This is a genomic window from Enhydrobacter sp., from assembly GCA_025808875.1.
Classification (GTDB): domain Bacteria; phylum Pseudomonadota; class Alphaproteobacteria; order Reyranellales; family Reyranellaceae; genus Reyranella.
Genome location: CP075528.1, coordinates 4611141 through 4665778, shown reverse-complemented (window position 1 = coordinate 4665778; position 54638 = coordinate 4611141). Strand labels below are relative to the sequence as shown.

Below are 54638 nucleotides of genomic sequence, written 5' to 3'. Positions count from 1 at the left end.
GGCGGTGTTGAAGGGACTTATGCGCCGAACGGCACGTCGGTTCAGTACAAGGGCCTGCAGTTCCAGCAGGAAGGTGAAATCCACTTCATCGGCCAGAGCAAGCTGGACAACGGCACGACCGTGGGTATCCACGTCGAGCTCGAGGGCTGGGACAGCACCCTGAACGGCCGCTACATCGACGAAGCCTTCATGTTCGCCTTCGGCGACTGGGGCCGCGTGGAAGTCGGCTCGCGCGACCAGGCGTCGTACCGCATGTACTACGGCTCGCCGTCGGCGCTGCTGGGCTGGGGCTTCTTCCAGCACAATAGCGCGTTCGCATGGATGAGCGCGGCGATGGCGAACAATCCGTCGGCCGGCGCGGCGACGTTCTTCACGATCGGCGGCTTCCATCAGGACGTCAATCGCATCAACTACTACACGCCGCGTTTCATGGGCCTGCAGCTTGGTGTCGGTTATGCGCCGAAGATCAATCTCGGCGTGAATGCGATGCTGAGCGGCGGCATGGCGCCCGGCCCGGGCACCGGCGGCGGCATCTGCGGCGCGAACGACGCCACGACCATGGCGAACTGCCCGACCAACGACAACTCGTGGCAGGATGCGTTCGACATCGGCGTGAACTACCTGAACAAGTTCGGCAATTTCACCGTCGCTCTGTTCGGTGCGTTCCAGTACGCGAGCTTCAACCCGAGCAACAACATCCTGGCCGCGAACAACGCCAACCTGATCACCGGCGCCAACCTCGCTTCCTGGAAGCAGTGGGTGGTCGGTGCGCAGTTCGGCTATGCCGGGTTCACCTTGGGCGGTTCGGTCGGCTACGACAACAACGGCCTCGGTGGCAACTACTACACCGGCGGCGACAGCGACAGCCGCAAGTACACGGTCGGCCTGATGTACGCGACCGGCCCGTGGCAGATGTCGGTGGGCTGGGGCGGTGTCCGCACCAACAACGGCAACGGCGCACGCACGCTGACGAACGTGGTGCAAGGCACCACCAGTGGCCTGGCGTACGCGGCCATCCCGGGCAGCACGATCCTGAACTTCGGTACGGACCCGTTGGCGGGCGCGGCCGTGTTCGGCAACTACTCGACCGACAAGTTCGAGGTCGGTGTCAACTACGCCCTCGGACCGGGCATCAAGCTGGTCGGCGGCGGCATCATGTGGAACGTCAGCGGCCCGGTGAACGGCTCGCAAGGCCAGTCCTGGGGCCTCATGATGGGCATGGACCTGCGCTTCTAGCCGCGGGCCCTGTCGGAAATCGGAGAGAGCGGGCGAGAGCCCGCTCTCTTCATTTGTGAGCGTCCCTTGGATGCGCGCAGTCCGGAGTTTCGCATATGACTCGAAGGAATACCGCCCGCCAAATATCTAGACCCGCCGCGTGCGCCGAAAGAGCATGGTGACATTGCGCCGCCGGTTCTCGAAGCCCTCGGCGAAGCGTCCTGCGGCGGTCTGGTGGAAGAGCGAACCCCGAAAAAGAAGGGCGCGGTTCTCGCGGTAGGCGAAGGAACGCCGGCGGGCGCCAGCCTGGTCGAGGAACATGCGGATGCGATGAGCGCCCGAATTGTACTCGGCGAAGGTCCAGTCGGCCGGCGCAGCGACGTCCCAGAGGTCGAGGCCACCGCGTTCGGGTTCGAGATTTGCGGCGTCCGGCGTCAACCACATGTTGAGGCTGATGTCGGACTGGTCGGCATGAATGTCGGTGCCCGGACGCTGGTGCTGGTAGACGAAGCCCCACCAGTAGGTCAGATGGTGCCCGGCCAGCAGTTCCGGCAGCGCGCGCTTGAGTTCGGCGCCGACTTGCAGCAGCAGCTCGTTGAAAAAGCCGTGCTCGGCCAGCCCGCCGATGTAGCCGTGCCGGTTGGGCTGGCGCCAGACGGTCGACAACAGCATGAAGCGTTGCAGCTGCGCCAGTGCCTGCGGGGACAGGAAGTCGTCGACGCAGGCCATGCCGCTCTCCGCATGAAAGCGATGGGCCACCTCGGTCCAGTCGTTGCGGCTCGAAAGGCACGAGGGCGGCGCCGGTTCGTCGTGCCACAGTACGGGCGGCTGGGCGAGAACGCGCCCCAGCTCGCCGTCGACACTGGCCGAGGGCACGATCGTGCCCGCCTTGTCGAGGGCCTCGCCGAGGCGGCGGCGCATCTCCTCGCGGTTCGCCACCGATCCGGGAAGCAGATCGCCTGTGGCGCCGCCGCGCGCCGCCTCGATGTAGGCGAGCTGCTCGAGATTGTGGAGGGCGTAGTGCATGGGCACCGGCCCGCCGGGGAGCGCCGGGAGCTGCGCGACATGGAGATCGAGCGCGGCACGGAAGTCGGCGAGCGCCGCCGCGCGATCGTCGAGCGCCGCGTTCACGCGGCCCAGCATGAAGCGCGCGCCCGGTCGTTGAGGGTCGGCGTCGATGACTTGCCGCAGGTTTCGTGCCGCGGCTTCGAGATCGCCGAGCTGAAGAAGAACCGACGCCAAGGCAAGCCGGCGCGGAATCGAAGGTTCCCGGGCGGTCAACGACGCCAGAGCCGCCGCCGCGTCGGCATAGCGGCCGACCATGATGTGGCGCTCCACACCCTTCGGTACCGGCAACTCACGTGGCGGCATAGGTCGCACTGTGCCACCGGTCCGGCGCCATCGTCCACGGCTGCTTGCCGTCCCGGCGGCCGATGCGGATACCTTCAAGGAATCGTCCTTGGGAGGGGCCGGTGAGCGTCCGCTCTCCCCTGATCGAAAGGTCTGGGCCAGTGGCCCCGACTTTCGTCGACACTCGGCTCAGGTGCGCCGCCCCACCAGGTTGACGAACAAGGTCGGCAGGTAGGTCCGCGATACGGGGAGTCGCTCCGTTGCTTGGCGCGCGAGCACCGCACGATTGTCCTCGTGGTCCAGCACGAGTTGGAAGAGACCCTGCTCGACGGCACCGGCGAGGCTATCGAGCTCCGGCCGGCCCTCGCGCTCGACGCGATAGGCGACGTCCATGCCGACGTCGCCGCCGCTGTAGAACGACGACAGGATTTCCAGGCGAGCGAACAGCAACATCAGCCCGCGGATCGAGAAGCGCCAATAGTCATCGGGTGTGGCATGAAAGGCCTGCGACCAGGGTGTCGAGACATAGGCCAGCCCGCCGGCGCGCAGCATCCCCTCGATATTGTGTGCAGCCCGGCGGGGATCGGGTGTGTGCTCGAGCACGTGGCAGCAGATGATCAGGTCGAAGCGCGCCCTACCGACGCGGTTGCGCAGAACGGGGAGCGGGGAGCAAATGTCGCCGACCGTGTCGACGTTCGACCCCTCCAGCAGATCGATGCCGACGAAAGTGGCCTTGTCTCCGAATCGCCGGCCGATCAGGCCGCGCCAGTTCGGCTCGTTCCGATCCGACAGCGACGGCCGCGACCCGACCTGCAGCACGCTCGGTGGCCGCCTGCCGCAGTGCCGCGCCAGCCGTTCGAGCAACCCCTCGATCTCGTGCGTGACGCTGGTGCCGACAATGCTCAGTCCACCCCTGCCGCCGCCAGGGGAGGTGTTGCCGGCCGCCATCAGTCGCTCACCACCAGGATGTGCATGCGGCGCGGGCCGTGCGCGCCCAGCTCGATCGTCTGCTCGATGTCGCCGGTGCGCGACGGACCGGTGATGGTGTTCACCGTACGCGGCATCGTGTTCTTGCCGTAGCGCTCGCGCAGCCGAGCCCACACTTCCTCGTATCCACCGACGATATCCTCTGATCGCAGCACGACGACGTGGGTATCCGGCAGCAGATTCAGCGTGACGGGGTGCTCGGGCCCCGATGTCGTCACCAGCGTGCCCGTTTCGGCGATGGCGGCGAAAGCACCGGTGATCGACACGTGATCGGTCGCCTCGGCCCTGCCGCGCCGCAGGACGAGCAGCTTCTCGCGGCCCCAGTCGTAGGACTCGAGCTGAGGCGATGCCGCCATGCGCGCCTCTGCGGGCAGATTGTTCCGCGCGAGATAGGCCGCCACTTCACCTGGGACCTGTGCGGCGGGAACACGCGCGACCGTGGCATTGTTGGCTTCCGCCCACTGGCAGAACAGATCGACCTTGCGGCTCTGGGGTAGCCGTGCTCGCGCGATCTCGGGGCCTCGCGGCGGCGCCGCCAATCTCTCCTCGACGAGGCGACGCGCTGCGTCACCCAATTCCCCCCGCCGCAGGGAGCGTCGGATGGCACCCAGAATCTCACCCCGCGCTTCGCTCATGGCCTCGTACGCGCCCCGCCTTGCCGCGCCCATCGGGCATGGAACGTGCCGCCGGGCTCGGGTGCCGGAAAATCGCGAAAGCGCGTCCAGCCACCAGCCAGCGGAAGCGAGCGATAGCGCCCCTCCGCCCGGCCGAACAGAGCGAGCAGGCGGTTCGCGAACCCTGTCATCCAGCGATAGAGCCTTGGGCGTTGCGCGAGCCAGGCCCATGCCGCGAGGCCGCGGCGGACGCCCCGCGGCGTCAGGTGCCGCTCGAACTCCCGCTCGCGCCAGTGGCGCATGAGCTTCGGCAGGGGAATGCGCACCGGGCAGACGCTCTCGCAGCGGCCGCAAAACGTCGAGGCGTTGGGCAGGTTGGCGGCTTCCTCGACGCCCAGCAGCTGAGGCGTCAGGACGGCGCCGATCGGTCCCGGATAGACCCAGCCGTAGGCATGGCCGCCGATCGCGCCATACACCGGGCAATGATTCATGCAAGCGCCGCAGCGGATGCACCGCAGCATGTCCTGCATCTCGGTCCCGAGCACGGAAGACCGCCCGTTGTCGAGAAGCACCACGTGATACTGCTCCGGCCCGTCGGGATCTTCCGGACGGCGCGGGCCGGTGTTCAGCGTGGTGTAGGCCGAGGACTCCTGGCCCGTGGCGGACCGCGCCAACACGCGCAGCAGCACGGCCGCGTCCTCGAGCGTGGGGATCACCTTCTCGATACTGGCCAACACGATGTGCATGCGCGGCAGCGTGTTGGAGAGATCGGCATTGCCCTCGTTCGTCACCAGCATCGACGAGCCGGTCTCGGCCACCAGAAAATTGGCGCCGGTCAGGCCGACATCGGCATCGAGAAATTTCTGCCGCAGGACGTAGCGCGCTTCCGCGACGAGATCGTTGCGCTCGGTCAGCCTCTTGGTGAAACCCAACGCCCGGTGATGCTCGAGAAACGTATCCGCCACCTGGTCCTTGGTCAGATGCACTGCCGGCGCGATGATGTGGCTCGGCGGTTCGTTCCTGAGCTGAATGATGTACTCGCCGAGGTCGGTCTCGATCGGGGAAACTCCCATGGCCTCGAGGTGCTCGTTCAGCGCGATTTCCTCGGCCACCATGGACTTGGACTTCGCCACGGTGCGCGCGCCCACGCTTCGGCATAGTTCTCCGATGATCCGCCGTGCGTCGGCCGCCGTCGGCGCCCAATGAACGTGGCCGCCGAGCGCCAGCACTTTGCGCTCGAACTCCTCGAGATAGAAATCGAGATGGGCGAGGGTGTGATTCTTGATGTCGCGCGCCCGATCCCGTAGCTGCTCGAATTCCGGCAGTCTCTCCGCGGCCTGCCGCCGCCGCTCCGAGAACCCGACCTTGAGCTTGGCCAGCGAGTCCTGAAGGTTCGGGTCGGCGAGTGCCGCGCTGGCATTGGCGGCAAAGGCATGGGCGCTCGGCTGCATCAGCGGGTTGTCCCGGGCGGCTCGCCAATCGCCGGCTGATCGTCCATGCCGGCGAGAATCTCGGCCACGTGTCGAACCTTCACCGCGCTGCCCTCACGCTGCAGCTTGCCCGCCATGTTCATCAGGCAGCCGAGGTCGCCCGCCAGCAACGTGCCGGCGCCCGATGCGGCGATGTCGGTCGCCTTCTCCCGCACCATCGCATCCGAGATGTCGGGATACTTCACGCAGAACGTGCCACCGAAGCCGCAGCACACCTCGGGTGCGCGCATTTCCGAAAGGGTCAATCCGTCGATGTGGCGCAAGAGCTCGCGGGGCTGCTCCTTGACGCCGAGTTCCCGCAGGCCCGAGCACGAATCGTGATAGGTCACGGTGCCGGCGTGGCGTGCCGAAACCGTCCGCACGCCGAGGACGTCGACCAGGAACGACGTCAATTCATGGCTGCGCGACGCGAGAGATTCGGCGCGCGCCCGCATCGACGGATCGTCTTCGAAAAGGCCCGGATAGTGGTGAATGAGCATGCCGCCGCAGGAACCCGATGGCGCCACGACGGCCTCGTAGCCGTCGAATGCGTCGATCACCTGGGCGGCGATCGTGCGGGCCGTCCTGCGATCGCCGGAGTTGTAGGCCGGCTGACCGCAACAAACCTGAACCGGCGGAACCTCGACGATGCAGCCGGCATCCTCGAGCAACTTGATGGCGGCAAAGCCGACCGATGGTCGAAACATGTCGACCAGGCAAGTCACGAACAGGGCGACGCGTCTTGGCGCGGAGACGGAGCTGGGCACGCCAGCGACCATGGCAGCGCCTAAACGGACGCGCAACGGGTGCGTGCCCCGGCGCCGCGCTAACCCTTGTTTGGAATGAGCACGATGGCCCGGCCGCCGCCGACCATGCGGCCTGCCCAATCCGCCGCCCTGGCTCCCGCGCCGAAGAACACGTCGCCGCGCGCCGCTCCCTTGATGGCGGCGCCACTGTCCTGCGCGACCATCAGTCGGCGATAGCTCTCCGTCGCACCGGGCTTGCGGTAAACGGGCCGGGTGGTGTCGATCCAGATCGGCGTGCCGAAGGGCGTGAAGGCGGGATCGACCGCGAGACTGCGTTGCGGGGTGAGGGTCACGCCCTGGGCGCCGACCGGACCCCGGCTCCTGGCGTCCTTGAAAAAGATATAGCGCTCGTTGCGACGCATGACCTCACGGCCTTGCCTCGGATTGCGCTTCAGCCAATCGCGGATGGCAGGCCACGTGACATCCTCGCGCTTCATCACACCCATTTCGACGAGGACGTTGCCGATCGCCGTGTAGGGACGGTTGTTCGACCCGTCGAAGGCAAGATTGAGCGTGCCTCCCTCGGCCAACTGGACGCGGCCGTTGCCCTGGACCTGGGCCTCGAACAGCGCGACCGGGTCCTGAACCCACGCCACCTCGAGGCCCTTGCCCTTGAGGATGCCGTGGTCGATCTCCGCCCGCGAGTGATAGGGATGATCGCCGAGATCGGGCGGGCGACGGTAGACCGGGACCGTGAAAATGCGCGAAGGGGCGCGGCTGCCGCGCAGCTCGGGCTCGAAATAGCCCGTGAACTTCGCCGGCAATTGCACGACGAGCGGCCGGAAATTCTCCTCGAAGAACTTGCGGGCGCCTGGATTGTCGCCCGGCTTCACCAGGCCCGAGGCATCGCAGATCCGCTTCCATTCGGAGGGCTCTATCGTCTTCTCGCCGCCGTCGGTCACGATCCGGACCTCGCGCCCGGAAGTCAGCCTGGGGCAGGAGACGCGAAACGTCGCGAGTGCCTCGGCATGCCTGTCCTCCGCCCACCCGGGAATTTCATTGAACGAGATGGGCGCCATCGGCGCCTTCTTCTGAGGCGGCGCGCCGGGATCGGATGCGCAGGCACCAAGGAGGCCTGCGGCGACGATAAAGGCTGCGCCGCCGGCCGGCACGGTCCAGCGCATTTCCCGGAAACCTCCCTCAGTCTTCGCTTTCGGTCTTGATCAGCTGCCAGTTCGGGTCACTGGACTTGGTGTCGCGGCGGAAGGTCCAGAGATCGATGACCTTCTGCACTTCGTTTGGATTGCCGTCGGCGACCTGTCCCTCGGCGTCACGCAGCACGTTGATCTGCTCGGTGACGAAACGCACCGTTACCTCGGCCTGGGTGCCGACCATGCCCGCCGCCGCGATATCGGACGCCTCGAAGCCGATCAACGTGCATTCCATCTTCTCGTGGCGCTCCTCGCGGCCGCGGATGGCGGCCTCGAAGCTGGCGAGCGTCGGTGGATCGAGCAGGGGCCGCAGCGAGGCCACGTCGCCGCGGGCGAACGCCTCGACGATGGTCGTGAACGCAGCGCGTGCGCCGCCGGCAAAGTCGAAGGGATCGAAAGACGGGTCGGCTGCCTGAACGGCGGCGACGCCGGCTGTCGCCCCGGGCATCACCGTTGCGCGGATTCCACCCGGCGTGTTTGTCGAGGAGCGCGGCGGCGGGTTGGCCGTCGGCAGGGGAACGACGTTGTCGTTCCCGGACTGAGCGTCTCCCAGTTGCGGCGGCGCCGGCGGCGGCGTTGGCGGCGAAAAGGGATCGCGCGCCGGCGGCCGCTCGTTGCCCGTGCGCTTTCCCAAGACCGAGCGCAGCCGCAATATCAAGAAGATAGCGACCAGCGCGATCAGGATGATGTCGTAATTGTTGCCCACGTCGTCGTTGCCTACGTTGGCCTCACCTTCAAAGTACATAGGCCCCGATTGGGGAAAGGGCAAGGCAGCCAGAGGGGCCCCGAGCGATTCCTAGCTTGCCAGAACGACGATATCGACCGGAGTGCCGACACCTCCTATCTGTCGTCCCTTGCGGTGCTCATGGACCCCAGCAGGAGTGTATCCTTGGGCTTGGGCGGTCGCGTAGGTCGCGGCGTCCGTGATTGCGCGCGTCGCTTCCTCCTTGTTGTGTTTCTCCAGTTTGGCGGCGAAATTCACGGCATCGCCGATGACGGTGAATTCCAGCCGATCGCCGTCGCCAACGGCGCCGAAGATGATCCGTCCCGAGGCGACCGCGAGACCGATCTCGAGCGGACGCTCGCCGGCCGCGACCCGTTCCGTCCGCCAGCGCGCGGCGGCGTCGAGGATGGCATCGGCCGCGCGCAGGGCATCGGCGGTTGCCGTCGCCGAGGGTGCGACCGCCCCGAAGGATGCGAGAATTCCGTCGCCGAGGAACTTGTCGATACTGCCGCCATTGGCGACGATGAGCGGGCAGAGGCGACCCTGATAGTCCTGCAGCAGCTTCATGACGTTGCTGGGGGAAAGCTCCGTGGACAGCCGGGTGAAACCGCGCAAATCCACGCTCATGATAGTGGCATCGCGCAACTCGCCTTCGCCGGCCTTCACAGCCATCGCCGCCGTGCGGATTCGCGCCGCCACGTTCGGGTCGAAGAAGCGGGAGAGATCGCGCGCCGCAGCGCCCTCGCTCACTGCCCGCACCAGCAGTCTGCGGGCGCGGGCGATGGCGACGGCAAGGACCGCCGTCGTCAGCAGGATGGCGATGATCTTGTCGACCTCGGCGCCGACCAGCAGCGCGTTCGAAGTCATGTACTCGACAAAGTTGTGCGTACGGTTGGAGGGGCCGCCGCGGCCGGAGTCGACATAGTGGACCAGCCATGCCCATCCGATGGCGGCCGCGACACCTGTGAAGACGATGTAACGGGCCTCGAAGCGCAACGCACGCAGGGCGATGAACAGGAACACATAGAGAAGGGTCGGTACCTTCAAGTAGAAGGCGGCCGGCTGAGCGTACTTGTAGTGGAAGGAATAGATCAGCCCCATCAACAGGGCGATGTCGGCGATCACCGACAGATAGAGCATCCACGGCTTGAGGCGCCGCCTGTGGGCAAGGACCAGGCGCACGACGCAGAACAGGCCATAGATCAGCAGCACCTCGAGCTCGAGCGAATAGTCGGCCTGGACCAGTCCCTCGGCCATGCTGGAGCCCTGGTAGACGACGCCGACCAGGATCGTGATGGAGAGCTGAATCCAGCCAATCAGGATCTCGCTTTGCTCCTGCTGGCGGCGGATCGCCTCGCGCACACGCTCGGGCAGAATCTCCGGCCCGCTGCCGCCGAACAGCCAGTCTTGGAATCCGCGCAGCGTCATCGCTTCTCGAGCCACAGGCTCGTGGCAAGCGAGTCGGGGACCGCAGGCAAGCGCGCCACCACCGATTGCTTCAGGCGCTCGCCGAGCTGCCGCTCGGCCCACACGCTCGAGAACAGCGGCGCATACGCGCCGGTTGCCAACAGCGGCAGGACGCCCTGCTGCTCGTTGTAGTTCCGCCAGGCCCAGAAGCGCGGATAGTCGAACGGCAGGAAAATGTCGTGAATGTGAATAAGGGCGCCCGACGGCAATCGTGGCAGCACCCGGTTCAGCAGCACGTCGACATCGCTGCCGGGCATCAGGATATGACTCGAATCGATGAACAGAAGATCGCCGCCGGAGAGGCGATCGAAGAGGTCGGCGGGCGCCGCCTGCAGGGTCGAGGGAACGACGCGGACGCCGGGCAGGCCGGCGATGTCGGCGCGCGGCGCCGGATCGATCGCCAGAATCTCGCCGACACCCGCGAGCGCGCGCGCCAGCAGGCGCGTCGAATGGCCCGATCCGACCTCGATGATGCTGCGCGGCTTTCGCTCGCGCACCAGCGTGTAGGCGACCGCTGCATCGAGTGAGGGGAACCAAGCTTGCTCGAGGAGACCGTTCATTGATTCGAGCGCCTTGGCGTGGCCGTCGACCAGATCGAGCAACGCCCGGAAATCCGCGTCGTGCTTCTCGAAGAGACTCGAGATCGCCGGATAGGGCGGCTGGCTGCCGGGCGGTGGCAGCAACGGCGCATAGCGGTGTGGTATGAACCAGCCTCGCGGCCGCAGTCCGAGGACGGTCGGGAGCCCGAGCATCAGGCGCCGCCAGCGCCCCCGCAGCTTGCGCAGCATTCTCACGGCGCGAGCGTCAAGCCCTCGTGCGCCACGACGACCCTCGGCAGGCCGCTGGCCACGGTTCCGGGGCGCAGGCTGGCCGCCTGGCGCGCGACGTCGTCCATGAAAGCGTCGTCGTGGCTGGGATCGTGATGGAAGATTGCGAGGGTGCCGACGCCGGCCGCGTCGGCGACCCGCACACCTTCCTGCCAGGTCGAGTGGCCCCATTCGCGGTAACGCGGATACTCTTCGTCGGTATAGCTGCTGTCGTAGATCATCACGTCGGCACCGCGGCACAGCTCGACGATCGTCTTGTCGCGTTCTCCGGGGCGATGCTCGGTGTCGGTGATGTAGCAGATCGACTTGCCGCCGAAATCGACACGATACCCGGTGGCACCGTTGGGATGATTGAGCGGCGCCGTGCGCAGTCCGACCTCGCCGCAGGCCAGTGTATCGCCGGCACGGAACTCATTGAAGCCGACCTCGGCGCGGAAGACCTCGAGACTCACGGGATAAAGCGGCGCCTGCATCAATTTCGTCACCACATTCTTCAGCGTATGTGGCGCTTCGAGGTGGCCGGCCCACAGCCGCACCGAATTGGACTCCTCGAACAGTGGCGCAAAGAAAGTGAGGCCTGTGATGTGATCGAGGTGGGTATGGGTAAAATAGATGTCGATGTCGAGATTCGCGCTCCGTGCGAGTTCCAGCCCGAGCGCCCGGATTCCCGTACCGGCGTCGAAGATCAGCCGCCGCCCCGCCGCTGTCACCTCCAGGCAGGACGTATTGCCCCCATAGCGCATGTACTCGGCGCCGGCGCAGGAGATCGAGCCGCGCACGCCCCAGAACCGGACTTTCAAACCATCAGCCAACGGCGCGTTCCCCAGATGGCCCCGCGGACGGCAGAGTCCACGGGAGGGTGGCCTCCGTCAACCGACCGTAACGGCTCGCAGGCTTGGCCGCGATCTTGCGTGGCCTGGCCTGGTCACACATTCTTGCAGTGTCCCGTGCTGCCGCCGTGTCGACTTGCGTTGCCTGCCGCCCCGTTCGGGGTAATACTTTTGCCATGGAAATCGTCAACCAGACGGCCCGATCTGCGTTCGCCTCGCCGCCCATGCGGAAGGCCAAATTTGCCATCGGTCAGGTGGTGAAGCATCGCATCTATCCCTTTCGAGGCGTGATCTTCGACGTCGACCCGGTGTTTTCCAACACCGAGGAATGGCTGGCGTCGATTCCGGAGGAAGTCCGGCCGCGCCGCGACCAGCCCTTCTATCATCTGCTCGCCGAGAACGCGCAGACCACTTACGTCGCCTACGTCTCCGAACAGAACCTGCTGCCGGACGAGACCGGCAAGCCGGTGTCGCATCCGCAAGTGCCGCACTTTTTCAAGGAACTGAAGCGCGGCCAGTACGTATCGCGCGATCGGGCGATGCACTAGCCCGCGAGGGCGTCGGCGATCCGATCGACCGAAGTGGTCCAGCCGATCATCGCACCCTGAGCGCCGATCGTGTGGCGCGCCGCCCGCATGGGCGCCGGAAAGTGGCTCTCCGGTGCATCCTCGGCGAGCAGGCCCTTGAAGCCGCGTCCGTCGGCTTCGCGCCTCAGCGTCTGGACGCAGGCTTACGTCGTCACGCTGGCGAAGACCTCATGCGCGATGCTTGTCGTTTCTCAACGTCGCCCCTGAATCCCCCGGTGTCTCGAAGAAGCGAGAAGTTGGCGCATACTTCCTCGGGCACCGGTGGTTCCAATTGAAGGTTTGGCACCTGAATTGTATGCAATAGGTCGGGATGCAATCGGACAACCCAACGCTTGCCGAACGACTCGCTGCGGCGATCGCGGACGGCATCCTCAACGGCTCGCTCAAGCCGGGGGTGCGACTGGACGAAGTCGGGCTGGCACAGCAGCACGGCGTCTCCCGGACGCCCGTGCGCGAGGCGTTGCGCCAGCTCACGAGGAGCGGGCTGATCGACATGCGCCCCCGCAAAGGGGCGGTGGTTTCAAAGGCCACGCCGGAGCAGGTCGAGAGTCTTTTCGTGGCGATGGCGGAGATGGAGGCGACGTGCGCACGACTCGCCGCCATGAGCATGACGCCGATCGAGCGGCGGCGGCTCCTGGCGCGGCACGAGGCCATGGCGGCCCTGGCCGCTGCGGGCGACACCGAGGCCTATTCCGACGCCAACGTCGCTTTCCATTCGGCGATCTATGCCGGCGCCCACAATGCACCGCTGGCCGAGTTCGCCCTCGGATTGCGTCGGCGCGTCGGACCGTTCCGTCGCGCCCAGTTCCGCGTGACAGGGCGGCTGCTGCGGTCGAGCCAGGAGCACGACGCCGTCGTGCGCGCCATCGTGTCGGGCGACGCGTCCGCCGCCCACACCGCGATGCTCCATCACGTCAGTTTGGTGGAGGACGCTTTCGAAGCCTTCACCGCGATCAGTACCGCCTGAGGCCAAGTCAGCTCAGTTCAGCGGGAACGGAAAATACTTCTCGTTCAGCTTCTTCAAGGTCCCGTCGCCGGTCATGTCGCCGAGCGCCTTGTTGAGGGCCTCGCGCAACTTGACGTCCTCGCGCCGAAGCCCGGCCGAGACGCCGACGCCGAGCGTCTGGTTGTCCTTTATGTCCTGGCCGATCAGGGCGCAGCAGGCGGCGTCCGGCGTCTGCGTCCACGTCCAGAGCTCGACCTTGTCGCCGAACACCGCATCGATCTCGTCCGCGGCGAGGGCCCGCAGCGCATCGGCAACGCTCGGGAAACGCCTGATCTGGGCGGAGCGACGAAAGCTCTTGTCGACCCAGTCGGCATGCATGGAGTCGCGCTGCACGCCGATCTTGCGGCCACGCAGCAGCGACGGCGGACCGTCGAACGGCGCCCCCTTGTGCGCGACGAAGGCGCCGGGCGAAAGATAGTAGCGGCGCGTCAGGCCGAGCCGCTTGCGCCGCTCCGGCGTCACCTCGAGCGACGACATGATGACGTCGAACTTCTTGTCGAGCAGGCCCGGCACCAGATCGTCCCAAGGATAGACGACGAACTCGCACTCGGCCTTGATGCGCTGACAGGCCTCTTGCGCGACTTCCATCTCGAACCCGGCCGGCAGGCCTTTGCGATCCAGATAGTTGAACGGCGGATACGCGGCTTCGGTCGCGACGGTGATGCGGAACGCTGGCGGCGGAAACGCCGACCTGGGCGGACTGGGAGCGGGCGCCGGCTTTTTCTGCTGGGCCTCGGCGACCCCGCACAGGGCAAGCAGCAGCACCAGGACTGCGGCACGCCTCATGTCACCAGCCGCTCCACCAACGCGTTGAGGCGCTGACGCCCCGCCGACGTGGCCCGCAGATGCGAGCCATCGATTTCGATGAATCCGGCCTTCACGAGCGGGGCGAGCCTGGGCTCGCCGACGGCTTCGACGGGGTCGCAACCGGTAACGGCGACGAAGGCGGCCCGCTCGATGCCGTCGCTTAGTCGCAGGCCCATCATCAACGCCTCCTCCACCATGGCCCGGCCCGACACCGGCGCCGTTTCGACGGTGCCGTGTCCGGCGCTCTCGACAGCGGCCAGCCAGGCTTCCGGGCCGCTGAGGCGCCGCGTCGCCGACTTGCCGGAGGCAACGGCGAAGCGGCCGTGGGCGCCGGGACCGATGCCCACGTAGTCCTGGTACCGCCAGTAGATCAGATTGTGGCGGCACGCCGCGCCTGGCCGCGCGTGGTTGGAGATCTCGTAGGCAGGCAATCCAGCCGCCTCCATCAACTCCTGTGTCAGCTCGAACATGCCGGCAGCTTCGTCTTCCTGCGGCAAGGCGAAGCCCCCCCGCGCATGCTCTGCGAAGAAACGCGTGCCGCGCTCGATCGTCAACTGGTAGAGCGACAGGTGCTCGCCGGCCTGGGCCAGCGCGCGCTGGAGTTCGTCCCGCCACGCCGCCACGGACTGCCCCGGTCGCGCATAGATCAGATCGAACGAGAAGCGGCGGAAATGTTCTTGTGCGGCGGTCAATGCCGCCAGAGCTTCCCCGACGGAATGTTCGCGGCCGAGAAAGCGCAATGCCTCGGGGTCGAGAGCCTGGATGCCCAACGAGACCCGGTTGACGCCCGCCTCGGCCAGTCGGGCGAAGCGGCCTCGCTCGACCGATGTGGGGTTCGCCTCCAGTGTGATCTCGAGATCGGGTGCGATCTCCCACAGCGCCCGCACACGCTCGATCAGGGCGGCCACCGTATCGGGTTCCATGAGCGACGGCGTCCCGCCGCCGAAGAAGATGGACTCGACCCGTCGCTCCGGCGCCTCGCGCGCGGCGTGCTCCAGTTCGAGCAGCAGTGCTTGGCGCCAACGGCCCTGGTCGACGTTTTCGCGGACATGGGAATTGAAGTCGCAATAGGGGCACTTCGACTTGCAGAACGGCCAATGAAAGTAGACGCCGAGCGGCGCGGTCATCGGAAACAGGCCTCGACCAGCATCCGAAAGGCGCGGCCGCGGTGGCTGATCGCGTTCTTCTCGGCATCGCTCATCTCGGCCGTCGTGCGCCTCTCGCCGCGAGGCTGAAAGCAGGGATCGTAACCATGGCCGCCCGATCCGCGCGGCGGCCAGACGATACGCCCGTCGAGCGTGCCGTGCGCCAGCTCCACGTGCCCGTCGGGCCAGGCCAGGGCCAGGACGCACTGGAACGTCGCTGCGCGCGCGTCGTCGGTATCCGGCACGTTGCGCTGGCGCAGCTCGTCCTGGATGCGTCGCATACCCACCATGGCGTCGCGCGACGGGCCCTCCCAATCAGCCGTATAGAGGCCCGGTTGGCCATCGAGTGCGGCGACGCCTAATCCGGAATCGTCGGCCAGCGCGGGCAGCCCCGAAGCGCGGGTCGCCGCGAGCGCCTTCACTGTGGCATTCTCTTCGAAGGTCGCGCCTGTCTCGGCGGGCGCGGGAAGACCGAGGTCGGCCGCTGAAACGATCTCGACGCCGTACGGCGCAAGCATGGTTCGGATCTCGTCCGCCTTGCCGCGATTGTGGGTGGCGACGACGAGCCTGGAGCCGACGAAGCGGCGCGTCATCAGCCCGTCTTGCCGATCGCCTGACGCTGCAGTCGCGTCAGCTCGGCGACGCCCTTCTTGGCGAGTTCCATGAGTTCGACGAACTGCGGCTCGGAGAACGGCTCCTGCTCGGCCGTACCCTGGACCTCGACGATGCCGCCGCTTCCCGTCAGCACGAAATTGGCGTCGGCATGGGCCGTCGAGTCCTCCGCATAGTCGAGGTCGAGAACGGGCGTGCCCTGCCACAGGCCGCACGATACCGCGGCGACCTGACCGGTGATCGGGTTGGCCGAAATCTTGCCGTCCTTGATCAGGCGCTCGAAGGCGAAATGCAGGGCCACCCAGGCGCCGGTGATGCTGGCCGTGCGGGTGCCGCCGTCGGCCTGCAGTACGTCACAGTCGATGTTGATCTGACGCTCGCCCATGGCGGGCAGGCTCACCACGGCACGCATGGAGCGGCCGATCAGTCGCTGGATCTCCTGGGTGCGCCCCGACTGCTTGCCACGCGAGGCTTCCCGGTCGGTGCGTGTATGGGTGGAGCGCGGCAGCATTCCGTACTCGGCAGTGACCCAGCCGCGGCTCGTATTGCGCATCCAGGGCGGTACTTTCTCGTCCACGGAAGCCGTGCACAGGACGTGGGTCTCGCCAAATCGCACCAGGCAGGACCCCTCTGCATAGCGGGAGAATCCCGGGTCGAGCGAGATCGGGCGAAGCTGGTCTGGGGCGCGGCCGGACGGGCGCATGTCTTGTCTCCTGGGCGGATGGGATTGGGCTTATGACCAATCGCCGGCCCCGCCACAAGGCGGCTTTGCACCGGCCTCAGGCCATGCTGGACATCCAGCCGCGGCGTCGGAAGCCGATCCGGATGATCGAGATCATGGCCATGCCCTGGACGAGGATCACGCCGGGTACGAGCACCAGCAAGACAAGAAACTGCGTCTTGGCGGCGATGAACGACGTGACGGCGACGATCGACAGGAACGCCGCGCCGTAGGCGACGTTCAGGAGCAGCGCATACCAGACGCTGCCGAAGCCGATCCACCAGACGTAAGCCGCGCCGAACAGGCCGGCCCACAGGTACGACCAGCCGCGGATGGTGATGCTTTTTTCCGTCCTGGGATGCTCGAAGCGATATCCTCGAAGGAACACGATGGCGGATTATTATCACGAAGCGGTCGTCGGGCGCGAGCGACCGCGTTGACCCAGATGCCTGCACTACCTACATTTTTCGCATGGCCATTCATCGTCTAGGGTTGCCGGGAGGTGTGCTGGCCGAGGCCCCCTCGGGACAGCGGCAGACTGCCTCGGTGACGGAACTGAGCAATCGCGCGCGCGACGTGCTGCGCCACGTCGTCGAGAGTTACGTGGAGACCGGCGAGCCGGTCGGATCGCGCGCCCTGACGCGCAAGATCGCCGAGGTGCTTTCGCCGGCGACGATCCGCAACATCATGGCCGATCTGCAGGATCTCGGCCTGCTTTACTCGCCCCACACCTCGGCGGGCCGTCTGCCCACCGAGGCCGGCTTGCGCCTGTTCGTGAACGGTCTGCTCGAGGTCGGCAACGTCACGGAAGAGGAGCGCGAGAGCATCGAGGCGCGTTGCGCCGCTGTCGGGCGCAGCATGAACGAGGCGCTGGAACAGGCCACGACACTCCTGTCGGGCCTGTCGCGCTGCGCGGGCGTCGTCATGGCGCCCAAGAGCGAACAGCCGCTGAAGCACATTGAATTCGTCCATCTCGGGCCCGGCCGCGCCCTTGTCGTCACCGTCACTCAGAACGGGCATGTCGAGAACCGGCTGATCGACGTTCCTTTGGGAATGCCCGCGTCGGTGCTGGTCGAAGCCACCAACTATTTGAACTCGCGTCTGATCGGCCGCACGTTCGACGATGCGCGGCGGCTGATCCTGGAAGACCTCAAGCTCAAGCGCGCCGAACTGAACGATCTCACCGCCAGGGTGATCGAATCGGGCATGGCAACGTGGGCCGGGGAGCCCGGCAGCGCCCTGATCGTGCGCGGCCAGGCGCGCCTGCTCGAGGACATCACCGCGATCGAGGATCTGGAGCGGGTGCGCATCCTGTTCGACGCGCTCGAACGCGGCGAGAGCTTTGCGCGGCTGCTCGAACTTGCCAACGCCGGCGAGGGTGTCCAGATCTTCATCGGGGCCGACAATCCGCTGTTCGCCAACACGGGCTGCTCGATGGTCGTCGCCCCGTTTCGCGATTCGCAGGAACGCATTCTCGGCGCGATCGGCGTGATCGGCCCGACGCGCCTCAACTACGCGCGGATCATTCCCCTGGTGGACTATACCGCACGCACGATCGGCAGGATGGTCGGCTGAGCCGGCCCTCTACCAGTCGCGCTCGTCGAAATCCTCGAACTGCTTCATGTCTTCGTCGCGATCGGCGGACGACGGCTTGGTCTCCACCGCCGACAATGACAGCAGGCGCAACCTGGTTCGACGGTCGATCAGCGTCACCAGTTCCAGCAGGTCGTCGCGCGCGAAGGCGACGCAGCCGCGCGTCGGACTCATATCGTCGCGCGCGATGTGGAGGAAGATCGCGCTGCCCCATTCGCCCTCGGGCGGATCGTCGTTGTAGCCGACCACGACGAGCAGATCGTAGAGCCCGTCCTCGCGCCACATCCTCTCGTGGCTCCAGTCGTTGGGGACGCGGACGAGGCGGTTGTAGGCCGGCGCGCGCGGATCGTCGCACCAGCCGTCATGTTTGCTGATCGGCCGCGCCGGCAGGGCGACCTTGGGCAGCACCAGCCGATCGTTGCGGAAATAGATTCGGCGCAGCGGAAACTCGCCGACCGGGGTGGCGCCGTCGCCCTCGACCTTGTCCTCGCGCAGGCCGCCGGCGCCCACGACGCAGCGCCAGCGATGCCCGCCAAGACTTGCCCAGGCGAGCGCCGAGTCGGCGGAATCGGCCTGCACGATCAGAACGTTCGGGTCGGACATTGCCTGAAACTCCAGTGCCCTTCATAAAGGCACGCCTTCGAGGGAGTAAAGAGATGGCCTACGTCGTCACGCCGCCCGCCACGGTCGGCGTTCCGGTCCACGGCAGCAGGGATCTGTTCCCCGTCCGGCGCATCTTCTGCGTCGGCCGCAACTATGCCGCCCATGCCCGCGAGATGGGCCACGATCCCGATCGCGAGCCGCCCTTTTTCTTCACCAAGCCGGCCGACGCCGTCGTCGTCTGCGCCGATCCCGGAAACCCCACGAAGGTCGCCTACCCGTCGGCGACCAAGAACCTGCATCACGAGATGGAGCTGGTCGTCGCAATGAAGTCCGGCGGCCGCGACATTCCGGTCGAGAAGGCGCTCGAGCATGTCTACGGCTACGGCGTCGGTCTCGACATGACGCGGCGCGACCTGCAGAACCAAGCCAAGGACATGGGGCGGCCGTGGGACATGGGCAAGGGCTTCGATCAGTCCGCGCCGATCGGCGAGATCTATCCCGTGGCCCTGGTCGGACACCCCACGAAGGGCACGATTCAGCTCGACGTGAACGGCAAGACCCGGCAGAAGTCCGACCTCGACGCCATGATCTGGAACGTGCCGGAAACGATTTCCTATCTCTCCGGCCTCGTCGCGCTCGCCGCCGGCGACCTGATCTACACGGGCACGCCCGACGGCGTCGCCGCGGTGGTCAAGGGCGACACGCTCGCGGGCTTCGTCGACGGCTGCGGTACGGTGACCTGCACGCTGGTCTGACGACAGGCGCCGCGCCCGCCGAAACCCCGCCGCCGCGGACGAAATCGTCTATAGTTGCCGGCGCATGAGTCTCGCCGTCGCCACGTGGAACATCAACTCGGTGCGTCTGCGCATTGCCAACGTCGAACGCTATCTGAGGATGCGGAAGCCCGACGTGCTCTGCCTGCAGGAAACCAAGTGCCCCGACGAGTTCTTTCCCCACATGGCGTTCGAGGCGCTGGGCTACAGGCACCGGCTGGTCCAGGGCATGAAGTCCTACAACGGTCTCGCCATCCTCTCGAAGGTGCCGTTCAGCGCCCGGAACATCCATCACCGGTGCGGCAAGGAGGATTGCCGGCACATCGAGGTCGCGCTCGCCGTCGGGTCGGACCCGATCCTGCTCGACAATCTCTACATCCCGGCCGGCGGCGACATTGCCGACCCCGTCCAGAACGCCAAGTTCGCTCACAAGCTCGATTTCTATCGGGAGATGGCGGAGTGGTTCGCGGCCCGGCGACCGGCGGCGCGCGCCCGCAGGGGGCGCCGCCGCATCGCCGTCGGCGACCTCAACGTCGCGCCGCTCGAGCACGACGTGTGGAGCCACAAGCAGCTGCTCAAGGTCGTCTCGCATACGCCGGTCGAGGTCGAGCTGTTCGGCCGCCTGATGGCGGCGCTCGACTGGATCGACGTGCCGCGTCGTTTCGTACCGGCGAGCCAAAAGCTCTATTCCTGGTGGAGCTATCGCAACACCGACTGGCGCAAGTCCGACCGCGGGCGGCGCCTCGACCACATCCTCGCCTCGCCGGCGCTGTCGGGTGCCATTCGCAGCCATCGCATCGACAAGGATCTGCGCGATTGGGACTTGGCGTCGGACCACGTGCCGGTGATGGCGACCTTCGACGTCTGACGGGAGAGCCGCATGGAAATTCTCGGCATGATCGCGATCGGATTGCTGGTCGGCCTGGTGGCGCGCCTGGTCACGCCCGGCCCCAATCCGCGCGGCATCATCGTCACCATCGCCGTTGGCATCGTCGGATCGGTGTTGGCGACCTATGGCGGGCAAGCGCTCGGCCTGTACAGGGCCGGCGAGGCCGCCGGTTTCATCGGTTCGGTGGTCGGCGCGGTGGTGTTGCTGGTGCTCGTCCGGCTGTTCGGACGGGGTTAAGCCTGCCGCATCCGCGTCGGCGGCTCGGTGACGCGCGTCGGCCAGCCGGCGCGGTAGAGGAAATAGCGGTCGCGGGCCACGCCCGGAGGATCGGCCAGACGGGACCAGCGTGAGACGGCGAGGGGCTGGTTGGCGACGACGAAGCCCTGAGGGCGGACCAGCAGGTCGAGCGCGGGGCCGAGCCATCCCGCCATCGCCATGTTGGCCTCGTGATCGCCGGTGCCGAGATCGGTGTGGACCAGCGCCGCCGTTGCGCCGAGCCGCTGAGCCGCCGCCGGAATGGTCTCCTGCGCTTCGCCGAGGAACAGCCGGTCGGCCGGCGGGATGCAGTCGGGATGGGCGGCGACCTTGCGCTCGAAGACATAGATGTCGCGCCGGGGGAACAGTTCGCGCAGATGATCGTAGGTGCGTCCGTTGCCCAGCCCGACGTCGACGATCGGACCGGGCATCCGGTCGACATGCGGCTTGAGGAAATTCAGGCAGTCGCGCTGCGCCTGCATGCGCGCGATGAAGCTGTCGAGGCGACTCATGCGATGCGATCAGTGCGCCCGCGTCGCCGCCCGCAGCTTCTGGTTGGTGTCTTCGACGCGATGGGCCAGTTCGCGCATCATCTCGATGGCCATGGCGGGAAACTCCGTCACCAGGCGATAGAACATGTCCTTGGAAATTTTCAGCGTGCTCAGCGACTCGTTGGCCTTGATCGTGGCGTTGCGCGGCGCATCGCACAGGATGGCGGTTTCGCCGAAGAAGGCGTTCTTCTTGAGCTGGGCGACCAGCAGCTGGCCGGCCGGCGTGTCGATCAGCACGTCGGCGATGCCGCCCAGGATGACATACATGGCGTCGCCGGGTTCGCCCTGGTGGCAGACCTCCTGGCCGGCGCCGAAATTGAGACGCTCGCCGGTGAAGGCCAGCAGCTTGAGCCGCGCCGGCTCGATCTTGGAGAAGATCGGAACGCCCTTCAGGATCTCGACTTCCTCGTTGAGGTTCATCGCGCCCTCCACTGTCCCTTAGGCTGATGCCATGAGTTCGGCATAGAGTCCGCCTTTTGCCGCCAGCTCCTGCGGCGATCCTTGGGCAACCACGCGGCCACCCTGCATTACGACCACCCGCTGGAACGGTTCCGACTGGGCCGGCCGGTTGGCGATCCAGACCACGCCGCGCCCGCCGGCGGCAGCGAGAATATTGTCGCGGATGCGATCCTGCGTGCGGCCGTCGAACACCGCCACCGCTTCGTTGACGACGAGCAGGTCGGGCTGCTTGAGCAGGGCGCGCGCGATACCGAGCTTCTGGCGCTGGGTCGCCGGCAGGCGCTTGCCGGCGACGCCGACATTGTAGTCGAGACCGACATCGATCACGGCGTCGCGCAAGGCGAGCTCGTTGAGCACTTCGGCGATCAAGGTACCGACACGAGTGTCGGCTTGCGCCTGGCCATAGACCACACGGCCGAAGAGGATATTGTCCTGAAGGGTGGCGGCGCTGTTGTACTTCTCGAAATCGTAGAACTCGACGGCGCCGCGCAGCGCCTGCGGCAGGCCGGCGGCGAAGGTCCGGCGGGCTGCCAGTAGCCGCTCTTCCATGGCCGAATCGATCAGGCCGAGGCGATGGCGGGCCTCGATGTAGCGCAGCGGCAGGGTCATCAGTCGCGCGCGGTCGCCTTCCGGCACGGCCTCGGCGCCCTTGCCGCCCAGACGCTGCAGGAGCAGCCGGACGTTGGGCAGTTCCTCGGCCGAGATGAAGCTGTACTGCTCGAACAGCGGATTGTCGGGCGACAGGCCGGAGAACAGTTCGACCATGGTTTCCGCGATGCTCAGGCCCATGCGCAGCAGGTCCTGGTCGAGGCCGTTCTCGCGCAGCACCGATTGCATGTAGGGCGCCGCGGCGAGGTTGTCGCCGTCGAGACCGGCGCCGACCGGCGTGCCGAACAGCAGGTTCTCGGCCACCGACAGGTTCTTGTTGTAGCGATCGGCGTTGAACGGTTCGATCAGCCCGGCATAGGCCGGATCCTGCAACCGCTCGTGCAGTTCGCGGCGGGCCTCGAGGATCTTCTCCGCGAGGTCGGGCCGTTTGGCGGCGTCGATCGCGCCGCGCAGGCCGAGGCCGTAGATGTCTTCGTCGAGCTCGACCTGCTTGAGCGCGCGCGCGATGCACGGCAGCAGGTCGACCGGCCCGCTCGCGCCGGCCAGCTCGTAGTCGACCCAGTCGGCATTGGGATCGAGCGCGGGATTGCCGGCCCGCGCCGCTTCCTGCCAGAACTTCTCGCGCACCGCGCGCGTGGCCTCGTCGTAGGTGGCGGGGCGCACCGGCCGGTGCTTGAGGCCGAACAGCAGGTTGTCCCGCACCGACAGCGGGAACAGATAGGTCTCCTGCCCGATATAGGCCAGACGGGCGCCGAGCAGATACTCGGGCAGCTGGAAGAAGTCCTGGCCGTCGACCTTGATCGACCCTCCGGTCGGCATGGTCAGGCGCGCGATCACGTGGCCCAGCACGTCCTTGCCGGAGCCGGCCGAGCCGATCACCGCCAACGTCCCCGAGGTCGGCAGGTTGAGCGTGACGCTGTCGAGCAGCTTGATACGGCCGTCCTCCGAAACGGTGACGCCGGTCAGCGCCATCTCCTTGCCGATGTGCGGGGTGGGGCCGTCCGGCAGCGCCTGCAGCTCCGGCGGCATCATGCCCTCGGGCTGAAACTGGTCGATGACCTGCTCGTACTTGATCTGAACGTCCTGGCGCTGCTGGTCCCAGTCGATCAGTTCCTTGATCGGCGACGGCAGGTCCTTGTAGGCCAACAACACACCCACCACGGCGCCGACATCCATATGCCCCGTGATCGCGAAATAGCCGCCCAGCAGGTAGATCGAGAACGGCGTGAACTGCGACAGGAAGTTGTTCCAGAACTTGGCGATGAACTTCTTGTTGTAGAGCTCGAAGCGGATCCGGAAGATGTGGCCGAGCCGCTCCGAGATGTCGGCCCGCTCGTAGTTCGCCGCGCCGTGAACGTGGATCTCGTTGACGCCATCGGCCGTCTCGGCGATGCGGCCGGCGAGCAGGCGGGCCGAGATCTGGCGTTGGCGGCCGAGCGCCAGCACCGGCCGGCGCAGGCGCGGGATGATCGCCATCTGCACCCCGAGCAGCACGATCACAACGATGCCCAGGATCCAGTTCTGCAGCATGATGAAGATGATGGCCGTCAGCGCCTGGCCGCCGAGGAACATCGGCGCCACGTAGGCGTCGCCGATGAAGCCGCCGAGCGGCTCGACCTCGTCCTTGATCATGGTGGCCAGCTCGGCCTGCTTGACCTTGCGGAAGTGCGTCGGCGGGAAGCGCAGGATGCGGTCGTAAAGCTCGTAGCGCAGGCGACGCAGCATGCGCTCGCCCATGCGGCCCTTCTGGGTATTGATGCTGCGGCGGAACTGGCCGTTGACGATCACAGCGCCCAGGAAGACGAAGCTCATGACGACCAGGTAGTGGAGCTGGTCGACCGTGAAGCCGTCGAACAGCCGGCCGCCCCCCAGGAACTGCGGCAGGTCGAACGTCCCCAGCCTGATGGTCGGCGTCTCCTTGAAGGCGTTGCCGGTGATGCCGTTATTGACGATCTTCTTCGGCACCTCGAGCGAGACGAAATAGAAGAGCTGCGACAGCACGACGAGCAGGAGGATGACCAGCTGCTCGGGTTTGCTGTGCCGCCAGATGTAGACGAAGAGCTTGCGTTCCATCGGAATCCGCGGTTCCCCCCGAGCCACCTATATTCGATCAGCCCATTGATTACATTAGATTTTTTGCAATCGGGGCCGGGCTTTCGCGCGGCTTGCCCGTTATGGCATAGTCGGCCGCATTATACCGGTCGGGGCGGGAGCGGCCCTCGGCAAGGGGGAGAGAAGACTTAATGCCCGCGAGCGGCCGGCCTAAACGTGTGCTGCTGTACAGCCATGACTCGTTCGGGCTCGGCCATGTCAGCCGCTGCCGCACCATCGCCAATGCCATCGTCGGCGCCGACAGCTCGATCTCGGTCCTGATCATTTCGGGCTCGCCGGTCATCGGCTCCTACGAATTCCGGTCCGGGATCGATTTCGTGCGCATCCCGGGCGTGGTCAAGCAGCTGAGCGGCGAGTACGACTCGGCCAATCTGCGGGTCGGCGTCGAGCACACCCTGGAGATCCGCACCCGGATCATCCGCGACACCGCCGATATCTACAGGCCCGATCTGTTCATCGTCGACAAGGAGCCGCTCGGCCTGCGTGGCGAGGTCCTGCCGACCCTCGAGCTGCTGAAGTCGCGCGGCACGCCGCTGGTCATGGGCCTGCGCGACGTGATGGACGATCCCGCCGCCCTGGCGGCGGAGTGGCAGCGCAAGCACGTCGTTCCGGCGTTGCGCGACCTCTACGACGAGGTCTGGGTCTATGGCCTGCCGCATCTGTGCAATCCCATGGTGGGCATCGATCTGCCGCCGTCGGTGACCCACAAGACCGTCTACACGGGCTATCTCAGGCGCGACCTGCCGCAGCATGCCGACATCCCGCACGAGCTCGAGGAGAGCGACGCTCCCTTCGTGCTCGTCACCGCCGGCGGCGGCGGCGACGGCGAGGATCTGATCGACTGGGTGCTGCGGGCCTACGAGGCCGATGCGAACATTCCCTATGGCGCCGTCGTCGTGTTCGGCCCGTTCATGTCGGCGGCGGCGCGCGAGGGGTTCAGGGAACGCGCGGCGAGGTTTCCCCACATCCGCACGCTCACCTTCACCAACCATCTCGGCGCGCTGATGGACCGCGCCGTCGGCGTCGTCTCGATGGGCGGCTACAACACGTTCTGCGAGATCCTGTCGTTCGACAAGAAGGCCGTGATCGTGCCGCGCACGCGGCCGCGGCTCGAGCAGTTCATCCGCGCGGAGGCGGCGCGCGATGCCGGCCTCGTCGATATGCTCGATCCCGAGCGCGGCCGCGATCCGCACGTCATGGCGACGGCCTTGCGCCAGCTGCCGCAGCAGGGCCTGCCGAGCGACGCGATCGTGCCTGGGCTGCTCGACGGCCTGCCCAACGTCTGCCGTCTCGTCGGGCGCGCCATCGCCCATCCGCACCGTGGGCCGGCGTCGGTCGAGCGTCCGGTCGCGGCACGGGTCTGAAGCCAACAGTCTCAATAGAGTTCGGTGTTTCATGTCGGATGGAAATGACGCCCGCATCGCCGTGGTGGTGAAGTGCTGGCCACGCCTGTCGGAAACCTTCATCGCCCAGGAGATGGCCGGGCTGGAGGCGCGCGGACTGAAGCTCGTCATCTATTCGCTGCGCCTGCCGACCGATCCCGCGATCCATCCCGTCCATGCGCGGGTCAAGGCACCGATCGTCTACCTGCCGGAATATCTCAAGAACGATCCGCTTCGTGTGCTCAAGGCATGGTGGAAGGCGCGCCGGCTGCCCGGCTATCGCACGGCGCGCGCCCGCTTCCTGAAGGACCTGTGGCGCGACCGCACGCCCAACCGCGTCAGGCGCTTCGGTCAGGGCCTGGTGCTGGCGGCCGAGATGCCTCGCGGCATCGAGCGCATGTATGCCCACTTCATCCATACGCCGGCATCGGCGACACGCTATGCGGCGCTCATGCGCGGCCTGCCGTGGAGCGCTTCGGCGCATGCCAAGGATATCTGGACCAGCCAGGAGTGGGAGCTGCGCGACAAGCTCGCCGACGTCGACTGGCTGATTACCTGCACGCGCTACGGCCTCGGCCGCCTGAACGAGCTGGTTTCCGACCGAGGGCGGCTGCGCCTCGTCTATCACGGCCTCGATCTCGCCAACCTGCCGCCGCCGCCGCCTGTCTCCGGGCCCGGGGCGCGGTCGCGACGCGATGGCTCCGATCCCGCCGATCCTGTGGTGATCCTCTCGGTCGGCCGCCGGGTCGCCAAGAAGGGCTACGACGATCTGCTTCAGGCCCTCGCGCACCTGCCCAAGGACCTGCACTGGCGCTTCGAGCATATCGGCGCCGGCGTGCTGGGCGATTCGTTCGAGGAAATGGCGGCCGGGCTCGGCATCGCCGAGCGTTGCACCTGGCACGGCGCCAGGCCGCAGGCCGAGGTCTTCGCCGCCTACAAGCGCGCCGACATCTTCGTGCTTGCCAGCAAGACGGCCGACGACGGCGATCGCGAGGGCATGCCGAACGTCCTGCAGGAGGCCGGTTACCAGCACATGGCGATCGTCTCCACGCGTTCGGCGGCGATCGGCGAGTTCATCGCCGACAACGACAACGGCCTGCTGGCCGATCCGGCGTCGCCCGGCCAGCTCGCGGTCGCGCTGGAGACGCTCGCCCGCAATCCCGAACTCCGGTTGCGCTTCGGCGCGCGCGCCAACGAGATCGTGCGCACGCGCTTCTCCTACGAAGCCGGCGTCGACTGGATCGCCCGCGCCCTCGGCCAGCCGCGTGCCGCCGAGCTCGCGCCCCAGATCGAGACCCCGGAGGCCCGTGCGGCGGAGTAGCTCCCTCTTTATTTCCTCTCCCCACCTCTTGCCCTAGCGGGGGGAGGAGCAGGACGGAGACATGCGTATTTTGTTCCACACGCCGCTCAAGCCGCCCGATCATCCGGTGCCGTCGGGCGATCGCGAGATGGCGCGGGGCTTGTTGCGGCTGCTCGCGCGGCTCGGCCATCGCGTGGTGATGCCGCCGTCCAGCCGCGTGCCCGCCGGCGTGCCGTCGCCGGCCGAGCAGCTCGCCCACGAGCGGCGCGCGCGCGTCCAGGCGCGGCATCTGGTCGAGCGATGGCGGGCTCTGCCGCCGCGTCATCCCGAGCGCTTCGATCTCTGGTTCACCTACCACTCCTACTACCGCAAGCCCGATTGGCTGGGTCCGATTGTGAGCCGTGCGACGGGCGTGCCCTATGTGCTTGCCGAGGCGTCGCATTCGCTCCGCCGGGCGCAGGGCACGACGCGGCTCGGCCATCGCGGCGCCGAGCGCGCCCTGGCGGCTGCCGACCTGGTGCTGACGGTGAACCCCCGCGACGTCGCCGGCGTGCGCTCGCGCCTGCGCGTCGGCGCCCGCCAGCGCTGGCTGCCGCCTTTCGTCGACACCGCGCCATTCCTGGCGGCCCCGCACGGCGCGAACGATCCGCCGGTGCTGCTCGCCGTCGGCATGATGCGCGCGCGCGACAAGCTCGAATCCTATCGCGTCCTCGCCCAGGCGCTGGCGCGACTGCTCGACCGGTCGTGGCGGCTGGCCGTCGTCGGCGATGGACCGGCGCGGGGGCAGGTCGAGGCGGCGATGGCGTGTCTTGGTGATCGCGTGAGATTCCACGGCGTCGCCGCGCGCGCGGCCCTGCCGGCTCTCTACGGCGCCGCCGACATCTATCTGTGGCCGGCGATCAACGAGGCCTACGGCATGGCCTTTCTCGAGGCGCAGGCCTGCGGCCTGCCGGTCGTGGCCGGCCGCTCCGGCGGCGTGCCCGCCGTGGTGGCCGACGGCACGACCGGAATCCTCGTCCCGCCGGGCGACGTCGCGGCGTTCGAGCGGGCCACACGGCGCCTGCTCGACGACCCGCTCTTGCGCCGCGAGATGGGTTTGGCCGCCGCGCGCCGCGTGCGCGCGCATCATTCCGAATCGGTCGCGGCCCGTGCCCTGGCGGCGGCCTTGGGAGCATTCGCGTGACGGTGCGCCTGGCCCTCATGCGTCATGCGCCGACCGATTGGAACGAAGCGGGTCGGCTGCAGGGCATGACCGACACGCCGCTCAACGCGCGGGGCGAGGCGCTGGCGCGTTCCTGGCGCCTGCCGCTGCCGGCCGCGGGCTGGCGGCGCTGGTGCAGTCCGTTGCAGCGTGCGCGGCGCACCGCCGAGCTGCTGCGGCCCGACGTGCCCGTCACGATCGAATCGCGGCTGCGCGAGATGAGCTTCGGCATATGGGAGGGCCGCAGCGTCGCCGAGCTGCGCGCGGCGCTCGGCGAATCGTTCATCGCCGCCGAGCGACTCGGCCTCGACTTCCATCCGCCGGGCGGCGAATCGCCCCGCCAGGTGATGGAGCGCGTCGGCGGCTGGATGGCCGAACGGGCCGCATCGGGCGAGCACGCGGTGGCCGTGGTCCACAAGGCCGTGCTGCGCGCCGTGCTGGCCCTGGCGACCGGCTGGGACATGACAGGCCGCCAACCCGTCAAGCTCGACTGGCGCGCGCTTCACGTCTTCGTCGCGCGCCGCGACGGCACCGTCGCGCTCGACCTGCCGAACCTGCCGCTGGAAGCCGCGCCGTGAAACCGCGCGTCTTCTTCTACGTCCAGCACCTGCTGGGAATAGGCCATGTCAGGCGCGCCGCCACCCTGGCGCGCGCCCTCGCCTCGGCCGGCTTCGACGTGCTCCTGGTGTCGGGCGGGGCGCCGCTCGCCCTCGATCTCGGGAGGGCGCGCTTGCACCAGCTGCCGCCGCTGCGCGCGCGCGACGAAGGATTGCGCGAGTTGTCCCGGCTCGACGGCACGCCGCTCGACGAGACGTTCAAGGCGGCACGCACGCGCGAGCTGCTGGAGCTCCTGCGCGCCGAATCTCCCGCCATCCTCGTCACCGAGCAGTTCCCCTTCGGCCGCACGCAGCTGCGCTTCGAGCTGCTGCCGCTGCTGGAGGCAGCCCGCGCCCTTCGTCCGCGGCCGCTGCTCGTGGCGTCGGTGCGCGACGTGGTGCGCCGCACGATGTCGGCCGAGCGCGTCGCCCAGACGCTCGAGCTTTTCCGCTCCTTCGATCTCGCGCTCGTCCATGGCGACCCCCGTCTCGTGCCCTTCGAGCGAAGCTTCGCCGGTTGGGCCGGCATCAGGGATCGCGCCGTCTACACCGGATACGTCGCCGAGGCCGACGGCGCGGCCGCGACGATCGAGGAGGGCAGGGGCGATGTCGTCGTCTCAGCCGGCGGTGGCGCGGTGGGCCGGCCGTTGCTCGACGCCGCGGTCGAGGCGCGGTCGATCGGCCCGCTCGGCGACCGGCGCTGGCGGCTCCTGGTCGGCGACAACCTGCCGGCGGCGGCCCGTGCCGCCCTGCCGGCCGATCCCGGCATCGTCGTCGAACCGGCGCGTCCGGATTTCCGGGGGCTGCTCAGGAACGCCTGCCTGTCAATCTCGCAGGCAGGCTACAACACCGTCGTCGAGACGCTGTGCTGCGCCGATCGCGCCGTGCTGGTGCCGTTCGCTTCCGAGCGCGAGACCGAACAGCTCGACCGCGCCGAGTTGCTCGCCGAACGCGGGCTCGTCGCCGTCGTCTCGCGCCAGCCGCTCACCGGTGAAAGCCTCGCGGCCGGCATCCGCAGCGCGCTCGGCGGTCCGTCGCTGCGCTCGTTCCCCGCCTTCGACCTCGGCGGCGCCACGGCAACCGCCGAGATCCTGCGACGGCATCTGTCATGACTGGCTGGCAGCGCCTGGACGACGAGATCGCGCGCTGGCGGGAGATGGGCCGCGTCGCCGAGCTGTGGTGGCGCGACGACGACGCGGTCGAGGCGACACCCGCCCTCGATCGGCTGCTGGCGCTGCGCCGCGATACGGGCGTGCCGCTCGCGCTCGCGGTCGTGCCGTCGCTTGCGACCGATGCGCTGGCCCGGCGTCTCGCGGAGGAAGCCGACGTCGATCTGCTGCAGCACGGCTACGCCCATCTCGACCATGCCGTGCCGCCGGCCAGGAAGATCGAGCTCGGCCCCGAGCGGCCGGCCATGATTGTGTTGGGCGAACTGGGCACGGGATGGCTGGCGCTCGAGCGGCTCTTCCCGGCCCGCGCTCTTGCTGTACTGGTGCCGCCCTGGAACCGCATCGCCCCGGCGCTGGTTCCGGCCCTGCCGGAGATCGGCTTTCGCGGCCTGTCGACCTTCGGTGCCGTGCGCCGCTTCGAACCGGTGCGCGGCCTGCGCCAGGTCAATACCCATGTCGACCTGATCGACTGGAAGGGCGGACGTCGCTTTGTCGGCGACGACGCGGCGCTCTCGGCTCTCGTCGCGGCCCTCGCGGCGGCGCGGGCCGGCGCGGCCGAGCCCGTGGGTGTGCTCAGCCACCATCTTGCGATGGACGAGCCAGCGTGGAATTTCCTAAGGTCCCTGTGGGCGAGAACCACAACGATGCCGGGCATTCGGATTCGACCGGCGCGTGAACTTTTCGCGACGGGGGAGGCGCGGGCGTGAGTTCGGTCGATCTGCGCTATCCGCGGCAGGCGCTGTTGGCCGACTATGGCCGGGCGGCCATCGGTGCCGTCCTGTGCGGCGCGCCGTTGCTCGGGCTCGACGTCAATCGCTGGCTGGCCATGCTCCTGGGCGGCGGCTTCCTGCTGTTCGCTCTCTTCTTCGTGCGCACCGCGATTCGCCAGCGGACGCGCTATATCCTCGGCCCCGACACGCTGTGCGCCGACGGACCGGCCGGCACCCTGGTCGAATGGAACCGCGTCGACCGCCTGAAGCTCAGCTACTACTCGACCAGGCGCGACCGCACGGGGGGCTGGATGCAACTTGCCGTCGGTTCGGCGGGCGGCCGCGTGGTAAAGGTCGATTCCTCCCTCGAGGGCTTCTACGATATCGTCGAACGGGCGGCGAAGGCGGCCGAGACCGCCGGGCTGGAGTTGAGCGAGGCGACGCGGGCGAACTTGCGATCGATGGGGATTTCGGTGACCGGGCAGGACAAGGTGGCATGAAGGACCTGCTGCGCGTCGAGAACCTGACGATCGAGTTCGGCGTTCACGAGGGCATCATTCGCGCCGTCGACGACGTGAGCTTCTCGCTGCCGCCGGGCGGCACGCTCGCGCTGGTCGGCGAATCGGGGTCGGGCAAGTCGGTGTGCAGCCAGGCGATCATGGGCTTGCTGCCGCGCTCTGCCAGGATCACGACCGGCGCCATCCTGTTCGACGATCCGCGCGACAGGACCGGCATGATCGACATCGCCCGTCTCGACCCGGCTGGCCCCGAGATACGCACCATCCGCGGCGGCGAGATCTCGATCATCTTCCAGGAGCCGATGACCTCGCTGTCGCCGCTGCACACCGTCGGCGACCAGATCGGCGAGGCGGTCGAGCTGCACGGCTCGCAGCCGGGCAGCCACATCGGCGGCAAGAGCGGCCGCAAGCTCACCCGCGCCGAGATCGACGAACTGACCCGGGACATGCTGCGCATGGTCGGCTTTCCCGATCCCAAGCGGGCGCTGCGGACCTACCCGTTCGAGCTGTCCGGCGGCCTGCGCCAGCGCGCCATGATCGCCATGGCGCTGGTCTGCCGGCCGGCGCTGCTGATCGCCGACGAGCCGACGACCGCGCTCGACGTCACCATCCAGGCCCAGATCCTGCGCCTCATGAAGGATCTGCAGAAGGAACTTGGCATGGCGCTGCTGATGATCACCCACGATCTCGGCGTGGTCGCCAACGTCGCCGACGACGTCGTCGTGATGTATCGCGGCAAGGTCGTCGAATCGGGCGATCTGCGCGACATCTTCGCCGACCCGCAGCACCCCTACCTGAAGGCGCTGCTGCATGCCGTGCCGCGCTTCGACATGCAGCCGGGCGAGCGGCTTGTGCCGATCCGCGAGATCAAGGCAGCGACCGGCCATCTCCTCAAGGAGAAGCCGGAGACCAAGTCGACCCCCAACTTCAATCCGCAGGCGCCGGTCCTCAAGGTCCGGCACGTCAGCAAGACCTTCACCATCCGCAAGGCCGACACCTTGATCGAGCAGCTGATCGGCGGCGGCACGACGCGCACGGTGCGCGCGGTCAACGACGTCTCCTTCGACGTCGAGCGCGGCGAATGCCTCGGGCTGGTCGGCGAATCGGGCTGCGGCAAGACCACGCTCAGCAAGATGCTGATGCGCGGCGTTTCGCCCGACGCGGGCGACGGCAGTTCGCGCATCGTGTTCGACGACTGGGGTCGCAAGATCGATGTGCTGTCGCTTCAGGGCGAGGAGCTCGAGCGCTTCCGGCGCAAGCTGCAATTCATCTTCCAGGATCCGTTCGGCTCGCTCAATCCGCGCATGACCGTCTACGACATCCTCGTCGAGCCGCTGGTCATCCACCGCATCGGCGACGACGCCTATCGCCGCGAGATGGTGAGCGAGCTCCTCGAGATGGTCGGCCTCGACCGCCGGCATCTCAACCGCTACCCGCACTCCTTCTCGGGCGGGCAACGACAGAGGATCGGCATCGCCCGCTCGCTGGCGCTGCGCCCCGACATGGTGATCTGCGACGAACCCGTCTCGGCGCTCGACGTGTCGATCCAGGCGCAGATCCTGAACCTGCTCAAGGATCTGCAGGCCCAGCTCGGTCTCACCTACCTGTTCATCTCGCACAACCTCGCCGTCGTCGACTACATCGCCGACCGCATCGCCGTGATGTGCGCCGGCCGTCTGGTCGAGCTCGCGCCGTCGGGCGAGCTGTTCCGCAATCCCATCCATCCCTACACCAAGGCGCTGCTGTCGGCCGTGCCGGTGCCCGACCCCGGCCAGCGCCTCGATCTGCGTGCCCTGATGGAGGGCAAGGCCTCCGATCCGTCGGCATGGCCGCCGCCGTTCCGCGACGACGGCAAGGTGCCGACCTTCTGGACCGAGGTGCAGCCCGGCCACTACGTCCGCGTCCAGCGGCAGAGGGGATGAGGATGGCGGGCGAGAGGAGAAGGAAAAAGCAGAGCGCTCGTTTCACGTACCGCCTCACCCTGAGGAGCGGCCGTAGGCCGCGTCTCGAAGGGTGGAATACATCAAGACTGTGGCCCATCCTTCGAGACGCCGCGCTGCGCGCGGCTCCTCAGGATGAGGTCTTCCGGAACTGAAGATGCTCCACTTCGTCGCCCGTCGAATCCTGCTGATGATCCCGACGCTGTTCGTGATCAGCCTGCTCGTCTATGTCATCATCGACCTGCCGCCGGGCGACTGCGTCACCTCGCAGGTCGACGAGTTGCTGGCGCGCGGCGACCCGGATGCCTTGCGGCGGGCCGACGAGTTGCGCTCGATGTACGGTCTCGATCAGCCGATGCTCGTCCGCTACTTCGAATGGGCGACCGGGATCTTCCGCTGGGATTTCGGCCTGAGCTGCCAGGACACCGTTCCCGTCTCCGACCTGATCGGCGAGCGCCTGCTGCTCACCATCGTGATGGAGACCAGCACCATCGCCTTCATCTGGATCGTGTCGTTCGTGATCGGCGTCTATGCCGCGACCCACCAGTACAAGCTCGGCGACTACGTCGCGTCCTTCATCGGCTTCATCGGGCTCGCGGTGCCGAATTTCCTGCTCGCCCTCGTCCTGCTCTATGTCGGCAAGGTCTATTTCGGCATCTCGATCGGCGGCCTGATGGACCCGGAGTACATCGACAAGCCGATGAGCTGGGACAAGTTCGTCTCGGTCGCCCAGCACCTGGTCATCCCGGTGATCGTCATCGGCACCGCCGGCACCGCCGGCATGATCCGGCGTCTGCGCGCTAACCTGCTCGACGAGTTGCAGAAGCAGTACGTCGTCACCGGCCGCGCCAAGGGCCTGCCGCCGCTCCGCCTGCTGGTGAAGTATCCGCTGCGCCACGCCATCAACCCGTTCATCGCCGACATCGGCGGCCTGCTGCCCGACGTCATCTCGGGCTCGGTGATCGTCTCGGTCGTGCTGTCGCTGCCGACGACGGGGCCGATGCTGCTGGGCGCGCTCAAGACGCAGGACGTCAATCTCGCCGCCACCTTCCTGATGTTCGTCGCGGCGCTGACCGTGATCGGCATGCTGATCTCGGATCTCGCGCTCGCCGCGCTCGATCCGCGCATCCGCTTCGGCGCGGCGGCGGAGAAGTGAGGGCGCCATGACCGACACCACGCCCGGCACCACGCCCGACAACCCGCCCGCCCGGCGCGAGCGCTCGCCGCACTACGTCAATCCCGCGCCGTGGGATCCCTACGTCTCCGAGACGCTGACGCCGGAGCAGGAACGCTACTACATGGCCGGCCAGTGGAAGCTGATGTGGTGGCGCTTCCGCCGCCACCGGCCGGCCGTCGTCGCGGCGGTCTTCCTGGCGCTGATGTATCTCTCGACCCTGGTCAGCGAGTGGATCGCACCCTACGACCTGCACAAGCGCCATGCCGGCCACATCTTCGCGCCGCCGCAGAAGGTGCACGTCATCCATGAGGGCCAGTTCCTCGGCCCCTTCGTCTATGCCTTCAAGATGCAGCGCGATCCCGACACGCTGCAGCGCGTCTACACGGAGGACACCACCCGCCCTCAGAAGCTGCGCTTCTTCTGCAGCGGCGAGAGCTATCTTTTCTGGGGCCTGGTGGAGGGCAGCTTCCATTTCGTCTGCCCGGCCGAGGGCGGCACCTTGTTCCTCGCCGGCACCGACCGGTTGGGGCGCGACATGTTCAGCCGCGTCGTCTATGCCGCGCGCATCTCGCTCACCATCGGCATCATCGGCATCGTGCTGAGCTTTGCCCTCGCCCTCATCCTGGGCGGGCTCGCGGGTTACTACGGCGGCTGGGTCGACAATGTCGTCCAGCGCCTCACCGAGATCATCAAGAGCTTCCCGCACCTGCCGCTGTGGCTGGCGCTCTCCGCCGCGCTGCCGGTGACCTGGTCGCCGCTGCTCATCTATTTCGGCATCACGCTGATCCTCGCGCTGCTCGACTGGCCGGGGCTCGGCCGCGCCGTACGCTCCAAGCTGCTGTCGCTGCGCGAGGAGGACTACGCCCTCGCCGCCCAGATGATGGGCGCCAAGCCCGGCCGCATCATCGGCCGCCATCTGCTGCCCGGCTTCATGAGCCATCTCATCGCCTCGGCGACGCTCTCCATCCCGTCGATGATCCTGGCCGAGACCGCGCTCTCCTTCCTCGGCCTCGGCCTGCGCCCGCCCATCACCTCGTGGGGTGTGCTGCTCAACGAGGCGACCGACATTAATGTCGTGGCGGTGAACTGGTGGCTGATGCTGCCGGTCGTGCCGGTGATCCTGGTGATCCTCGCTTACCAGTTCTTGGGCGACGGCATGCGCGATGCTGCAGACCCTTACGCATAAGCGTAAGGGTCGAAGCATCGGGCGGGCGGCAGGCGCTGGAGCGAAGCGCCGGAGCCCGCGCCGTCGTCGCTGCGCTCCTGCAGGCGCTGCCGCCGGGCAAAACCAAGGTTTTTCAGGCTCTTACGCGCATGAAAAACCTTGGTTTTGCCCCATTTGCGTCTAGCGACGGCCATCCGGGGTTTCCATCTTCGTCTTGTATCTCCCCCGAACGTGGTCCCCCCAAAGCCACGTTCAGCCTCCTCGGAGGCGCTTGGGCCGTCCTGTCACTCTCCCCCGACAGGACGGCCTTTTTCTTTGCCGGCGTGCTAAGCAGCCCCGGACATGGCCGCCGCCCTCCTCGAAGTGACGGATCTTGCCTGCCGTCGCGGCGGACGACGGGTGTTCGACGCCCTGTCGTTTTCCCTGGCCGCCGGCGAATTGCTGGCGCTGACCGGCCGCAACGGCAGCGGCAAGACCACCTTGCTGCGCGCGCTCGCGCTGCTGACGCCGGCCGAGCGGGGCGGGCTGCGCTGGGCCGGCCTCGACGCCGGAACCGACCGCGAGGCCTGGCGCGCCCGCATCGCCTGGCTCGGCCATCTCGACGGGCTGAAGGGCGATCTGACGGTGGCCGAGAATCTCGTCCTCGCCCAGCGCTTGCGTGGCGCGACGGATCCGATCGACGCCGCCCTCGCGGCTTTCGATCTCGCGCCGCAGGCGACCCGGCCGGCGCGCACCCTCTCGGCCGGGCAGCGCCGCCGCGCCGCCCTCGCCCGCGTCGTCGCCGCCGCTGCACCGTTCTGGTTGCTCGACGAGCCTCTGAACGCGCTCGATGCGCCGGCGCAGATGGCGCTGCAGCGCGCGCTTGCCGCCCATCTCGCTTCGGGCGGAATCGCCATTGCCGCCACCCATGCGCCGCTGCCCGGCGCGCGTACGCTGTCCCTCGATTCCTCTCCCCCCGGCAAGGGAGAGGCGGAAGAGAAGAGATGACCGGCTTCGCCGCGCTGCTGGCGCGCGATCTCAGGCTGGTGCTGCGCCGGCCGGGCGACGTCGCGGTCGTGCTCGCCTTCTTCGTCGTGGCGACGACGCTGTTCCCGCTCGGCATCGGGCCGGAAACCAACCTGCTGCAGCGCATCGCCGCGGGCGTGCTGTGGTGCGCCGCCCTGTTCGCCGCCCTGCTGTCGCTCGAGCGGCTGTTCGCCTCGGACCACGAGGACGGCGCGCTCGATCTCCTGCTGCTGGCGCCGTGGCCGCTCGAGCTCGCCGTGCTCGCCAAGTGCCTCGCTCACTGGATCGTGACCGGCCTGCCGCTCGCGCTTCTGGCGCCGCTGCTGGGCGTCGCCTTCGGGCTGGCGCCGGAGAGTCTGGCTGCCGTCGCCGCGACCCTGCTGGTCGGCACGCCGACCCTGTCGCTGATCGGCGGGCTGGCCGCCGCGCTCACCCTGGGGGCACGAAAATCGGGCGCCCTGCTGGCGTTGCTGGCGCTGCCGCTCTGCGTCCCGACCTTGATCTTCGGCGCCGGCGCCATCGAGGCGGCGGCGACCGGCGACGGCTTCCTGGTGCATCTCGCGATCCTGGGAGCGCTGGCGCTGGTGGCGCTCGCCACCACGCCCTGGGCGATGGCCGCCGCCTTGCGGCAGGCCGGCGAGTGACGAGAATGGGGACGGGCATGGCCTCCTTGCATTTCCTCGCCAATCCCGCGCGTTTCCGGCGCTTCGGCCGGCGCGTGCTGCCGGGCCTGGCGCTCGCCACGGCGCTGGCGCTCGGCGTCGGGCTCTGGCTCGCGCTGGTCGTGTCGCCGCCCGACTATCAGCAGGGCGAGACGGTGCGCATCATGTTCGTGCACGTGCCCGCGGCCTGGATCGCCATGGCGGGCTATGCGCTGCTCGCCGCGCTCGGCGCCTCGCTGCTGGTGTGGCGCCATCCGCTGGCGGCGCTGGTCGCGCGCGCCGCCGCGCCGGTCGGCGCCACCTTCTGCGCCATCTGCCTGCTCACCGGCGCGCTGTGGGGCCGGCCGATGTGGGGCACCTACTGGGTGTGGGATGCGCGGCTCACCTCGATGCTGCTGCTCTTCTTCCTCTATCTCGGCCACATCGCGCTCAGCCGCGCCTACGACGATCCCGAGCGCGGCGACCGCGCCGCCGCCATCCTCGGCCTGGTCGGCGTCGTCAACCTGCCGATCATCAAGTTCTCGGTCGATTGGTGGAACACGCTGCACCAGCCGGCCTCGGTGCTGAAGCTCTCCGGCCCGGCCATCCATCCCGCCATCCTGACGCCGCTGCTCTGGATGGCCGGCGCGCTGACGCTTCTCTACGTGCTCCTGGTGATGCTGCGCACCGAGACCGAGATCGACCGGCGGCGTTTGGAGCGGCTCGGCGACGAAGGCGCCTAGCCGTGCCAAACGACCAGCGCAGAAAAGACAAGGCAGGAAACGCCGATGGCACCGCCCCTGCGCGGACTCCGCGCAGGGCAGGGATTGATCCAGCTCCTTCTCCCGCCCGGCGTCATGGGCTAAGCCCACCCCCATGAGCCATGCCGTCTTCATCTGGAGTTCCTACGCCGTGGCCGCGCTGGGCCTCGGCGGCCTGCTCGCCCTGAGCCTGCTCGCCCGCCGCAAGGTGCGCCGCGCGCTCGAGGCGCGCGGCGTCGAGAGGACGCCATGAAGCCCAAGCACAAGCGGCTGTGGCTGCTGGTCGGCTCGCTGTCGGTGCTGGGCGTCGCCGCGGCGCTGGTGCTGACCGCGCTCGACGACAACATCGTCTTCTTCCATTCGCCGACCCAGATCGCCGACAAGCCGCCCGCGCCCGACCGCCGCTTCCGGCTGGGCGGCCTGGTCGAGGGCGGCAGCGTGCGCAAGCAGGGCGTCGAGGTGCGCTTCGCCGTCACCGACACGCACAAGTCGATCGAGGTCGTCTATCGCGGCCTGCTGCCCGATCTGTTCCGCGAGGGCCAGGGCGTGATCGCCGAGGGCACACTCGGCGCCGACGGCGTCTTCCAGGCGCGCGAGATCCTGGCCAAGCACGACGAGAACTACATGCCGCCGGAGGTCGCGAAGGCGCTCAAGGAATCGGGGCAATGGAAGGACGGGCGCAAGTGAGCGCTTCGCTGCGCGGCGCCTTGCGGGCAGTGCCGTGGTAGTCGAGCTCGGCCACTTCGCGCTGATCCTGGCGCTCGCCGTCGCGCTGGTGCAGGGCACCTTGCCGCTGGTCGGCGCGGCGCGGGGCGATCCCCGGCTGATGGCGCTCGGCCGCACCGCGGCGCTGACCCAGGCCCTGCTGGTGCTGCTCGCCTTCGCCGCGCTGACGCAGGCCTACGTCGTGTCCGACTTCTCCGTCGCCAACGTCGTCGCCAACTCGCACACCGCCAAGCCGCTGCTCTACAAGATCTCCGGCGTGTGGGGGAACCACGAGGGCAGCATGCTCCTGTGGGCGCTCATCCTCGCCGTCTTCGGCGCCGCCGTCGCCCTCTTCGGCGACAACCTGCCCGACTCGCTGCGCGCCCGCGTGCTGGCGATCCAGGCCCTGATCGGCATCGGCTTCCTCGCCTTCCTGCTCTTCACCTCGAACCCCTTCGAGCGCGTCTCGCCGGTGCCGGCCGACGGCAACGGCCTCAATCCGCTGCTGCAGGATCCCGGCCTCGCCTTCCATCCGCCGATGCTCTACCTCGGCTATGTCGGCTTCTCCGTCACCTACGCCTTCGCCATCGCCGCGCTGCTCGAGGGCCGGGTCGATCCCGCCTGGGCGCGCTGGGTGCGGCCGTGGACCCTCGCCGCCTGGTGCTTCCTCACCCTCGGCATCGCGCTCGGCTCGTGGTGGGCCTACTACATCCTCGGCTGGGGCGGCTTCTGGTTCTGGGATCCGGTGGAGAACGCCTCCTTGCTGCCGTGGCTCGCCGGCACCGCGCTGCTGCACTCCGCCATCGTCGTCGAGAAGCGCGACGCGCTGAAGAGCTGGACGGTGCTGCTCGCCATCCTCGCCTTCTCGCTGTCGCTGCTCGGCACCTTCCTGGTGCGCTCGGGCGTGCTCACCTCGGTGCATGCCTTCGCCCAGGATCCGGCGCGCGGCCTCTATATCCTGGCGTTCCTCGTCGTCGTCACCGGCGGCGGCCTGGCGCTCTATGCCGTGAAGGCGCCGCGGCTGCAGCCCGGCGGCCTCTACCAGCCGGTCAGCCGCGAGGGCGCGCTGATCCTCAACAACCTGCTGCTCTGCACGCTCGCCGCCACGGTGCTGCTCGGCACGCTCTATCCGCTGTTCCTCGACCTCGTGACCGGCAGCAAGGTCTCGGTCGGCCCGCCCTTTTTCAACGCCACCTTCGTGCCGATCTGCGCGCCGCTCTTCGCCGCGCTCTGCGTCGGCCCCTATCTCGGCTGGAAGCGCGCCGAGATCGGCCCGGCGCTGGTGCGCCTGCGCGCCGCCTGCGTCATCGCCGTGGTCGGCGCCGTCGTCGCCTACGTCGTCGTCGACAGCCGCTCGGCGCTGGCCGCGACGGCCTTCGGCTTCGGCGTGTGGCTGATCGCCGGCAGCCTGCTCGAATGCGTCCAGCGCCTGCAGCGCACCCGGTGGCGCCTGCCGACCCGCGCCAGCATGGGCATGACCCTGGCCCATGCCAGCCTCGGCCTGGTCGTGCTCGGCGCCGTCGCCACCTCGGCCTGGAACAGCGAGTTCATCGGCACCCTGAAGCCGGGCGATCGCATCGACTTCGCCGGCTACGCCGTGACGCTCGACAAGGTCGAGCCGCTGCAGGGCCCCAACTACATCGCCGAGCGCGCCACCTTGGCGGTGAGCCGGGCCGGCGCGCCCTTCACCGTGCTCACGCCCGAGCGCCGGCTCTTCACCGTCCAGCGACGCCAGGTCGCCGAGACCTCGATCCACACCAACATCCTGCGCGACCTCTACGCCGCCTTGGGCGAGGGCGATGCGGCCAACGGCTGGACGGTGCGGCTCTACCTCAACCCGCTGGCGCCGCTGATCTGGATCGGCGCCGCGCTCTGCGCGCTCGGCGGCTTCGTCTCGCTCTCCGATCGCCGCCTCAGGATCGGCGCGCCTCGCCGTTCGAAGACCGTTGCCCAGCCGGCCGAATGAACCGCGCGCTCTTCCTCCTCCCGCTGCTGATGGTGGCCGTGCTGGCCGGCTTCTTCGGCTGGTCGCTGCTGGCCGGGCGCGATCCGGCCTCGATCGGCTCGGTGATGGTCGGACGACCGGCGCCGAAGCTGGCGGCGCCCGCCCTCAGGAAGGGCGAGCCGGCGCTCGACGAGTCGCTGCTGAAGTCCGGCAGGCCGGTGATCGTCAATTTCTTCGCCAGCTGGTGCGCGCCCTGCCTCGCCGAGCATCCGCTGTTCATGCGGCTCGCCGAGCGCGACAGGGCGACGATCGTCGGCATTGCCTGGAAGAACAAGCCCGACGACGCGCGCGCCTGGCTCGCCCGCCTCGGCGATCCCTTCAAATATGCCGGCACCGACCTCGACGGCCGCCTCGGTCTCGACTGGGGCCTGTCGGGCGTGCCCGAGACCTACGTGATCGACGCCCAGGGCATCGTCCGCCTCCACTTCCGCGGGCCCATCACCGAGCGGGACTTGGACCGCATCCTGCCGCTGCTGCGAGGCGGGTCGTGACACGCCCCCGGTGTCATCCCGAGCGAAGCGAGGGACCTTCGAGGCCGCGGGGAAGGTCCCTCGGCCTGCGGCCTCGGGATGACACTTTTCGCTTCTTTGCACTGTGCGTCCTGGTCCTGAGTCTCTTCGCGCTGCCCGCGCTCGCCCTCGAGCCGCACGAACGGCTCGCCGATCCCGCCCTCGAATCGCGCGCCCGCGACATCGGCCGCAACCTGCGCTGCGTCGTCTGCCAGAACCAGGCGATCGACGATTCCAACGCCGAGGTGGCGGCCGACATGCGCCGCGCCGTGCGCGAGCGGCTGGTCGCCGGCGACAGCGATGCCCAGGTCTTCGATTTCATGGTGGCGCGCTACGGCGACTACGTGCTGCTCCGGCCGCCCTTTCGCCCCGGCACCTGGGTGCTGTGGCTGGGCGGCCCGCTGGTGCTGCTGGTCGCCGGCGCCGCGCTCGTCCTCGCCGCGCGCCGCCGCCGGCCGGCCGCCCCGCCGCCGCTCACGGAGGAGGAGCGGAAGCGGCTTTCTGTCATCCTGAGCGAAGCGAAGGATCTCCCGCTTCAACCGGCAGGTCCTTCGGCTTCGCCTCTGGACGACAAGAGGGCGTAATGCTCGAATTCCTCCTCGCGCTGCTCACCACCGCGACCGTGGCCGCGCTGCTGGTGCCGCTGTTGCGCCGTCGCGTGGAGCAGGACCCTTCGACGACGCTCGGGGCAAGCCTCGCCATCCACCGCGACCAGCTCGCCGAGATCGAGCGCGAGCGCGCCCAGGGCCTGCTGCCCGAGAGCGAGGCCGCCGCCGCCCGCCTCGAGATCGAGCGCCGCCTCCTCGCCGCCGCCGACTCTTCTTCTTTGGGACCGCGGAGCTCCAGCTCCGCCTCTGCTCTTCACCGCCTCCTCCCCCCGGCGCTTTCCCTCGCCATCCCGCTCCTCGCGCTCGGCCTCTATCTCCAGCTCGGCGCCCCCGGCTTCGATCCGCCCCGCGCGCCCGTGGTGGCCCAGCCCGGCGCGCCGGTGCTCGATCTCGGTCATCTGCGCCGGCGCGTCGCCGAGAAGCCCGATGACGCCGAGGCCCAGTCGGCGCTCGGCGAGGCGCTGACCCTCGAGGCCGACGGCACGGTGACGCCGCACGCGCTTGCCGCCTTCCGCCGCGCGCTCCAGCTCGCGCCGGCCGATCCGCGGGCCGCCTACTATCTCGGCCGCCACGAGGCGCAGAGCGGCGACAGCCGCGCCGCGCTCGAGCGCTGGCTCGATCTCGAGGCGCGCGCGCCCGACGATGCGCCCTATCTCGCCATGCTGCGCGCCGAGATCGAGCGCGTCGCCCGCGCCGCCGGCCTCGACCCGCTGCAGATCAGGCCCGACCGCAGGCCTCCCGCATCGGCGCCGCGGGGCCCGACGCAGGACCAGGTCGAGGCGATGCAGAGCCTGACCGGGGAGCAGCGCCAGCAGGCGATCCGCGGCATGGTCGACGGCCTCGCCGCGCGGCTCGCCGACAATCCGACCGACCGCGCCGGCTGGCTGCGGCTCGCCCAGGCGCGCCGCGTGCTGGGCGAGGCCGAGCGGGCGGCCGAGGCCTACGCGAAGGCGGACGGCCTGCAGCCGCTCGATCCCCGCCTGCTGTCGGACTGGGCCGAGGTGCTGGTGCGCCGCATCCCGCCCGGCGCCGCGCCCTCGACGGACGCCGTCGCCGTGCTGGAGCGGCTGGAGCGCGCCGAGCCGCGCAACGCGCTGGCGCTCTTCTATCTCGGCGCCGCCTCGCTCGCGGCGGGCGACAAGCCGGCCGCCGCGCGCAGGTGGAAGACGCTGCTGGAGATGTTGCCCAGCGACGCCCCGATACGCGGGATGCTGGAGGAAAAGATAAAGGAGACCGAGTAGGCGACGCGGGTCGGGCAGCCCGCCCTGAGCGAAGCCGAAGGGTCGCCGGCGGGCGGCAGCCGCTGCAACGAAGCGAAGCGCCGAGTCGGCGTTTTCGCGCCTTGCGCGAAAAGCGCCCCACCCGCACGGTTCAGAAAGGGCGAGAATGCCGCCGCGCCGATCCGCGGCATGCTGGAAGCCAGGATCAAGGAAGCGGAATAGTCGCCGATGCGCGCATCTGGCCCCGCCTTCTCGGATCTGTTAATTAGATATTATCCATATTTCTTAATTAACACTTGCGCGTAGTCAAGCGCCTCTCAACAGCACCCCGGTTAATTAACTCTATCGCCAGCCACTTAACCACTGGATAGCCAAATCAAGTTTACCTTAGCAGGCAAACCAGTTAATTAAGAAATATCCATTATTATTAATTAATGCTCCGCATCCCGATGACCTCTCCCCCTTCAGGCCGTCTGGGACGCTACACGCAGGTTACCACCGGTGAGGAGCGCGTCCGGGCCTTCGTCCCGCCGCCGTTGCCCCCCGAGCCGCCGATCGACCTCGGCGCGCTCGTCGGCCGGCTGAGTGGAGCCGACCGCGCGATCGGCCGCCTCGACGGCATCACCGTCCTCCTGCCCGACCCTGCGCTCTTCCTCTACATGTACGTCCGCAAGGAGGCGGTGCTCTCGTCCCAGATCGAAGGCACTCGATCGACGATGTCGGACCTGCTGCGCTTCGAGACGGACGCCGCGTCCGGCAAGCCGGTCGACGACGTGCGCGAGGTCTCCAACTACGTCGATGCCATGATGTATGGCCTCGACCGGCTCAAGAGCTTTCCGCTGTCGCTGCGCCTGATCCGCGAGATGCACCAACGTCTGCTGAGCAGCAGCCGGGGCGATCGCCAGAGCCCTGGCGAGTTCCGCCGCTCGCAGAACTGGATCGGCGGCACGCGGCCGGGCAACGCCGTCTATGTCCCGCCGCCCGTCGATGAGCTGCCCGCCTGCCTCGACGCCTTCGAGAAGTTCATCCACGTGCCGACGCCGACGCTGCCGCCGCTCGTCAAGGCCGGCCTCCTGCACGTCCAGTTCGAGAGCATCCATCCCTTCCTCGATGGCAACGGACGGCTTGGTCGTCTGCTGATCACGCTCTTCCTCTGCACGCAGGAGGTCCTGCATCAGCCGCTCCTCTATCTCAGCCTCTACTTCAAGCGCCATCGCGAGACCTACTATCGGCTGCTGCAGGAGGTGCGCGAGCGCGGGAACTGGGAGACCTGGCTGGAGTTCTTTCTCGACGGCGTGACCGAGACCGCCCAGGGTGCCTTCACGACCGCCACGCGCATCGTCGATCTCTTCGCCCGCGATCGCGAGCGCATCGCCCGGTCCGGTCGCGGCGGCTCGCTGCTGCGCCTCTACGACCGGCTGCAGAGGAACCCGTTCCTCACTGGCCCGAAGGCCGCCGAGCTCACCGGCCTCTCCATGCCGACCGTCAACGTCGCTTTCCAGGAACTTCAGCGTCTCGGCATCGTCGACGAGATCACCGGCCAGGCGCGCGGCCGGGTCTATCGTTACGAGGCGTATGTCGAGCTGCTGAATGAGGGGGTGTGACCATGCTAGGCAAGTAGGGAGCCGCCTTCCGGCGTCATGGGCTCGGCCTCGAGGCGCGCGTCCCCGACGATGCGCCCTATCTCCAGTGCGAGCATTCCGAAGACTCCAACACGTGGCGCGAGATTTACTGCAAGCGGTGACTCGCCGACAAGCTACAGCCGGTGGTTCAAAGCCCCGAGGTTGAAAGGCGTCCTCAATCACGAAACGCGCACGCATACGCAACCGCAAGATCTTTAAACGCCTTGGTGGGCTGTTACCCTCCAAGCTCTATGAGCTGTCATCGCCTGAACCCCAACATGCCAGCCGCCGCGAAATAGACCGTCCCACTCACCAAATGCAGCCACCTTGTTGCCGATGATCGAACATGCTCGCGTATGAAGGCGCCGAGCGTTGCATACAGCAGGAACGCAACCAACCAGCAGAAGCAGAACGTGATGTAGAGCAGCGTGACCTGCGGAGCGATGGGGACGCCTGCGTCGATGAACTGAGGGAATATGGCTGTGAAGAACAACACGGCATTCATGTTGCTCATGCTCATTAGGAATCCGTGGCGGAAGAACGAGCTGCTTTTCTCGGCAGCACTGACAGCGTCGGAAAGCGATTGGTTGGACGTCATCGCTCTAAAGCGGAGGAGTGCCTTGGTCCCGAGCCACGCAAGATAGAGGACGCCGAACCATTGAAGCATGGTCAATACCATAGGCTCAGCAAGTACCAGCGCACCAATCCCACTCAACGACAGGAGTGCAAAGAACGAGAACGCAATGAGTATTCCGGCTCCCACATAGAGGCTGCGCAGAATGCCATGCTGAGTAGCAACCGCCAGACCGAGCAGCATTGCCGGTCCAGGCGTCGCCATCACGACGAGTATCGTAACGGCCGCGTACCACCAGTTAGTTAGGATCATGGTTAGCCTCCAAGAGTGCTTCGATTGAGCCCACCTGCCTATAGACTAGATTGGTGTGGCAAACTGTCAACCACTGGTTGTGAAAGCAGCTCCCGTAGGCCGTTTGGAGCGTCGCGCCCCTTATATTTCCGATCAATCTCCGTGACGCAAATGCACGAGTTCTAATGCACGAGTTCGCGTGCCTGCTTCCGCTCGTCGTCATCGACGATCTTGAGCAAGCCCTCGAGGAAATCAAACCAGTGCCTGGTCGCCTCGCGGCGCTCGGCTTCAGTGGCGTCCTTCATGACTAGGTCGACGAGGGCAGACTTCTCCGGGTGGTGCGTATGCATAAGCGTAGGTGATAGAGAAAAGGCGGCCGCAAGGGCCGCCTAAGTGTTACTTAACTTTGGTGAACCTGCTCGGCCGTGCGAATTTCTGTCAGCTATGAAGAGCCAAAACAACGTAACCGCCAATCCATTGACTAAGGCGGAGCGAATGACCTCCGATTCTGTGGCCGCTGCTATCAAAACGGCAAGTCTGCAAGACGAAGTAGTCAAGCCTGGCCATATCCGCGACTACGTCAGCGGAATACACGTCCGGGCTACCCCAGAAGAAATTGATGCGGTTCAAGTCTTCTCGCGGAGGCTAGTGGAAGATTACGGCTACCCGTGCGCAGTGCTTTTGTCGCAATGCTGTTTAGGAGCTTCGGCGGAACACCAATTTTTAGAAGTTCCTTGCGTACAGCGTCGAAGTCAGCCTTAACCTGGCTCAAAGGCGGATACTTCATTGGCACCCCGGCCCCGAGCTGGCCGTCACTGTGTTCATTGAAGCGCCGGCCCGGCTTTCCCAATCTATTACTACGGAACAGCTCAAGGTTGTTGCAACAATAACCAGATACTGGGTCGATAGGCCAACAATGACTGGGCATGCCGTTGCACGTCCACCATCAGAGGCCGCCGCGTCTTCGCAAACACGAAGATGCTGAGCACGAGTGAAGGTCCAGGCCACTGAAAGTTCGCAAGCACTCATTACCTCCCAGACAATCGCCGCCCACCCCGTTCCGCGCTTACCTCCCGCGCATCGTCACCTGCTGAAGGAGGAAGCCCTGTCCGACCGCACTGCACCTGGCCTGAGCGCAGTCGAAGGCACGATCGCCGCCTACATCGAGAGCTGGAACGAGACCCATCCCGGCCGCCGGCAGGCCGCCGTTGCCCGCGCCTGGGCGGCGGCGGGCCGCTATCGCGATCCGGTGATGGCGAGCGACGGCGCGGCCGGCATCGATGCCATGCTGGCGGGCGTCCTGGCCCGCTTCCCGGGCTTTGTGTTGAAGCGTACCTCGAAGGTCGACAGCCACAGCGGCCCCAATGGAGCATACGTCCGCTTCGCCTGGTCGCTCGGCCCGGCGTCGGGCCCGGCCGTGGTCGAAGGCGTCGATTTCGGCACGCTCGCGGCCGACGGCCGGCTGGAGCAGGTCGTGGGGTTCATCGATCGGATGCCGCAGGGTTAAACCAAAAATTGCAACTTCTGATAAGTTGCAACCAGGTGTTGGCCAGATAGCCTCTCGTTTGGATGGGACTTGAAAAACCCATCAGATGGGTTATCTTGCCAATGCCGACCGTCCATCGCCTAGGAAACCTGCGGTTTGTTGTGTTCGTCGACGATCATGGCCCTCCGCATGTCCACGTGTCTCGGGCGATGGCGAAGCCAAGGTGCTGCTGGGCGTGCCTGAGGCTGGTCCATCGATAGAATGGTCCCGCCGGTTCAACCGCGCGACTCAGCGCAGGATCTTGTTGGAAACAATGACACGTCGGGCCCAATTGCTGTGGGCTTGGCGGTCTGTGCATGGAGAGGACAACGATGTCGCCAATGCCGAAGGCCCTGACGGCTAGGGAACTCGACCGTGCGACCGCACGCGGCCGCGAACTGGCTCTGACGGAGCCATTGGCCAAAAGTGTGCGCTACGAGCGGCGGACCGGCCGGGTCATTGTCGACCTCACCAACGGTTGTACGTTCGTCTTCCCGGCCCGCGCGCTTCAGGGGCTCGCCAAGGCAAGCGACGCCGAACTCGCCGAGGTCGAGATCCTAGGCACCGGCTACGGCCTGCACTGGGAGACGCTGGACGCCGATTTCACCGTGCCCGGCCTTCTGATGGGGGTGTTCGGCACGCGCGCCTGGATGGCGTCGGAGATGGCGCGGCGCGCCGGCCAGACGCGCTCGCCGGCCAAGTCCGCCGCGGCGCGTGCCAACGGCCGCAAGGGCGGCCGGCCGCGTCGGGCGTCCTGACACCTCTTCTCTCCTTGCGCTCTCCTCGATCGCCCCGCCCGCTATGCTGCCTTGGTCGTCTGGAGGGGCAGTGCGATCGTTTCCAGCTTGGACAGGTCGAAGCGGCGCGAAGCCCCATCGATGTCGAAGCCGACGACGTCGCCCTTCTCGTCGAGGTCGACCACCAGGCCGGGCGCCACTTCGCGCGCTTCGGTGCCCGGTGTCTCCTTGAGTTCGATGTAGAGCGAATCGGTCTCGGCGTAATAACGGAGCTTCATGACTGGTCCTCGCGAAAGCCGCGGTCGAAGAACGCATTGTGCACGGTCTCGCCGTCGGCCAACGTCACGACGCGCAAGTAGCGCGGCGCCGCGTCGCCTGGCTGGACGACTATACCCCAAAAGCGCAGGCGGCCGTCAGGCTGCCGTTCGCGGCGCAACGGCTGGGCGAGCACGTCGGCGCACCACTGTCGGCCCTCATCCCTCCAGGCGCGTGCCGAGGTCGGCGATGAAGGCGGCGATCATCTCCTTGACCTCGCGGTGCGTGGCCGGGTCGACGAAGGCCTGGGCGACGCGCTGGGTCAGCGCCGGCAGGAGGGGCGCCAGCAGGTGCGTCGGCGCCGGCAGGTCGCGCAGGCGGTATTCGGCGCCCACGTCCCACAGCGCCCAGCTGGCATCGAGCCGGCCACGCACGCAGACCATCGTGCCGGCGAACAGGTAGGCATCGTCGAGCCGCTCGCGCGTGAGCCTGCCGAGATAGCGGCCGCGCGCGAGGTAGGCGCGGTTGTCCTCACCCCGCAGATGCATCGCCTTCACCCGCAAGAGCGGCTTGACCGCGCGCGTCCAGCGCCCGTCGCGCCGCTTCCGGGGGGCCGCGCCGTCGCCCGCTTGCCGGCCGGTCATGGCACGCCCTCGAGCAGGCCGCGTTCGAGGGCGCGGGCGCGCAGCTCGTAGCCCTTGCTGCGCGAGATGCCGAGCTCGAGCGCCATCTGGCCCGGCTTGAGGCCGGCGCGCAGCAGACGGGCGGCGCGCTCGAGCTCGCCCTCCTCGGCGCGGCGCCATTGCCAGCCGACCCGGCCGCTCGCCGGGTCGGTCGCCATGCGCGCCTCGATCGGCGCCACCGCCTCGCCGAACAGGCCGCGCGCCTTCTCGAAATGGATCTCCACGCGCAGGCCCTCGCGCGGCGCGTGGTCGGCGGGCCGGCGCAGGCCGAGCGTCAGGTCGAGCGCGTCCTCGCGCCGCGAGGTGCCGCGCTGCAGGCCGCGCTTGTTGGAATGGTGGACGATCAGCACGGCATGGCCGGCGACCCTCATCGACAGCAGGAAATGCTGCAGGCGGGTCCAGCGGTCGTGGTGCTCGGCGGAAAAGCCGGTGAGGCTGGCGAGATTGTCGAGCACGACCAGGGCGGGCCGCGCCTCCATCATCAGCATCAGCGTGCGGCGCAGCCGCGCCTGGCCGTCCGATTCGGCGAGGTCGCCGAGCGGGTACTGGCTGGCATGCGCGATCAGCAACTGCAGCCCGTCGGGCTGCGACGGCAGCAGGCGGAGCCGGGCCTGCAGCTCGGCGTCGGTCATCTCGCCGTCGACATAGAGTACCGGCCGGGGCTGCGGCGCGCGCCAGCCGAGGAAGCTCTCGCCGGCCGCCACCGCCCAGGCGAGATGCAGGGCGAGGAAGCTCTTGCCGAGCCCGCGCGGGCCGTGGACGAGAGCCAGCGTGCCGGTCGAGAGCAGCGGGGCGAGCAGGGGAACCGGCGCCTCGAAGCGGCGGGCCAGCAGCTCGGGCGCGGTCCGCGGCCGCTCGAGGCCGGCGCGGTCCCAGCGGTGCATGTGTGTATGGTCCATGCGTACGATTTGTATAACAACATCGTACGACTGGCAAGCCCCTCGGGCGGCGGACGGGCCGGATGGCGCGGACATCCGGACGATCGGCCGGAAATCCTTGTGCCATCGGCATCGGATCCGTCCATCCGGAAATGGACGCGGCGTGGACGGCGCCGCCGGCCGCCCCGCCTGTGGGGACGGCCGGGAATTTTTTGCCGTTTTTTAATTCGGCGGGGGGCCTTCCGGCTAGTCGCGCGCCGGCGCGGCGGGTGTCGTCGGCTCGGCTGGGGCCGGGTTGATGCCGCCCGGCGCGCGCTCGGTGGTGCCGGCGCCGGGCAGGGCCGGCGTGTTGGGCGTGCGCACCGTGTCGGTCAGGGTCGGCCGGTCGGCCGGCGCGCGGGCGATCTCGTCGTCGGCCCGGTTGCCGCCGAAATAAAGCAGGCCGCCGATCAGGCCGATCAGCGCCAGCAGGCCGAGCAGCACCCAGGGGCCGCGGCCGTCGGGCGGGGGCGGGTCGAATCGCGCGTTGCCGTACTTGTCGTAGCCGCTAGGGTCGGGGGTGCCGGGCGGGGGCGTGTAGGTCATGTGTCTCTCCTCGGGCAGTGTGTCCTCCAGAACGCGGAGCGCTCGCGGGGAGTTGCAGGCCGCCGCCGTTCCGCCGTGCTAGGTTTTGCCGTCAGAAAGGCCATTTCATGCCCGATTCCGCCGCCAATCCCGCCGCCGCCCCCGCCGCTCCCGCCGCTCCCGACCTGCTCGACGATGCCGGCGCGCGCGCCCTCGTCGAGTCCTACGCGCCCGTCGGCAAGGGCGCGGCGCTGAAGGACATCGGCCGCGTCGACCGTCACATGGCGCGGTTCATCGCGCTGTCGCCGCTCTGCCTGGTCGCCACCGCCGATCGCGCCGGCCGGCAGGACGTCACGCCGCGCGGCGATCCGCCGGGCAGCTTCAAGGTGCTCGGCGAGAGGACCGTCGCCATCGCCGACCGGCCGGGCAACAACCGGCTCGACACGCTGCGCAATCTTCTCGAGAACCCGGAGATCGCGCTGATCTTCCTCATCCCCGGCATCGCCGAGACGGTGCGGCTCGCCGGCACGGCGCGGCTCTCGGTCGATGCGGCGCTGCTCGAATCGATGGCGGTGCAGGGCAAGGCGCCGAAATGCGCCATCGTCGTCGAGGTGCGCCAGGCCTACCTGCACTGCGCCAAGGCGCTGCTGCGCTCGCGCCTGTGGGAGGCGGATCACCGCCAGCCCCGGGGCACCTTCCCCTCGATCAGCCGCATCGTCGGCGAGCAGATCGGCCTTTCCGAGGCCGACAAGGCGGCGGCCGAGGCGCGCACCGAGCGCGCCTACCGGGACGGGCTATGGGCGCCGATACAGTAGCCGAGGCGTTCGTCCATACCGGCCGGCGCGCGCAGCAGATGCGCGTCGTGCCGGCGCATGTGCTGAAGCGGCTCTACGCGCGCTCCGACCGCGCCGGGCTGGTGCAGACCGCCGCCCATCTCGCGCTGCTGGTCGCCGGCGGCTGGGCCGTGCTCGAGGCGCGCGGCGGCTGGTGGCTCGTGCCGGCGCTGCTGCTGCAGGGCCTGCTGATCAACGCGCTGTTCGGCGCCATGCACGAGAGCGTGCATTACGGCTCGTTCCGCACGCGCCGGCTGGCCGACCTGCTGGCCTTCCTGTCGGGCGCGGCGATCCTCAACAACGCCGCCTTCTACCGCCACTATCACATGGCCCATCACCGCTACACGCAGGATCCGGCGCGCGATCCCGAGCTGATCACCGCGGTCGTGCCGCGGACCTGGGGCCAGTACCTGTTCCGCATCAGCGCCATCCCCTTCGTCGTGCTGCGCCTGCGCGACATCTTCCTCTTCCCGTTCGGCCATACCGGCAACGTCACCTACATCCATCCCACGGCGTGGCCCGAGGTGCGGCGCTGGGGCCGCTGGCTGCTGGCGCTCTACGCCGCGCTGGTCGCCGGGTCGCTCGCGCTCGGCACCGACATCGTGCTCTGGGTGTGGTTCCTGCCGATGCTCTGCGGCCTGCCGTTCCTGCGGCTCTATCTGCTGTGCGAGCACACGCTCTGCCCGCACTCCGACGACGGCTTCGCCAACACCCGCACCACGCTCAGCAATCCGCTGCTGCGCTTCCTCATGTGGAACCTGCCGTTCCACGCCGAGCATCACCTCTTCCCCAACATCGCCTTCCACCACCTGCCCGAGGCGCATCTCTACCTGCGCCCGCACCTCAAGCACGTCGCCAAGGGCTACATCCAGGTCAACCGCGACATCGTCCGCAGCTTCTCGTCGCTCCCAGAGAAGACATGAGAACCTCGGAGGGCGTCTTCGAGTGCGGCGACGTCGCGCTGCTGCGCGGCGGCACGCTGAAGGCGGCGCGCATCGTCTACAAGACCTACGGCACGCTCGCGCCGGCGCGCGACAACGTCGTCGTCTATCCGACCTCCTATTCGGCGCATCACACCGACATCGAATGGCTGGTCGACGTGCGCCACTGTCTCGACCCCAGTCGCCACTTCATCGTCATCCCCAACATGTTCACCAACGGGCTCAGCACCTCGCCGTCGAACTACGGCGCGGCCGAGTTCCCGCAGGTCACGACCTACGACAACGTCATGGCGCAGCGGCGCCTGATGGCCGAGGTGTTCGGCGTCGATCGGGTGAGGATGGTCTATGGCTGGTCGATGGGCGCGCAGCAGGCCTATCACTGGGCGGCGCTGTTCGGCGAAGCGGTCGAGCGCATCGTGGTCAATTGCGGCTCGGCCCGCACGGCACCGCACAATTTCGTCTTCCTCGAAGGCGTGCGCACCGCCGTCGGCAACGCGCGCACACCCGAGGACGGCCTGCGTGCCATGGGCCGCATCTATGCCGGCTGGGCGCTCAGCCAGACCTTCTATCGCCGCGAGATGTGGCGCGAGCTGGGCTTCGCCAGCCTCGAGGATTTCCTGGCGCGGTCGTGGGAGGCCAACTTCCTGCGCCGCGATGCGCGCGACCTGATGGCCCAGCTCTGGACCTGGCAGCACGCCGACATCTCGGCCAACGATCTCTACCGCGGCGATCTCCAGATGGCGCTGGCCGGCATCAAGGCGAAGGTGCTGCTGATGCCGTCGGCGACCGACCTCTACTTCCAGACCGACGACAACCGCGCCGAGCTGCCCCATCTTCGGCACGGACGGCTCGCCGAGATACCCAGCGTGTGGGGCCATCGCGCCGGCAATCCGCGCGACAATCCCGAGGATCAGGCGTTCATCGACCGGCAGGTGGAGGCGCTTCTGAACACGTAATGAACCTCATCCTCCGAGACGGGAGCTTCGCTCCCTCCTCGGGGCGAGGTTTTGTAGAGGAAGAACAACGAAGCCATGTCCCTGCCGAGATACCAGCTCGTCGTACAGTGGACCGCGCCGAGCAGATGCGACCCACGCTTGAACGCTTGGGCGCTATGTATGGCGCCCGCATCGCCTGCCGGAAGCTGGACGAGGGCGACTACGTCATCCTGTAGCCAGCCGGCCTGTCCGTGTTCAAGCTGATGTGAGTCGTTCTCTGCCAAGGAAGACGTGACATGCCCGATTCCCTTCTTCCCCGCGACGGCCTGGTCGCCGTCGTCAAGCACGAGTGCCCGACCTGCGTGCTGGTCGAGCCCGTGATGCAGAGCCTCGACCGCGCCGGCGGGCTCACCGTCGTGACGCAGGACGACCCGGCCTTTCCGCAGGGCGTGCGTCAGGTCGTCGATGACCAGGCGCTCGAGCGCTCGTTCCACCTCAATGTCGATTCGGTGCCGACCCTCATCCGCTTCCAGGAGGGCCGCGAGGTCGGTCGCGCCGTCGGCTGGCATCGCGACGACTGGATCAGGCTCGCCGGCAAGGCCGCCGCAGGCGACGGCCTGCCGGACTGGCAGCCGGGCTGCGGCTCGCGCACCGTCGAGCCCGGCGTGCATGAGGCGCTGGTGGCGCGCTACGGCGATCCCGGCCTCAGGTCGCGCACCATTGCGGTCGGCGAATGGGACGATCCGATCGAGGCCTGCTTCGAGCGCGGCTGGAGCGACGGCCTGCCGGTCGTGCCGCCGACCGACGAGCGCATCCTGCGCATGCTCGGCGGCACCTCGCGCAAGCCCGACGAGGTGATCGGCCTCATTCCTCCCAACCTCGCACCCTGCACCGTCGAGAAAGTGGCGATCAACGCCGTCATGGCGGGCTGCAAGCCGGAATACATGCCGGTCGTGCTGGGCGTGCTCGAGGCCGCCCTCGATCCGCTGTTCGTGCTGCACGGCCTGCTTTGCACCACGCACTTTTCCGGCCCGCTGGTCATCATCAACGGCCCGATCGCGCGCCAGATCGGCATGAACTCGGGCGTCAATGCGCTCGGCCAGGGCAACCGCGCCAACGCCACCATCGGCCGCGCCCTGCAGCTGATCGTGCGCAATGTCGGCGGCGGCCTGCCCGGCGCCATCGACCGCGCCACCTTGGGCAATCCGGGCAAGTACACCTTCTGTTTCGCCGAGGACGAGAGCGATCCCGCGTGGGAGACGCTCGCCGAGCGCCGCGGCGTCGCCCGCGGCAGGAACGCCGTGACCCTGTTCCACGGCGAGGGCGTGCATGGTTTCATCGACCAGAAGTCGCGCACGCCCGAGGAGCTGACGCGTTCGCTTGCCATGGGCCTGTTCGGCGTCGGCCATCCCAAGCTCTGCAATGCCGGCGATGCGGTGCTGGTGCTGACGCCGGAGCACCACAAGATCTTCAAGGACGCGGGCTGGAACCGCCGCCGCATCGAGGACGAACTCTTCCAGGCGCTGAAGCGGCCGGCTCGCGACCTGGTGCAGGGCGCGCAGGGCGTCGGCGAGGGCCTGCCGGCCAAGCTGGCCGACGCCACCGTCGACAAGTTCGCCCGCGACGGACTTCTCATTGTTCGCGCCGGCGGCCCGGCCGGGCTATTCTCCGCCATCATCGGCGGCTGGCCCGGCATGTCCGTCCGTGCCGAGTGCCAAGCCGTAACGAGGGAGATCAAGCCATGAGCATCGCCGTGAAGCTGCGCGATCCCACCGCCGAGAGCGCGCCGACCAAACGCGCGCGTCTCACCCCGCCGCCGTCGCTCAACGGCAAGGTGGTGGCGCTGATGGACATCGGCAAATCGCGCGGCAAGGAGTTTATCGACCGCCTCGAGGGTCACTTCCAGAAGGCCGGCATCGCGACCAGGCGCTATGCGAAGCCGACCAACACCAAGGTGGCGCCGACTCCGGTGCTGCAGCAGATCGCGGCGGAGGCGCAACTCGCCGTCATTGCCCTGAGCGATTGA

At 67.9% G+C, this 54638-nt stretch carries 60 protein-coding genes (1 of these 60 only partly in view); 34 read left to right on the top strand and 26 right to left on the bottom strand.

Annotated features, from left to right (window positions below; genetic code table 11):
- Positions 1–1236, top strand: partial view of a porin gene (locus tag KIT25_23215; protein UYN94891.1) — the 3' portion only. It extends 126 nt beyond the left edge of the window; only the last 1236 of its 1362 coding nucleotides appear in the window; its start codon lies beyond the left edge, outside the window; the stop codon is at positions 1234–1236.
- A gap of 126 nt (positions 1237–1362) precedes the next feature.
- Here KIT25_23215 and KIT25_23210 read toward each other — a convergent pair whose 3' ends face one another.
- The 10 genes from KIT25_23210 to KIT25_23165 form a co-directional block, all read right to left on the bottom strand.
- Positions 1363–2586 carry a tetratricopeptide repeat protein gene (locus KIT25_23210; protein ID UYN94890.1) on the bottom strand — a complete coding sequence of 408 codons (1224 nt, stop codon included), beginning with the start codon at positions 2584–2586 and terminating at the stop codon, positions 1363–1365.
- A 168-nt stretch (positions 2587–2754) separates the two neighbouring features.
- On the bottom strand, positions 2755–3513 hold the full coding sequence (locus KIT25_23205; protein ID UYN94889.1) for a methyltransferase domain-containing protein: 759 nt from the start codon (positions 3511–3513) through the stop codon (positions 2755–2757).
- A complete protein-coding gene (locus KIT25_23200; protein UYN94888.1) occupies positions 3513–4187 on the bottom strand; it encodes a lactate utilization protein in 675 nt (224 codons plus the stop codon). Before KIT25_23200 ends, KIT25_23205 begins: the two co-directional genes overlap by 1 nt.
- Positions 4184–5617 carry an iron-sulfur cluster-binding protein gene (locus KIT25_23195; protein ID UYN94887.1) on the bottom strand — a complete coding sequence of 478 codons (1434 nt, stop codon included), beginning with the start codon at positions 5615–5617 and terminating at the stop codon, positions 4184–4186. The genes KIT25_23200 and KIT25_23195 overlap by 4 nt, the downstream gene beginning before the upstream one ends.
- On the bottom strand, positions 5617–6414 hold the full coding sequence (locus KIT25_23190) for a (Fe-S)-binding protein (GenBank protein ID UYN94886.1): 798 nt from the start codon (positions 6412–6414) through the stop codon (positions 5617–5619). Before KIT25_23190 ends, KIT25_23195 begins: the two co-directional genes overlap by 1 nt.
- A 47-nt stretch (positions 6415–6461) precedes the next feature.
- Positions 6462–7565, bottom strand: a complete 1104-nt coding sequence (locus tag KIT25_23185) for an MltA domain-containing protein (protein UYN94885.1) — start codon at positions 7563–7565, stop codon at positions 6462–6464.
- 16 nt (positions 7566–7581) lie between these two features.
- Entirely contained in the window at positions 7582–8337 is a 756-nt protein-coding gene (locus tag KIT25_23180; GenBank protein ID UYN94884.1) for a Tim44 domain-containing protein, read from the bottom strand.
- A gap of 51 nt (positions 8338–8388) precedes the next feature.
- Positions 8389–9744: an adenylate/guanylate cyclase domain-containing protein gene (locus KIT25_23175; GenBank protein UYN94883.1), complete on the bottom strand. Its 1356-nt coding sequence runs from the start codon at positions 9742–9744 to the stop codon at positions 8389–8391.
- A complete protein-coding gene (locus tag KIT25_23170) occupies positions 9741–10571 on the bottom strand; it encodes a class I SAM-dependent methyltransferase (GenBank protein UYN94882.1) in 831 nt (276 codons plus the stop codon). Before KIT25_23170 ends, KIT25_23175 begins: the two co-directional genes overlap by 4 nt.
- Before the next feature lie 2 nt (positions 10572–10573).
- On the bottom strand, positions 10574–11353 hold the full coding sequence (locus KIT25_23165; protein UYN98039.1) for an MBL fold metallo-hydrolase: 780 nt from the start codon (positions 11351–11353) through the stop codon (positions 10574–10576).
- Between the two features lie 311 nt (positions 11354–11664).
- Here KIT25_23165 and hspQ point away from each other — a divergent pair, with 311 nt between their 5' ends.
- Positions 11665–11988, top strand: coding sequence for a heat shock protein HspQ (hspQ, locus tag KIT25_23160; protein UYN98038.1), 324 nt, complete (start codon positions 11665–11667; stop codon positions 11986–11988).
- 349 nt (positions 11989–12337) lie between these two features.
- A complete protein-coding gene (locus KIT25_23155) occupies positions 12338–12994 on the top strand; it encodes a GntR family transcriptional regulator (GenBank protein ID UYN94881.1) in 657 nt (218 codons plus the stop codon).
- A 12-nt stretch (positions 12995–13006) separates the two neighbouring features.
- On the opposite strand, the gene KIT25_23150 is transcribed toward KIT25_23155, so the two are convergent.
- The 5 genes from KIT25_23150 to KIT25_23130 all read right to left on the bottom strand — a co-directional run bounded on the left by KIT25_23150 (position 13007) and on the right by KIT25_23130 (position 16706).
- Positions 13007–13819, bottom strand: coding sequence for a transporter substrate-binding domain-containing protein (locus KIT25_23150; protein ID UYN94880.1), 813 nt, complete (start codon positions 13817–13819; stop codon positions 13007–13009).
- The gene (locus KIT25_23145) at positions 13816–14967 is read right to left on the bottom strand and encodes a coproporphyrinogen III oxidase (protein UYN94879.1); all 1152 of its coding nucleotides are present in this window, start codon (positions 14965–14967) and stop codon (positions 13816–13818) included. Before KIT25_23145 ends, KIT25_23150 begins: the two co-directional genes overlap by 4 nt.
- Entirely contained in the window at positions 14964–15578 is a 615-nt protein-coding gene (gene rdgB, locus KIT25_23140; protein ID UYN94878.1) for an RdgB/HAM1 family non-canonical purine NTP pyrophosphatase, read from the bottom strand. Before rdgB ends, KIT25_23145 begins: the two co-directional genes overlap by 4 nt.
- Positions 15578–16300 carry a ribonuclease PH gene (rph, locus tag KIT25_23135; GenBank protein ID UYN94877.1) on the bottom strand — a complete coding sequence of 241 codons (723 nt, stop codon included), beginning with the start codon at positions 16298–16300 and terminating at the stop codon, positions 15578–15580. Before rph ends, rdgB begins: the two co-directional genes overlap by 1 nt.
- A 76-nt stretch (positions 16301–16376) precedes the next feature.
- Positions 16377–16706: a hypothetical protein gene (locus KIT25_23130; GenBank protein UYN94876.1), complete on the bottom strand. Its 330-nt coding sequence runs from the start codon at positions 16704–16706 to the stop codon at positions 16377–16379.
- 83 nt (positions 16707–16789) lie between these two features.
- Between KIT25_23130 and hrcA the strand changes: the two genes are divergently transcribed.
- Positions 16790–17893 (top strand): heat-inducible transcriptional repressor HrcA, encoded by a 1104-nt coding sequence (hrcA, locus tag KIT25_23125; GenBank protein ID UYN94875.1) that lies wholly within the window; start codon positions 16790–16792, stop codon positions 17891–17893.
- 9 nt (positions 17894–17902) lie between these two features.
- Here the strand turns inward: hrcA and KIT25_23120 are convergent, their stop codons facing one another.
- On the bottom strand, positions 17903–18514 hold the full coding sequence (locus tag KIT25_23120; GenBank protein ID UYN94874.1) for a L,D-transpeptidase family protein: 612 nt from the start codon (positions 18512–18514) through the stop codon (positions 17903–17905).
- A gap of 53 nt (positions 18515–18567) precedes the next feature.
- Between KIT25_23120 and KIT25_23115 the strand changes: the two genes are divergently transcribed.
- From KIT25_23115 to KIT25_23105, 3 genes are all read left to right on the top strand, one after another.
- On the top strand, positions 18568–19269 hold the full coding sequence (locus tag KIT25_23115; GenBank protein ID UYN94873.1) for a fumarylacetoacetate hydrolase family protein: 702 nt from the start codon (positions 18568–18570) through the stop codon (positions 19267–19269).
- A 64-nt stretch (positions 19270–19333) separates the two neighbouring features.
- Complete coding sequence (locus KIT25_23110) at positions 19334–20155, top strand: endonuclease/exonuclease/phosphatase family protein (protein ID UYN94872.1); 822 nt, start codon at positions 19334–19336, stop codon at positions 20153–20155.
- Positions 20156–20167: 12 nt separating this feature from the next.
- Positions 20168–20413, top strand: a complete 246-nt coding sequence (locus KIT25_23105; protein ID UYN94871.1) for a GlsB/YeaQ/YmgE family stress response membrane protein — start codon at positions 20168–20170, stop codon at positions 20411–20413.
- On the opposite strand, the gene KIT25_23100 is transcribed toward KIT25_23105, so the two are convergent.
- From KIT25_23100 to KIT25_23090, 3 genes are read right to left on the bottom strand one after another with little or no spacing between them, the layout of a single operon-like run.
- Entirely contained in the window at positions 20410–20943 is a 534-nt protein-coding gene (locus KIT25_23100; GenBank protein ID UYN94870.1) for a hypothetical protein, read from the bottom strand. The genes KIT25_23105 and KIT25_23100 overlap by 4 nt on opposite strands.
- 9 nt (positions 20944–20952) lie before the next feature.
- Positions 20953–21402, bottom strand: coding sequence for a cyclic nucleotide-binding domain-containing protein (locus KIT25_23095; protein ID UYN94869.1), 450 nt, complete (start codon positions 21400–21402; stop codon positions 20953–20955).
- Between the two features lie 18 nt (positions 21403–21420).
- Positions 21421–24123: an ATP-binding cassette domain-containing protein gene (locus KIT25_23090; protein ID UYN94868.1), complete on the bottom strand. Its 2703-nt coding sequence runs from the start codon at positions 24121–24123 to the stop codon at positions 21421–21423.
- 170 nt (positions 24124–24293) lie between these two features.
- Here KIT25_23090 and KIT25_23085 point away from each other — a divergent pair, with 170 nt between their 5' ends.
- The 10 genes from KIT25_23085 to KIT25_23040 all read left to right on the top strand — a co-directional run bounded on the left by KIT25_23085 (position 24294) and on the right by KIT25_23040 (position 35341).
- On the top strand, positions 24294–25526 hold the full coding sequence (locus tag KIT25_23085) for a hypothetical protein (GenBank protein UYN94867.1): 1233 nt from the start codon (positions 24294–24296) through the stop codon (positions 25524–25526).
- A gap of 31 nt (positions 25527–25557) precedes the next feature.
- Positions 25558–26865 (top strand): glycosyltransferase family 4 protein, encoded by a 1308-nt coding sequence (locus KIT25_23080; GenBank protein UYN94866.1) that lies wholly within the window; start codon positions 25558–25560, stop codon positions 26863–26865.
- Between the two features lie 61 nt (positions 26866–26926).
- The gene (locus KIT25_23075; protein UYN94865.1) at positions 26927–28027 is read left to right on the top strand and encodes a glycosyltransferase family 4 protein; all 1101 of its coding nucleotides are present in this window, start codon (positions 26927–26929) and stop codon (positions 28025–28027) included.
- Positions 28024–28623, top strand: a complete 600-nt coding sequence (locus tag KIT25_23070; protein UYN94864.1) for a histidine phosphatase family protein — start codon at positions 28024–28026, stop codon at positions 28621–28623. The genes KIT25_23075 and KIT25_23070 overlap by 4 nt, the downstream gene beginning before the upstream one ends.
- Positions 28620–29753 (top strand): glycosyltransferase, encoded by a 1134-nt coding sequence (locus KIT25_23065; protein UYN94863.1) that lies wholly within the window; start codon positions 28620–28622, stop codon positions 29751–29753. The genes KIT25_23070 and KIT25_23065 overlap by 4 nt, the downstream gene beginning before the upstream one ends.
- Complete coding sequence (locus tag KIT25_23060) at positions 29750–30517, top strand: polysaccharide deacetylase family protein (protein UYN94862.1); 768 nt, start codon at positions 29750–29752, stop codon at positions 30515–30517. The genes KIT25_23065 and KIT25_23060 overlap by 4 nt, the downstream gene beginning before the upstream one ends.
- Positions 30514–31020: a hypothetical protein gene (locus KIT25_23055; protein ID UYN94861.1), complete on the top strand. Its 507-nt coding sequence runs from the start codon at positions 30514–30516 to the stop codon at positions 31018–31020. The genes KIT25_23060 and KIT25_23055 overlap by 4 nt, the downstream gene beginning before the upstream one ends.
- A complete protein-coding gene (locus KIT25_23050) occupies positions 31017–32960 on the top strand; it encodes an ABC transporter ATP-binding protein (protein ID UYN94860.1) in 1944 nt (647 codons plus the stop codon). The genes KIT25_23055 and KIT25_23050 overlap by 4 nt, the downstream gene beginning before the upstream one ends.
- 175 nt (positions 32961–33135) lie before the next feature.
- Entirely contained in the window at positions 33136–34134 is a 999-nt protein-coding gene (locus tag KIT25_23045; protein ID UYN94859.1) for an ABC transporter permease, read from the top strand.
- Positions 34135–34141: 7 nt separating this feature from the next.
- On the top strand, positions 34142–35341 hold the full coding sequence (locus KIT25_23040; protein ID UYN94858.1) for an ABC transporter permease: 1200 nt from the start codon (positions 34142–34144) through the stop codon (positions 35339–35341).
- Here the strand turns inward: KIT25_23040 and KIT25_23035 are convergent.
- Positions 35332–35514, bottom strand: coding sequence for a hypothetical protein (locus KIT25_23035; protein UYN94857.1), 183 nt, complete (start codon positions 35512–35514; stop codon positions 35332–35334). The two genes, KIT25_23040 and KIT25_23035, sit on opposite strands and share 10 nt — an antisense overlap.
- 148 nt (positions 35515–35662) lie before the next feature.
- Between KIT25_23035 and ccmA the strand changes: the two genes are divergently transcribed.
- The 10 genes from ccmA to KIT25_22985 all read left to right on the top strand — a co-directional run bounded on the left by ccmA (position 35663) and on the right by KIT25_22985 (position 44378).
- Positions 35663–36307, top strand: coding sequence for a heme ABC exporter ATP-binding protein CcmA (gene ccmA / locus KIT25_23030; GenBank protein UYN94856.1), 645 nt, complete (start codon positions 35663–35665; stop codon positions 36305–36307).
- Positions 36304–36969: a heme exporter protein CcmB gene (gene ccmB / locus KIT25_23025; protein ID UYN94855.1), complete on the top strand. Its 666-nt coding sequence runs from the start codon at positions 36304–36306 to the stop codon at positions 36967–36969. Before ccmA ends, ccmB begins: the two co-directional genes overlap by 4 nt.
- 26 nt (positions 36970–36995) lie before the next feature.
- Positions 36996–37709 carry a heme ABC transporter permease gene (locus KIT25_23020; GenBank protein UYN98037.1) on the top strand — a complete coding sequence of 238 codons (714 nt, stop codon included), beginning with the start codon at positions 36996–36998 and terminating at the stop codon, positions 37707–37709.
- Between the two features lie 133 nt (positions 37710–37842).
- A complete protein-coding gene (ccmD, locus tag KIT25_23015; GenBank protein UYN94854.1) occupies positions 37843–37980 on the top strand; it encodes a heme exporter protein CcmD in 138 nt (45 codons plus the stop codon).
- The gene (gene ccmE / locus KIT25_23010; GenBank protein ID UYN94853.1) at positions 37977–38414 is read left to right on the top strand and encodes a cytochrome c maturation protein CcmE; all 438 of its coding nucleotides are present in this window, start codon (positions 37977–37979) and stop codon (positions 38412–38414) included. The genes ccmD and ccmE overlap by 4 nt, the downstream gene beginning before the upstream one ends.
- Before the next feature lie 34 nt (positions 38415–38448).
- Positions 38449–40398 (top strand): heme lyase CcmF/NrfE family subunit, encoded by a 1950-nt coding sequence (locus KIT25_23005; GenBank protein UYN94852.1) that lies wholly within the window; start codon positions 38449–38451, stop codon positions 40396–40398.
- Positions 40395–40928 carry a DsbE family thiol:disulfide interchange protein gene (locus tag KIT25_23000; protein UYN94851.1) on the top strand — a complete coding sequence of 178 codons (534 nt, stop codon included), beginning with the start codon at positions 40395–40397 and terminating at the stop codon, positions 40926–40928. Before KIT25_23005 ends, KIT25_23000 begins: the two co-directional genes overlap by 4 nt.
- 65 nt (positions 40929–40993) lie before the next feature.
- The gene (locus KIT25_22995; GenBank protein UYN98036.1) at positions 40994–41530 is read left to right on the top strand and encodes a cytochrome c-type biogenesis protein CcmH; all 537 of its coding nucleotides are present in this window, start codon (positions 40994–40996) and stop codon (positions 41528–41530) included.
- The gene (gene ccmI / locus KIT25_22990; protein UYN94850.1) at positions 41530–42795 is read left to right on the top strand and encodes a c-type cytochrome biogenesis protein CcmI; all 1266 of its coding nucleotides are present in this window, start codon (positions 41530–41532) and stop codon (positions 42793–42795) included. The genes KIT25_22995 and ccmI overlap by 1 nt, the downstream gene beginning before the upstream one ends.
- A 428-nt stretch (positions 42796–43223) precedes the next feature.
- Entirely contained in the window at positions 43224–44378 is a 1155-nt protein-coding gene (locus tag KIT25_22985) for a Fic family protein (GenBank protein ID UYN98035.1), read from the top strand.
- A gap of 277 nt (positions 44379–44655) precedes the next feature.
- On the opposite strand, the gene KIT25_22980 is transcribed toward KIT25_22985, so the two are convergent.
- Positions 44656–45282: a LysE family translocator gene (locus KIT25_22980; protein UYN94849.1), complete on the bottom strand. Its 627-nt coding sequence runs from the start codon at positions 45280–45282 to the stop codon at positions 44656–44658.
- Positions 45283–46390: 1108 nt separating this feature from the next.
- Here KIT25_22980 and KIT25_22975 point away from each other — a divergent pair.
- Positions 46391–46768 (top strand): nuclear transport factor 2 family protein, encoded by a 378-nt coding sequence (locus KIT25_22975; GenBank protein UYN98034.1) that lies wholly within the window; start codon positions 46391–46393, stop codon positions 46766–46768.
- 359 nt (positions 46769–47127) lie between these two features.
- Entirely contained in the window at positions 47128–47544 is a 417-nt protein-coding gene (locus KIT25_22970; protein UYN94848.1) for a DUF2442 domain-containing protein, read from the top strand.
- Positions 47545–47585: 41 nt separating this feature from the next.
- Here the strand turns inward: KIT25_22970 and KIT25_22965 are convergent, their stop codons facing one another.
- From KIT25_22965 to KIT25_22945, 5 genes are all read right to left on the bottom strand, one after another.
- Positions 47586–47801 (bottom strand): DUF2283 domain-containing protein, encoded by a 216-nt coding sequence (locus KIT25_22965; protein ID UYN94847.1) that lies wholly within the window; start codon positions 47799–47801, stop codon positions 47586–47588.
- Positions 47798–47974, bottom strand: coding sequence for a hypothetical protein (locus KIT25_22960; protein UYN94846.1), 177 nt, complete (start codon positions 47972–47974; stop codon positions 47798–47800). Before KIT25_22960 ends, KIT25_22965 begins: the two co-directional genes overlap by 4 nt.
- Before the next feature lie 22 nt (positions 47975–47996).
- The gene (locus KIT25_22955; GenBank protein UYN94845.1) at positions 47997–48422 is read right to left on the bottom strand and encodes a hypothetical protein; all 426 of its coding nucleotides are present in this window, start codon (positions 48420–48422) and stop codon (positions 47997–47999) included.
- Positions 48419–49360, bottom strand: a complete 942-nt coding sequence (locus KIT25_22950; GenBank protein ID UYN94844.1) for an AAA family ATPase — start codon at positions 49358–49360, stop codon at positions 48419–48421. The genes KIT25_22955 and KIT25_22950 overlap by 4 nt, the downstream gene beginning before the upstream one ends.
- Before the next feature lie 225 nt (positions 49361–49585).
- Positions 49586–49924, bottom strand: a complete 339-nt coding sequence (locus tag KIT25_22945; GenBank protein ID UYN94843.1) for a hypothetical protein — start codon at positions 49922–49924, stop codon at positions 49586–49588.
- Between the two features lie 107 nt (positions 49925–50031).
- Here KIT25_22945 and KIT25_22940 point away from each other — a divergent pair, with 107 nt between their 5' ends.
- From KIT25_22940 to KIT25_22920, 5 genes are all read left to right on the top strand, one after another.
- The gene (locus KIT25_22940) at positions 50032–50718 is read left to right on the top strand and encodes a pyridoxamine 5'-phosphate oxidase family protein (GenBank protein ID UYN94842.1); all 687 of its coding nucleotides are present in this window, start codon (positions 50032–50034) and stop codon (positions 50716–50718) included.
- A complete protein-coding gene (locus KIT25_22935) occupies positions 50700–51659 on the top strand; it encodes a fatty acid desaturase (GenBank protein ID UYN94841.1) in 960 nt (319 codons plus the stop codon). The genes KIT25_22940 and KIT25_22935 overlap by 19 nt, the downstream gene beginning before the upstream one ends.
- A complete protein-coding gene (locus KIT25_22930) occupies positions 51656–52633 on the top strand; it encodes an alpha/beta fold hydrolase (GenBank protein ID UYN94840.1) in 978 nt (325 codons plus the stop codon). Before KIT25_22935 ends, KIT25_22930 begins: the two co-directional genes overlap by 4 nt.
- 275 nt (positions 52634–52908) lie before the next feature.
- The gene (locus tag KIT25_22925; protein ID UYN94839.1) at positions 52909–54357 is read left to right on the top strand and encodes a thioredoxin family protein; all 1449 of its coding nucleotides are present in this window, start codon (positions 52909–52911) and stop codon (positions 54355–54357) included.
- Positions 54354–54638, top strand: a complete 285-nt coding sequence (locus tag KIT25_22920; GenBank protein ID UYN94838.1) for a hypothetical protein — start codon at positions 54354–54356, stop codon at positions 54636–54638. Before KIT25_22925 ends, KIT25_22920 begins: the two co-directional genes overlap by 4 nt.

Excerpts from the sequence above, each read along its gene's own strand:
- KIT25_23210 (UYN94890.1), bottom strand. The coding sequence starts at position 2,586 with ATGCCGCCACGTGAGTTGCCGGTACCGAAGGGTGTGGAGCGCCACATC.
- KIT25_23205 (UYN94889.1), bottom strand. The coding sequence starts at position 3,513 with ATGGCGGCCGGCAACACCTCCCCTGGCGGCGGCAGGGGTGGACTGAGC.
- KIT25_23200 (UYN94888.1), bottom strand. The coding sequence starts at position 4,187 with ATGAGCGAAGCGCGGGGTGAGATTCTGGGTGCCATCCGACGCTCCCTG.
- KIT25_23195 (UYN94887.1), bottom strand. The coding sequence starts at position 5,617 with ATGCAGCCGAGCGCCCATGCCTTTGCCGCCAATGCCAGCGCGGCACTC.
- KIT25_23190 (UYN94886.1), bottom strand. The coding sequence starts at position 6,414 with ATGGTCGCTGGCGTGCCCAGCTCCGTCTCCGCGCCAAGACGCGTCGCC.
- KIT25_23185 (UYN94885.1), bottom strand. The coding sequence starts at position 7,565 with ATGCGCTGGACCGTGCCGGCCGGCGGCGCAGCCTTTATCGTCGCCGCA.
- KIT25_23180 (UYN94884.1), bottom strand. The coding sequence starts at position 8,337 with ATGTACTTTGAAGGTGAGGCCAACGTAGGCAACGACGACGTGGGCAAC.
- KIT25_23175 (UYN94883.1), bottom strand. The coding sequence starts at position 9,744 with ATGACGCTGCGCGGATTCCAAGACTGGCTGTTCGGCGGCAGCGGGCCG.
- KIT25_23170 (UYN94882.1), bottom strand. The coding sequence starts at position 10,571 with ATGCTGCGCAAGCTGCGGGGGCGCTGGCGGCGCCTGATGCTCGGGCTC.
- KIT25_23165 (UYN98039.1), bottom strand. The coding sequence starts at position 11,353 with ATGCGCTATGGGGGCAATACGTCCTGCCTGGAGGTGACAGCGGCGGGG.
- hspQ (UYN98038.1), top strand. The coding sequence starts at position 11,665 with ATGCGGAAGGCCAAATTTGCCATCGGTCAGGTGGTGAAGCATCGCATC.
- KIT25_23155 (UYN94881.1), top strand. The coding sequence starts at position 12,338 with ATGCAATCGGACAACCCAACGCTTGCCGAACGACTCGCTGCGGCGATC.
- KIT25_23150 (UYN94880.1), bottom strand. The coding sequence starts at position 13,819 with ATGAGGCGTGCCGCAGTCCTGGTGCTGCTGCTTGCCCTGTGCGGGGTC.
- KIT25_23145 (UYN94879.1), bottom strand. The coding sequence starts at position 14,967 with ATGACCGCGCCGCTCGGCGTCTACTTTCATTGGCCGTTCTGCAAGTCG.
- rdgB (UYN94878.1), bottom strand. The coding sequence starts at position 15,578 with ATGACGCGCCGCTTCGTCGGCTCCAGGCTCGTCGTCGCCACCCACAAT.
- rph (UYN94877.1), bottom strand. The coding sequence starts at position 16,300 with ATGCGCCCGTCCGGCCGCGCCCCAGACCAGCTTCGCCCGATCTCGCTC.
- hrcA (UYN94875.1), top strand. The coding sequence starts at position 16,790 with ATGGCCATTCATCGTCTAGGGTTGCCGGGAGGTGTGCTGGCCGAGGCC.
- KIT25_23120 (UYN94874.1), bottom strand. The coding sequence starts at position 18,514 with ATGTCCGACCCGAACGTTCTGATCGTGCAGGCCGATTCCGCCGACTCG.
- KIT25_23115 (UYN94873.1), top strand. The coding sequence starts at position 18,568 with ATGGCCTACGTCGTCACGCCGCCCGCCACGGTCGGCGTTCCGGTCCAC.
- KIT25_23110 (UYN94872.1), top strand. The coding sequence starts at position 19,334 with ATGAGTCTCGCCGTCGCCACGTGGAACATCAACTCGGTGCGTCTGCGC.
- KIT25_23105 (UYN94871.1), top strand. The coding sequence starts at position 20,168 with ATGGAAATTCTCGGCATGATCGCGATCGGATTGCTGGTCGGCCTGGTG.
- KIT25_23100 (UYN94870.1), bottom strand. The coding sequence starts at position 20,943 with ATGAGTCGCCTCGACAGCTTCATCGCGCGCATGCAGGCGCAGCGCGAC.
- KIT25_23095 (UYN94869.1), bottom strand. The coding sequence starts at position 21,402 with ATGAACCTCAACGAGGAAGTCGAGATCCTGAAGGGCGTTCCGATCTTC.
- KIT25_23090 (UYN94868.1), bottom strand. The coding sequence starts at position 24,123 with ATGGAACGCAAGCTCTTCGTCTACATCTGGCGGCACAGCAAACCCGAG.
- KIT25_23085 (UYN94867.1), top strand. The coding sequence starts at position 24,294 with ATGCCCGCGAGCGGCCGGCCTAAACGTGTGCTGCTGTACAGCCATGAC.
- KIT25_23080 (UYN94866.1), top strand. The coding sequence starts at position 25,558 with ATGTCGGATGGAAATGACGCCCGCATCGCCGTGGTGGTGAAGTGCTGG.
- KIT25_23075 (UYN94865.1), top strand. The coding sequence starts at position 26,927 with ATGCGTATTTTGTTCCACACGCCGCTCAAGCCGCCCGATCATCCGGTG.
- KIT25_23060 (UYN94862.1), top strand. The coding sequence starts at position 29,750 with ATGACTGGCTGGCAGCGCCTGGACGACGAGATCGCGCGCTGGCGGGAG.
- KIT25_23050 (UYN94860.1), top strand. The coding sequence starts at position 31,017 with ATGAAGGACCTGCTGCGCGTCGAGAACCTGACGATCGAGTTCGGCGTT.
- KIT25_23045 (UYN94859.1), top strand. The coding sequence starts at position 33,136 with ATGCTCCACTTCGTCGCCCGTCGAATCCTGCTGATGATCCCGACGCTG.
- KIT25_23040 (UYN94858.1), top strand. The coding sequence starts at position 34,142 with ATGACCGACACCACGCCCGGCACCACGCCCGACAACCCGCCCGCCCGG.
- KIT25_23035 (UYN94857.1), bottom strand. The coding sequence starts at position 35,514 with ATGGCCGTCGCTAGACGCAAATGGGGCAAAACCAAGGTTTTTCATGCG.
- ccmA (UYN94856.1), top strand. The coding sequence starts at position 35,663 with ATGGCCGCCGCCCTCCTCGAAGTGACGGATCTTGCCTGCCGTCGCGGC.
- ccmB (UYN94855.1), top strand. The coding sequence starts at position 36,304 with ATGACCGGCTTCGCCGCGCTGCTGGCGCGCGATCTCAGGCTGGTGCTG.
- ccmD (UYN94854.1), top strand. The coding sequence starts at position 37,843 with ATGAGCCATGCCGTCTTCATCTGGAGTTCCTACGCCGTGGCCGCGCTG.
- ccmE (UYN94853.1), top strand. The coding sequence starts at position 37,977 with ATGAAGCCCAAGCACAAGCGGCTGTGGCTGCTGGTCGGCTCGCTGTCG.
- KIT25_23000 (UYN94851.1), top strand. The coding sequence starts at position 40,395 with ATGAACCGCGCGCTCTTCCTCCTCCCGCTGCTGATGGTGGCCGTGCTG.
- ccmI (UYN94850.1), top strand. The coding sequence starts at position 41,530 with ATGCTCGAATTCCTCCTCGCGCTGCTCACCACCGCGACCGTGGCCGCG.
- KIT25_22985 (UYN98035.1), top strand. The coding sequence starts at position 43,224 with ATGACCTCTCCCCCTTCAGGCCGTCTGGGACGCTACACGCAGGTTACC.
- KIT25_22980 (UYN94849.1), bottom strand. The coding sequence starts at position 45,282 with ATGATCCTAACTAACTGGTGGTACGCGGCCGTTACGATACTCGTCGTG.
- KIT25_22970 (UYN94848.1), top strand. The coding sequence starts at position 47,128 with ATGCCGAAGGCCCTGACGGCTAGGGAACTCGACCGTGCGACCGCACGC.
- KIT25_22965 (UYN94847.1), bottom strand. The coding sequence starts at position 47,801 with ATGAAGCTCCGTTATTACGCCGAGACCGATTCGCTCTACATCGAACTC.
- KIT25_22955 (UYN94845.1), bottom strand. The coding sequence starts at position 48,422 with ATGACCGGCCGGCAAGCGGGCGACGGCGCGGCCCCCCGGAAGCGGCGC.
- KIT25_22950 (UYN94844.1), bottom strand. The coding sequence starts at position 49,360 with ATGGACCATACACACATGCACCGCTGGGACCGCGCCGGCCTCGAGCGG.
- KIT25_22945 (UYN94843.1), bottom strand. The coding sequence starts at position 49,924 with ATGACCTACACGCCCCCGCCCGGCACCCCCGACCCTAGCGGCTACGAC.
- KIT25_22940 (UYN94842.1), top strand. The coding sequence starts at position 50,032 with ATGCCCGATTCCGCCGCCAATCCCGCCGCCGCCCCCGCCGCTCCCGCC.
- KIT25_22935 (UYN94841.1), top strand. The coding sequence starts at position 50,700 with ATGGGCGCCGATACAGTAGCCGAGGCGTTCGTCCATACCGGCCGGCGC.
- KIT25_22930 (UYN94840.1), top strand. The coding sequence starts at position 51,656 with ATGAGAACCTCGGAGGGCGTCTTCGAGTGCGGCGACGTCGCGCTGCTG.
- KIT25_22925 (UYN94839.1), top strand. The coding sequence starts at position 52,909 with ATGCCCGATTCCCTTCTTCCCCGCGACGGCCTGGTCGCCGTCGTCAAG.
- KIT25_22920 (UYN94838.1), top strand. The coding sequence starts at position 54,354 with ATGAGCATCGCCGTGAAGCTGCGCGATCCCACCGCCGAGAGCGCGCCG.